At 63.8% G+C, this 44,587-nt stretch carries 51 protein-coding genes, 4 tRNA genes and 1 rRNA gene (1 of these 56 only partly in view); 4 read left to right on the forward strand and 52 right to left on the reverse strand.

Annotated features, from left to right (window positions below):
- Nucleotides 1-46 carry the 3' end of an SAM-dependent methyltransferase gene (locus NFU04_RS08245; protein ID WP_251309014.1) on the forward strand. The gene continues 1,223 nt to the left of window position 1, outside the view, so the window shows 46 of its 1,269 coding nt (coding positions 1,224-1,269); its start codon lies off the left edge, out of view; the stop codon is at nt 44-46.
- A gap of 134 nt (nt 47-180) precedes the next feature.
- Here the strand turns inward: NFU04_RS08245 and NFU04_RS08250 are convergent, their stop codons facing one another.
- Nucleotides 181-2,061: a putative bifunctional diguanylate cyclase/phosphodiesterase gene (locus tag NFU04_RS08250; protein ID WP_251309015.1), complete on the reverse strand. Its 1,881-nt coding sequence runs from the start codon at nt 2,059-2,061 to the stop codon at nt 181-183.
- Between the two features lie 185 nt (nt 2,062-2,246).
- Here NFU04_RS08250 and fabA point away from each other — a divergent pair, with 185 nt between their 5' ends.
- Together fabA and fabB are read left to right on the forward strand one after the other, a co-directional pair.
- On the forward strand, nt 2,247-2,762 hold the full coding sequence (fabA, locus tag NFU04_RS08255) for a 3-hydroxyacyl-[acyl-carrier-protein] dehydratase FabA (protein WP_251309016.1): 516 nt from the start codon (nt 2,247-2,249) through the stop codon (nt 2,760-2,762).
- Between the two features lie 13 nt (nt 2,763-2,775).
- On the forward strand, nt 2,776-3,993 hold the full coding sequence (gene fabB / locus NFU04_RS08260; protein ID WP_251309017.1) for a beta-ketoacyl-ACP synthase I: 1,218 nt from the start codon (nt 2,776-2,778) through the stop codon (nt 3,991-3,993).
- A gap of 78 nt (nt 3,994-4,071) precedes the next feature.
- On the opposite strand, the gene NFU04_RS08265 is transcribed toward fabB, so the two are convergent.
- From NFU04_RS08265 to NFU04_RS08280, 4 genes are all read right to left on the reverse strand, one after another.
- On the reverse strand, nt 4,072-4,848 hold the full coding sequence (locus tag NFU04_RS08265) for a lysophospholipid acyltransferase family protein (RefSeq protein WP_251309018.1): 777 nt from the start codon (nt 4,846-4,848) through the stop codon (nt 4,072-4,074).
- Nucleotides 4,845-5,714: a sugar nucleotide-binding protein gene (locus tag NFU04_RS08270; protein WP_251309019.1), complete on the reverse strand. Its 870-nt coding sequence runs from the start codon at nt 5,712-5,714 to the stop codon at nt 4,845-4,847. Before NFU04_RS08270 ends, NFU04_RS08265 begins: the two co-directional genes overlap by 4 nt.
- Before the next feature lie 37 nt (nt 5,715-5,751).
- On the reverse strand, nt 5,752-6,378 hold the full coding sequence (ssb, locus tag NFU04_RS08275) for a single-stranded DNA-binding protein (RefSeq protein ID WP_251309020.1): 627 nt from the start codon (nt 6,376-6,378) through the stop codon (nt 5,752-5,754).
- A 78-nt stretch (nt 6,379-6,456) separates the two neighbouring features.
- Nucleotides 6,457-7,833 (reverse strand): MFS transporter, encoded by a 1,377-nt coding sequence (locus NFU04_RS08280; RefSeq protein ID WP_251309041.1) that lies wholly within the window; start codon nt 7,831-7,833, stop codon nt 6,457-6,459.
- Between the two features lie 217 nt (nt 7,834-8,050).
- On the opposite strand from NFU04_RS08280, the gene uvrA reads away from it, so the two are divergent.
- Nucleotides 8,051-10,912, forward strand: coding sequence for an excinuclease ABC subunit UvrA (gene uvrA, locus NFU04_RS08285; protein ID WP_251309021.1), 2,862 nt, complete (start codon nt 8,051-8,053; stop codon nt 10,910-10,912).
- Between the two features lie 165 nt (nt 10,913-11,077).
- Here uvrA and rplQ read toward each other — a convergent pair whose 3' ends face one another.
- From rplQ to rrf, 47 genes are all read right to left on the reverse strand, one after another.
- Complete coding sequence (rplQ, locus tag NFU04_RS08290; protein WP_251309022.1) at nt 11,078-11,470, reverse strand: 50S ribosomal protein L17; 393 nt, start codon at nt 11,468-11,470, stop codon at nt 11,078-11,080.
- 39 nt (nt 11,471-11,509) lie between these two features.
- Entirely contained in the window at nt 11,510-12,508 is a 999-nt protein-coding gene (locus NFU04_RS08295) for a DNA-directed RNA polymerase subunit alpha (protein WP_251309023.1), read from the reverse strand.
- A 75-nt stretch (nt 12,509-12,583) separates the two neighbouring features.
- Nucleotides 12,584-13,204 (reverse strand): 30S ribosomal protein S4, encoded by a 621-nt coding sequence (gene rpsD / locus NFU04_RS08300; protein ID WP_251309024.1) that lies wholly within the window; start codon nt 13,202-13,204, stop codon nt 12,584-12,586.
- Nucleotides 13,205-13,216: 12 nt separating this feature from the next.
- Nucleotides 13,217-13,603, reverse strand: coding sequence for a 30S ribosomal protein S11 (gene rpsK / locus NFU04_RS08305; RefSeq protein WP_146803714.1), 387 nt, complete (start codon nt 13,601-13,603; stop codon nt 13,217-13,219).
- Nucleotides 13,604-13,643: 40 nt separating this feature from the next.
- Nucleotides 13,644-14,000 (reverse strand): 30S ribosomal protein S13, encoded by a 357-nt coding sequence (rpsM, locus tag NFU04_RS08310; protein WP_146803715.1) that lies wholly within the window; start codon nt 13,998-14,000, stop codon nt 13,644-13,646.
- 126 nt (nt 14,001-14,126) lie between these two features.
- Complete coding sequence (gene rpmJ, locus NFU04_RS08315) at nt 14,127-14,240, reverse strand: 50S ribosomal protein L36 (protein WP_008959154.1); 114 nt, start codon at nt 14,238-14,240, stop codon at nt 14,127-14,129.
- 29 nt (nt 14,241-14,269) lie between these two features.
- Nucleotides 14,270-15,601 carry a preprotein translocase subunit SecY gene (gene secY, locus NFU04_RS08320; RefSeq protein ID WP_146803716.1) on the reverse strand — a complete coding sequence of 444 codons (1,332 nt, stop codon included), beginning with the start codon at nt 15,599-15,601 and terminating at the stop codon, nt 14,270-14,272.
- The gene (rplO, locus tag NFU04_RS08325; protein ID WP_146803717.1) at nt 15,602-16,036 is read right to left on the reverse strand and encodes a 50S ribosomal protein L15; all 435 of its coding nucleotides are present in this window, start codon (nt 16,034-16,036) and stop codon (nt 15,602-15,604) included.
- Nucleotides 16,037-16,039: 3 nt separating this feature from the next.
- Nucleotides 16,040-16,222: a 50S ribosomal protein L30 gene (rpmD, locus tag NFU04_RS08330; protein WP_146803718.1), complete on the reverse strand. Its 183-nt coding sequence runs from the start codon at nt 16,220-16,222 to the stop codon at nt 16,040-16,042.
- 6 nt (nt 16,223-16,228) lie between these two features.
- The gene (gene rpsE, locus NFU04_RS08335) at nt 16,229-16,729 is read right to left on the reverse strand and encodes a 30S ribosomal protein S5 (RefSeq protein ID WP_146803719.1); all 501 of its coding nucleotides are present in this window, start codon (nt 16,727-16,729) and stop codon (nt 16,229-16,231) included.
- Nucleotides 16,730-16,741: 12 nt separating this feature from the next.
- Nucleotides 16,742-17,092 (reverse strand): 50S ribosomal protein L18, encoded by a 351-nt coding sequence (gene rplR / locus NFU04_RS08340; RefSeq protein WP_146803720.1) that lies wholly within the window; start codon nt 17,090-17,092, stop codon nt 16,742-16,744.
- A gap of 9 nt (nt 17,093-17,101) precedes the next feature.
- Nucleotides 17,102-17,632 carry a 50S ribosomal protein L6 gene (gene rplF, locus NFU04_RS08345; protein ID WP_251309025.1) on the reverse strand — a complete coding sequence of 177 codons (531 nt, stop codon included), beginning with the start codon at nt 17,630-17,632 and terminating at the stop codon, nt 17,102-17,104.
- Between the two features lie 9 nt (nt 17,633-17,641).
- Nucleotides 17,642-18,034, reverse strand: a complete 393-nt coding sequence (gene rpsH, locus NFU04_RS08350) for a 30S ribosomal protein S8 (RefSeq protein WP_251309026.1) — start codon at nt 18,032-18,034, stop codon at nt 17,642-17,644.
- Between the two features lie 30 nt (nt 18,035-18,064).
- Nucleotides 18,065-18,370: a 30S ribosomal protein S14 gene (gene rpsN, locus NFU04_RS08355; RefSeq protein WP_146803723.1), complete on the reverse strand. Its 306-nt coding sequence runs from the start codon at nt 18,368-18,370 to the stop codon at nt 18,065-18,067.
- A gap of 10 nt (nt 18,371-18,380) precedes the next feature.
- Nucleotides 18,381-18,920: a 50S ribosomal protein L5 gene (gene rplE, locus NFU04_RS08360; RefSeq protein WP_146803724.1), complete on the reverse strand. Its 540-nt coding sequence runs from the start codon at nt 18,918-18,920 to the stop codon at nt 18,381-18,383.
- Between the two features lie 18 nt (nt 18,921-18,938).
- A complete protein-coding gene (rplX, locus tag NFU04_RS08365) occupies nt 18,939-19,253 on the reverse strand; it encodes a 50S ribosomal protein L24 (RefSeq protein WP_146803725.1) in 315 nt (104 codons plus the stop codon).
- Nucleotides 19,254-19,267: 14 nt separating this feature from the next.
- Entirely contained in the window at nt 19,268-19,639 is a 372-nt protein-coding gene (gene rplN, locus NFU04_RS08370; protein WP_146803726.1) for a 50S ribosomal protein L14, read from the reverse strand.
- A 55-nt stretch (nt 19,640-19,694) separates the two neighbouring features.
- On the reverse strand, nt 19,695-19,955 hold the full coding sequence (gene rpsQ, locus NFU04_RS08375) for a 30S ribosomal protein S17 (protein WP_089659633.1): 261 nt from the start codon (nt 19,953-19,955) through the stop codon (nt 19,695-19,697).
- Between the two features lies 1 nt (nt 19,956).
- Complete coding sequence (rpmC, locus tag NFU04_RS08380; protein ID WP_146803727.1) at nt 19,957-20,148, reverse strand: 50S ribosomal protein L29; 192 nt, start codon at nt 20,146-20,148, stop codon at nt 19,957-19,959.
- On the reverse strand, nt 20,148-20,561 hold the full coding sequence (gene rplP / locus NFU04_RS08385) for a 50S ribosomal protein L16 (protein WP_146803728.1): 414 nt from the start codon (nt 20,559-20,561) through the stop codon (nt 20,148-20,150). The genes rpmC and rplP overlap by 1 nt, the downstream gene beginning before the upstream one ends.
- Nucleotides 20,562-20,576: 15 nt before the next feature.
- Complete coding sequence (gene rpsC, locus NFU04_RS08390) at nt 20,577-21,275, reverse strand: 30S ribosomal protein S3 (RefSeq protein ID WP_146803729.1); 699 nt, start codon at nt 21,273-21,275, stop codon at nt 20,577-20,579.
- Nucleotides 21,276-21,286: 11 nt separating this feature from the next.
- Entirely contained in the window at nt 21,287-21,619 is a 333-nt protein-coding gene (gene rplV, locus NFU04_RS08395; protein WP_010626471.1) for a 50S ribosomal protein L22, read from the reverse strand.
- A gap of 18 nt (nt 21,620-21,637) precedes the next feature.
- A complete protein-coding gene (rpsS, locus tag NFU04_RS08400) occupies nt 21,638-21,913 on the reverse strand; it encodes a 30S ribosomal protein S19 (protein ID WP_146803730.1) in 276 nt (91 codons plus the stop codon).
- Between the two features lie 22 nt (nt 21,914-21,935).
- Entirely contained in the window at nt 21,936-22,763 is an 828-nt protein-coding gene (gene rplB / locus NFU04_RS08405) for a 50S ribosomal protein L2 (protein WP_251309027.1), read from the reverse strand.
- Nucleotides 22,764-22,780: 17 nt separating this feature from the next.
- Nucleotides 22,781-23,077, reverse strand: a complete 297-nt coding sequence (gene rplW / locus NFU04_RS08410; protein WP_146803732.1) for a 50S ribosomal protein L23 — start codon at nt 23,075-23,077, stop codon at nt 22,781-22,783.
- A complete protein-coding gene (gene rplD / locus NFU04_RS08415) occupies nt 23,074-23,679 on the reverse strand; it encodes a 50S ribosomal protein L4 (protein ID WP_251309028.1) in 606 nt (201 codons plus the stop codon). Before rplD ends, rplW begins: the two co-directional genes overlap by 4 nt.
- A 14-nt stretch (nt 23,680-23,693) precedes the next feature.
- Entirely contained in the window at nt 23,694-24,332 is a 639-nt protein-coding gene (rplC, locus tag NFU04_RS08420; RefSeq protein WP_251309029.1) for a 50S ribosomal protein L3, read from the reverse strand.
- Nucleotides 24,333-24,483: 151 nt separating this feature from the next.
- Nucleotides 24,484-24,795, reverse strand: coding sequence for a 30S ribosomal protein S10 (rpsJ, locus tag NFU04_RS08425; RefSeq protein ID WP_134846622.1), 312 nt, complete (start codon nt 24,793-24,795; stop codon nt 24,484-24,486).
- A gap of 162 nt (nt 24,796-24,957) precedes the next feature.
- Nucleotides 24,958-26,151 (reverse strand): elongation factor Tu, encoded by a 1,194-nt coding sequence (tuf, locus tag NFU04_RS08430; RefSeq protein WP_251309030.1) that lies wholly within the window; start codon nt 26,149-26,151, stop codon nt 24,958-24,960.
- A gap of 28 nt (nt 26,152-26,179) precedes the next feature.
- Nucleotides 26,180-28,300 (reverse strand): elongation factor G, encoded by a 2,121-nt coding sequence (gene fusA / locus NFU04_RS08435; RefSeq protein WP_251309031.1) that lies wholly within the window; start codon nt 28,298-28,300, stop codon nt 26,180-26,182.
- Between the two features lie 63 nt (nt 28,301-28,363).
- The gene (rpsG, locus tag NFU04_RS08440) at nt 28,364-28,834 is read right to left on the reverse strand and encodes a 30S ribosomal protein S7 (protein WP_146803737.1); all 471 of its coding nucleotides are present in this window, start codon (nt 28,832-28,834) and stop codon (nt 28,364-28,366) included.
- A 112-nt stretch (nt 28,835-28,946) separates the two neighbouring features.
- A complete protein-coding gene (gene rpsL, locus NFU04_RS08445) occupies nt 28,947-29,321 on the reverse strand; it encodes a 30S ribosomal protein S12 (protein WP_146803738.1) in 375 nt (124 codons plus the stop codon).
- A gap of 145 nt (nt 29,322-29,466) precedes the next feature.
- On the reverse strand, nt 29,467-33,687 hold the full coding sequence (gene rpoC / locus NFU04_RS08450; RefSeq protein WP_251309032.1) for a DNA-directed RNA polymerase subunit beta': 4,221 nt from the start codon (nt 33,685-33,687) through the stop codon (nt 29,467-29,469).
- Nucleotides 33,688-33,778: 91 nt separating this feature from the next.
- A complete protein-coding gene (rpoB, locus tag NFU04_RS08455) occupies nt 33,779-37,858 on the reverse strand; it encodes a DNA-directed RNA polymerase subunit beta (RefSeq protein ID WP_251309033.1) in 4,080 nt (1,359 codons plus the stop codon).
- A 236-nt stretch (nt 37,859-38,094) separates the two neighbouring features.
- Complete coding sequence (rplL, locus tag NFU04_RS08460) at nt 38,095-38,466, reverse strand: 50S ribosomal protein L7/L12 (RefSeq protein ID WP_146803741.1); 372 nt, start codon at nt 38,464-38,466, stop codon at nt 38,095-38,097.
- Nucleotides 38,467-38,562: 96 nt separating this feature from the next.
- Nucleotides 38,563-39,066 (reverse strand): 50S ribosomal protein L10, encoded by a 504-nt coding sequence (gene rplJ / locus NFU04_RS08465; RefSeq protein WP_146803742.1) that lies wholly within the window; start codon nt 39,064-39,066, stop codon nt 38,563-38,565.
- Nucleotides 39,067-39,322: 256 nt separating this feature from the next.
- On the reverse strand, nt 39,323-40,015 hold the full coding sequence (rplA, locus tag NFU04_RS08470; protein ID WP_251309034.1) for a 50S ribosomal protein L1: 693 nt from the start codon (nt 40,013-40,015) through the stop codon (nt 39,323-39,325).
- Between the two features lie 2 nt (nt 40,016-40,017).
- Nucleotides 40,018-40,449 (reverse strand): 50S ribosomal protein L11, encoded by a 432-nt coding sequence (gene rplK, locus NFU04_RS08475; protein ID WP_146803744.1) that lies wholly within the window; start codon nt 40,447-40,449, stop codon nt 40,018-40,020.
- A gap of 95 nt (nt 40,450-40,544) precedes the next feature.
- Nucleotides 40,545-41,078: a transcription termination/antitermination protein NusG gene (gene nusG, locus NFU04_RS08480; RefSeq protein WP_146803745.1), complete on the reverse strand. Its 534-nt coding sequence runs from the start codon at nt 41,076-41,078 to the stop codon at nt 40,545-40,547.
- Between the two features lie 8 nt (nt 41,079-41,086).
- Nucleotides 41,087-41,455: a preprotein translocase subunit SecE gene (gene secE / locus NFU04_RS08485; protein WP_251309035.1), complete on the reverse strand. Its 369-nt coding sequence runs from the start codon at nt 41,453-41,455 to the stop codon at nt 41,087-41,089.
- A gap of 73 nt (nt 41,456-41,528) precedes the next feature.
- Nucleotides 41,529-41,604 (reverse strand) — tRNA-Trp (locus NFU04_RS08490).
- 162 nt (nt 41,605-41,766) lie between these two features.
- Nucleotides 41,767-41,841: transfer RNA gene (locus NFU04_RS08495), tRNA-Thr, on the reverse strand.
- Between the two features lie 12 nt (nt 41,842-41,853).
- Nucleotides 41,854-41,927, reverse strand: a tRNA-Gly gene (locus tag NFU04_RS08500).
- A 45-nt stretch (nt 41,928-41,972) separates the two neighbouring features.
- A tRNA-Tyr gene (locus NFU04_RS08505) sits at nt 41,973-42,056 on the reverse strand.
- 120 nt (nt 42,057-42,176) lie between these two features.
- Nucleotides 42,177-43,016 carry a type III pantothenate kinase gene (locus tag NFU04_RS08510; RefSeq protein WP_251309036.1) on the reverse strand — a complete coding sequence of 280 codons (840 nt, stop codon included), beginning with the start codon at nt 43,014-43,016 and terminating at the stop codon, nt 42,177-42,179.
- Entirely contained in the window at nt 43,013-43,993 is a 981-nt protein-coding gene (locus NFU04_RS08515) for a biotin--[acetyl-CoA-carboxylase] ligase (RefSeq protein ID WP_251309037.1), read from the reverse strand. Before NFU04_RS08515 ends, NFU04_RS08510 begins: the two co-directional genes overlap by 4 nt.
- A 482-nt stretch (nt 43,994-44,475) precedes the next feature.
- Nucleotides 44,476-44,587 (reverse strand): 5S ribosomal RNA (gene rrf, locus NFU04_RS08520); the annotation flags it as partial.

Consider the following 44,587-nt stretch of genomic DNA (forward strand, 5'->3'; position numbering starts at 1 on the left):
GGCCAAGCCGGGGGCGCGCCCCGCGCCTATGGTCGGGCAGCCCTGATAAACCCCGGGATGACCTGGCGACTATGGCTGAATTCGGGGGCCGGCTCTGCTGGTGGCTGTGTCGACGCCTGGGGTCGAGCCTCACCCCGCACGGCACGACGAGGCGCGCGGGGCCTTGATCAACCCGCCTGATCAACCTGCCTGGATCGCCTCTGACAGGGTAGCGGAGGCCGGAGGCGGCCCGGGCGGAGGTGGAGGCGGCGTCAGCCAGGCCGCCTCCACCTCCGCCGCCGGCTGCGGCCGCGAGAACATGAAGCCCTGCACCATGGGGCAACCATGGCTGGCCAGATACTCCAGCTGCGCCTTCTCCTCGACCCCCTCGGCGACCACCTCCAGGCCCAGGCCCTCGGCCATGGCCAGCACCGCGGCGACGATGGAGGCATCGGCCGGATCCTCCGGCAGGGAGCGCACGAAGGCGCGGTCGAGTTTGAGCTTGTCCACCGGCAGGCGCTTGAGGTAACTCAGCGAGGAGTAGCCGGTGCCGAAATCATCGATGGCGATCTGGTGGCCCCGCTCCTGCAACACCGCCAGGCGCGGATAGATATCCCCCGCCCGCTCGTCGAGCAGCACCGACTCGGTCAGTTCCAGCCCCAGCAGCCGGGGCGGCACCTTGAACTCGGTCAGGCAGGCGGCCAGCTGCGCCTCCAGGTCCCCCTGGATCAGCTGCAGCGCCGAGATATTGACCCACACCGGGACCGCCGGCATGCCGGCGCGCCGCCAGCTGGCCAGCTGCCCCACCGCCTGCTCGATGACCCAGCGCCCCAGGGACACCATCAGGCCATGGCGCTCCGCCAGAGGGATAAAATCCGCCGGCGAGACCATGCCCAGCTCCGGGTGACGCCAGCGCAGCAACGCCTCGAAGCCCACCAGCCCGCCGTTGTCGATGCGATGCTGGGACTGATAGAAGAGCTCCAGCTGGGTGCCGGTGGCCAGGGCGTTGCGCAGGGCGTTGACCAGCGCCAGCTGGTGATCCCCCGCCACGTCCAGGGCCGGCCGGAAGCGCTGATGCTGATTGCGGCCATGACGCTTGGCGGTATAGAGCGCCGACTCCAGGCGCTGGAACAGCACCCCGGAATCGCGCCCATCCTCCGGGCCCCGACAGCTGCCGATGGTGATCCCCAGGCGCAGGGTCTGCCCCTCCAGCTCGAAGGGCATGCCCAGGTGTTCGCGCAGCTCCTCGACCCAGCGATCATGGTCATCGAAGGTGGTGGTACGCATCACCAGGAACTCGTCGCCGCCGATCCGTCCCACCACCCCGCCGGCCACCTGGCGCGCCAGGCGCTGGGCGAAGTTGGCCAGCAGGCGATCGCCCTTGTCGACGCCCAGGGCATCGTTGACCGACTTGAAGGCATCGATATCGATCAGCGCCATGTCCAGCGTCTCGCCGGCACGCAGGGAGCGCAGCCGCGAGCCCATCAGGTCATGCAGGCGCCGGCGGTTGGGCAGGCCGGTCAACGGGTCCTCGAAGCCGATCCGCTGCAGGTCCTGCTCCCGGGCCTTGTGGCGGGAGATATCGGTGAACAGGGAGACATAGTGGGTGATGCGCCCCTTGGCATCGGCCTGCACCTGGACCCGCAGCCATTCCGGGTACTGATCGCCATGCTTGCGGCGACTCCATACCTCGCCCTCCCAGCGCCCCTGCCCCTGGAGGGCCTGACGGAAGCGCTCATCGAAGGCCTTGTCCTGACGCTCGGAGGCGAGCATCGACATCGGCTTGTCCAGTACCTCATCGACGCTGTACCCGGTGATGCGGGTAAAGGCGGGGTTGATGGCGACGATACGGTTATTGGCATCGCAGATCACCACGCCATCGGCGGAGAGCTGGAGGGCACTCTCCAGCAGCCGACGACGCTGCCCCTCCCGACTCACCTGACGCCACAGGTCCATCAGGCCCAGCAACATGATGACCATGGCCACCAGGCGCAGCCACAGGTTGGGCAACCAACCGATGACCGACATGGCGATCAGGCCGCCCCAGATCAGGGGACGGTCGAGCGTAAAACTAGGCCACATAGGATCGACCCGGAGATTGAAAGAGTGTGATGGCAGGCGCCACCCGTTAGGAAAAGCTATCGGCGCTTGATGAGCAAGCTTTAATCTGCTTTCGTCGCAACGTGCAATCGCCGCCGCCGGAAAGTAGAATGCCTAGTGCCGTGATGCATGCGGCCTATAAAAACTGCGACTCTCGGAACGACTCTGTGATCAAGCAACACTCCTTCAGCCGCGATGAGCTGCTGGCATGCAGCCAAGGTGAACTCTTCGGCCCGGGCAATGCCCAGCTGCCGGCACCCAATATGCTGATGCTCGACCGTATCACCCGTATCCACGAGGAGGGCGGTGAGCACGGCAAAGGCGAGCTGATCGCCGAGCTCGATATCCATCCGGACCTGTGGTTCTTCGATTGCCACTTTCCCGGCGACCCGGTGATGCCCGGCTGCCTGGGCCTGGATGCCATGTGGCAGTTGGTCGGCTTCTACCTGGGCTGGCTGGGTCACCCGGGCCGCGGTCGTGCCCTGGGCTGTGGCGAGGTGAAGTTCACCGGCCAGATCCTGCCGGATGCCCAGAAGGTCACCTACCGAATCAATATCAAGCGCATCATCACCCGGCGCTTGATCCTCGGCATCGCCGACGGCACCGTGTCCGTCGACGGCCGTGATATCTATCAGGCCAACGACCTGCGCGTCGGCCTGTTCACCTCCACCGCGAATTTCTGACCAGGAGGCTCCCATGCGACGAGTGGTAGTCACCGGCTTGGGCATCGTGTCCTGCCTCGGTAACGACCGTCATCAGGTGCTCGAGGCGCTCCAGACCGGGCGCTCCGGTATTCGCTTCAAGGATGAATACGCCGAACGCGGCTTCCGCAGCCAGGTGGCCGGCGCCGTGGATATCGACCTGGACGCCCTGATCGACCGCAAACTGCGCCGCTTCATGGGCGACGCGGCCGCCTACGCCTATGTCTCCATGGCCCAGGCCATCGAAGACTCGGGCCTGACCCCGGAGATGGTCTCCAATGAGCGCACCGGCCTGATCGCCGGCTCCGGCGGCGCCTCCAGCGCCAACCAGGTCGAGGCCGCCGACGTGATGCGCGAGAAAGGCCTGCGCCGGGTCGGCCCCTACCGGGTCACCCGCACCATGGGCAGCACCGTCTCCGCCTGCCTGGCGACCCCCTTCAAGATCAAGGGCGTCAACTACTCCATCTCCTCCGCCTGCGCCACCTCGGCCCACTGCATCGGCAACGCCGTGGAGCAGATCCAACTGGGCAAGCAGGACGTGGTCTTCGCCGGCGGCGGCGAGGAGGAGCACTGGACCCTGTCGTGCCTCTTCGATGCCATGGGCGCCCTCTCCACCCAGTACAACGAGAGCCCGGAGCAGGCCTCCCGGCCCTACGACCAGGCCCGTGACGGCTTCGTCATCGCCGGCGGCGGCGGCATGCTGGTGCTCGAGGAGCTGGAGCACGCCAAGGCGCGCGGCGCCACCATCTATGCCGAGGTCGTCGGCTATGGCGCGACCTCGGACGGTCATGACATGGTCGCCCCCTCCGGCGAGGGCGCGGTGCGCTGCATGCGCCAGGCCATGGCCGGCGTCGATGGCCCCATCGACTACATCAATACCCACGGCACCTCCACGCCGGTGGGCGATGTGGCCGAGCTCAAGGCGATCCGCGAGGTCTTCGGCGACACCACCCCGGCGATGAGCTCCACCAAGTCGCTGACCGGCCACTCCCTGGGCGCCACCGGCGTGCAGGAGGCGATCTACTCGCTGCTGATGATGGAGAACGATTTCATCGCCGCCTCCGCCAACGTCGAGACCCTCGACGACCAGGCCGACGGCTTCGATATCGTCACCCAGCGTCGCGACGGCGTGGCGGTCAAGCGAGTGCTCTCCAACAGCTTCGGCTTCGGCGGCACCAACGCCTGCCTGGTGCTGGAGAAATTCGAGGGCTAAGGCCTCCTCGCCCCGACACAAGAACGGCGCCCCCTGGGGCGCCGTTCTTGTAGGTCGCGAGTCGTCTCGCCTAGCCGGTCACTCCTGTACCCTGGCCGTGGACTCGGCCCCCTTGGGCGCGGACTCCGCCGGCTGCGGCCGCGGCACTTCGGAGATCTCCGCCAGGCGCGCCTCGATCCAGGCCTCGGTCTCCACCAGCACCTCCTCGGGCGTGCGCCCCGCGGTGTCGATGGGCTCCCCCACCACCAGGCGCAGGGTCCCCGGGTTCTTGACCCAGTGACGCCCCGGCCAGCGCTCCCCGGCGTTATGCGCCACAGGCACCACCGGCATCCCGGCACGACAGGCGATCACCGCCCCGCTCTTGTTGTAGCGCTTGCGCTGGCCCGGGGCCACCCGGGTGCCCTCGGGGAAGATCAGCACCGAGAGCCCTTCCTCCAGGCGCCGCTTGCCCTGGCTGAGCACCTGCTTCATGGCCCGGGCCGGCTTGGAGCGATCCAGGGCGATGGGGTGCAGCAGGCGCAGCCCCCAGCCGAAGATGGGAATCCGCAGCAGCTCCCGCTTGAGCACCGTGCAGACCGGCGGCTTGAGGATCTGCAGGTAGATGGTCTCCCACTCGCACTGGTGGTTGGCGAGGATCACGCAGGGGCCCGACGGCAGGCGGTCGCGCCCTTCGATCTCGTAGCGCACTCCGCAGGCCAGCCGGAACCAGGCCAGGATAAAGTGGTTGTAGAGATTGAGCAGACGATAGCGATCCCGTAACGGCAGCAGCGGGGCCAGCGGCAGGAAGAGCACCCCGCTGACCAGCATGGCCAGGAAGTAGCCGGCATAGAAGAGCAGGCTGCGCGCCAGGTTCATGCTTCCACCTCCTGGCGTGCCTTGCACCAGGCGTCGAGCATCAGCCCCACCTCCAGGCGCCAGGGCTTCTGGTGCACCCCGAAGGCCTCCAGCACCCGGCGACAGTTGAGCACCCGGCGCAGCGGCTGGTCGTGGTGGTGATTCAGGGCCTTGATGGGCCCCAGGGCCACCGACTCCCCGAGCCCCGCCAGGCGGGTCTCCAACTGGGTACGCACCAGGGAGGCGAAGGTGTAGGCACTGACCGGCTCGGTCCCCGCCAGGTGATACGCCCCCCAGGCGTCGGCGCCGCAGTGCTGCTGCTGGAGCATGCCGAGCAGGGCCATGGCCGCGGCGTCCGCCGAGGTCGGGCAGAAGATCACGTCCTCGGCGGCACGAATCTCCTCCCCGGCCATCAGGCGCTCGAGCAGCTCACCCAGCCAGGCATGGCCGCCGTCCAGGGCGAACAAGGGCCCCAGGCGCACAATCAGGTGGCGCGGCAAGCCCTCGCGAATGCGATCGCCGGTGGTGATCAGGCGGCGCAGGCTCTCGTCCCGGGGCGCCGGAATCACATGCTCGTCGATGGCGGTCTCATGGCCGTCCTCGTAGAGCTGATCCGAGACGCACCAGACCAGGGGCACCCCCGCCTCGGCGCAGGCCGACAGGCAGGACTCCACCGCCTCGGCATGGGCCTGCACCGCCGCCGGCTCGGCGCTGATCGGCTGCGCCATGGGGGGAATCACCAAGGCATCCGGAGCCACCTCGGCCAGCCGTGCGGGACTCAGTTCGAGCCCCGGCTCTATCACCAGCTCGGTATCGCCGCGCCGGCTGGCCAGGCGCACCAGCGCCAGGCTCAGGCAATGCCCGGCATCCAGGATCAATAGCTTCACTCAAGCGCCTCCGCTGCCCATCGATGTGCTGCGTTGCTTAGAACGGGATCTCGTCATCGAAGTCGTCGAAGTTGCCCGGGTTGGGCGCGCCATAATTGTTGCCCTGACCGCCCTGGGCCGGGGGCTGCTGGGCCGGCGGCTGCTGCGGCGCCCGTTGGGGTTGCTGCGGCGGCTGCTGACCATAGCCCCCCTGCTGGGGTGCGGGCTGAGGAGCCGGCTGCTGGGGGGCATTGCCATAACCGCCGGCCTGACCGCCATAGCCGCCCTGCTGGGGCATGCCGCCACCATAGTTGCCCTGCTGCTGATAGTCCCCGCCCTGGCCACCACCGCGGCTGTCGAGCATCTGCATGTCGTTGGCGACGATCTCGGTGCTGTAGCGGTCCTGGCCGTCCTGGCCCTGCCACTTACGAGTCTGCAGGCGCCCCTCGATATAGATGCGCGAGCCCTTCTTGACGTACTGCTGGGCGATCTCCGCCAGCTTGTTGAAGAGCACCACGCTATGCCATTCGGTACGTTCCTGACGCTGGCCGCTCTGGCGGTCGGTCCAGCTGTCGGTGGTGGCGATACGCAGGTTGGCCACCGGGTTACCGGAAGGCAGGAAACGCACCTCCGGATCCTGTCCCAGGTTGCCGATCAGGATGACCTTGTTGACACCACGGGCCATAGTTGACTCCTCGATTGCGGGGCGCCCACGGGCACCCACCTCGGTTCGGGTAGGCTCCGCCCCGGAGGGCGGAGTCGCTTACTCTTCTCGTTTCCCGGCCACTCGGGCCAGGGCCTCGCTGTCGAGCCGCTGGCGGTCCACCTTGAGATAAGCGACCCGCTCCTCCGGCACGACCAGTACGTCCTCGACGCCGGCCACTTCGGCCAGGCGCTCCATCAATGAATCCAGGGCGTCCTGGGGCTCGTCGCCCAGGGCCACCACCTCGCTGGAGAGGTGCGGTGGCGGCGCCATGCCGGCGATCACCCCCAGCCATAGCAGGCCGATCAGGGCCGCGCCATAGAAGACCGCCTCCAGCCCGCCCCACTGCACCAGGGCCCCGCCCAGGACGCCACCCAGGAAGGCCCCCAGGAACTGCCCGGTGGAGTAGACCCCCATGGCGGTGCCCTTGGCACCGGCGGGCGCCAGCTTGCTGAGCATCGACGGCAGGGTCGCCTCGAGCAGGTTGAAGGCCACGAAGAAGCCCAATAGCCAGCCCAGCAGGCCCCAGCGCCCCTCCCCGGCCAGGCCCAGCCCCAGGCTGCATAGCCCCAGCCCGGCCACCGCCAGCAGGAACATCGTCTTCATGCGGCGGCGCTTCTCGGCGATGATCACCAACGGCACCATGCCGACGAAGGCCAGCCCCATGATGCCAAGATAGACCCACCCATGATGCTCGACCGCCAGGCCCGCGTCGAGCAGGCGCAGGGGGATCGCCACGAACAGCGCCATCAACAGCAGGTGCAGGGCGAAGATGGAGAAGTCCAGGCGCAGCAGGTCGCCACGGCCCAGCACGCTACGCAGTTGGGCGCGGTCCAGCCCCACGTCGCGATGGCGGCGCTGCGGGGCCCGAGGCACCAGGCCCCAGAGCACCACCAGCCCCACCAGCGACAGGGCGGCGGTGACCCAGAAGATCGCCCCCAGGCCGAAGGCCGCGGCCAGCCAGGGGCCCAGCACCATGGCCACCGCGAAGGCCACGCCGATGGAGAGGCCGATGCTGGCCATGGCGGCGGTGCGCACCTCCTCCCGGGTCTGGTCGGCCAGCAGCGCCATGATGGCGGCGGCCACGGCGCCGCTGCCCTGCAGGCAGCGCCCCAGGATCACCAGGGCGATGCTGTCGGCGCTGGCCGCCACCAGGCTGCCGAGCAGGAAGAGCAGCATGCCGAAGGCGATCACCGGCTTGCGCCCCAGGCGATCGGAGAGCAGCCCGAAGGGAATCTGCAGGATGGCCTGGGTCAGGCCATAGCCCCCCAGGGCCAGGCCGATCAGCAGCGGCGTGGCCCCCTCCAGCTCGCCGGCATAGAGGGCCAGCACCGGCAGCACCATGAACAGGCCCAGCATGCGGGTGGCGTAGAGGCCGGAGAGGCCGACGATGGCACGGCGCTCGGTGGCGCGTAACAGGCGAGAGACCATGCGAATAGCGAATTCCAGGAAGCGGTAGCGACGGCAGGGCCGCCGTCGTGGAGGCCCATATTCTAGCGGCTCGCCCCCACCGGGGGAAAGCACGAGGCCATAGCCGTAACACGGAAATAGCCAAGGGGCGCTAACCGTCGATGCCAGCCCGGCGCCGGGCGGCTTTGCCGGGGCTTCGGGGCAGGCCGTATAATCGAGGTTTTGCACGCACCGCGAGGTGGTAATGGACAGGATCCTGGTGAGGGGCGCACGCACCCATAACCTCAAGCATATCGACGTCGACCTGCCCCGCGACAAGCTGATCGTGGTGACCGGCCTCTCCGGCTCCGGCAAGTCGTCGCTGGCCTTCGACACCCTCTATGCCGAGGGACAGCGCCGCTACGTGGAGTCCCTCTCCACCTATGCCCGGCAGTTCCTGTCGATGATGGAGAAGCCCGACGTCGACCATATCGAGGGGCTCTCGCCGGCGATCTCCATCGAACAGAAGTCCACCTCCCACAACCCGCGCTCCACCGTGGGTACCATCACCGAGATCTACGACTACCTGCGCTTGCTGTTCGCCCGCGCCGGCACCCCGCGCTGCCCGGAGCATGGCGAGGCCCTGGAGGCCCAAACCATCTCGCAGATGGTCGATCAGGTGCTGGCCCTGCCCGAGGGAAGCAAGCTGATGCTGCTGGCCCCGGTGGTCTCCGGCCGCAAGGGCGAACACCTGCAGTTGCTGGCCGAGCTGCGCGCCCAGGGCTTCGTGCGCGCCATGATCGACGGCCAGGTGCTGGAGCTGGACGACCTGGCGCCCCTGGACAAGAACAAGAAGCACGATATCAGCGTGGTGGTGGACCGCATCAAGGTCCGCGAGGGGCTGGCCCAGCGCCTGGCGGAGTCCTTCGAGACCGCCCTCAACCTGGCCGACGGCGTGGCCATGGTGCACTTCATGGAGGGCGAGCGAGAGGATATCGCCTTCTCGGCGCGCTTCGCCTGCCCGGTGTGCGGCTACTCCATCTCCGAGCTCGAGCCGCGCATGTTCTCCTTCAACAACCCGGCCGGCGCCTGCTCGAGCTGCGATGGTCTGGGTGTGCAGCAGGTATTCGACCCGGAGAAGCTGATCAGCCATCCGGAGCTGTCGCTCGCCGAAGGGGTGATCAAGGGCTGGGATCGCCGCAGCGTCTACTACTTCAACCAGCTCCAGGCGGTGGCCGCTCACTACCGCTTCGAGCTGGAGACCCCCTGGCAGGAGCTGGCCCGCCACGAGCGCGAGGTGATCCTCCACGGCAGCGGTCATGATCCCATCGCCTTCGACTACGTCGGCGACCGGGGCCGCCGGGTGACCCGGGAACACCCCTTCGAAGGGGTCCTGCCCAATATACAGCGCCGCTACCGGGAGACCGAGTCGAATTCGGTGCGCGAGGAGCTGGCCCGCTATATCGCCGTCCAGCCCTGCCCCAGTTGCCACGGCTCGCGGCTGCGCAAGGAGGCGCGCCACGTCTATATCGACGAGCGCACCCTGCCGGAGATGGTGCGCCTGCCCATCGGCGAGGCCTGGGACTACTTCCGCCGGCTGACGCTCGAAGGGCGTCGCGGCGAGATCGCCGTGAAGATCGTCAACGAGATCCATGCCCGCCTGGAGTTCCTGGTCAACGTGGGCCTCGACTACCTGACCCTGGAGCGCAGCGCCGAGACCCTCTCCGGTGGCGAGGCCCAGCGCATCCGCCTGGCCAGCCAGATCGGCGCCGGCCTGGTGGGCGTCATGTATATCCTCGACGAACCCTCCATCGGCCTGCACCAGCGCGACAACGACCGCCTGCTCAAGACCCTGGAACACCTGCGCGACCTGGGCAACACCGTGATCGTGGTGGAGCACGACGAGGACGCCATCCGCGCCGCCGATCATGTGCTGGATATCGGCCCCGGCGCTGGCGTCCACGGCGGGCGCATCGTCGCCCAGGGCACCCCGGACGAGGTGACCGCTAACCCCGATTCCCTGACCGGCCAGTACCTGGCCGGCACCCGACGCATCGAGGTGCCGCCCTACCGGATTCCCGGCAACCCGCAGAAGGTGCTGCGCCTCACCGGCGCCACCGGCAACAACCTCCAGGACGTCACCCTGGAGCTGCCCCTGGGGCTGCTCATCTGCGTCACCGGGGTCTCCGGCTCCGGCAAGTCGACGCTGATCAACTCGACGCTGATGCCCATCGCCGCCCGGGAGCTCAATCACGCCACCACCCTGACCCCGGCGCCCTACGCCGGCATCGAGGGGCTCGATCGGCTCGACAAGGTGATCGATATCGACCAGAGCCCCATCGGCCGCACCCCGCGCTCCAACCCGGCCACCTACACCGGCATCTTCACGCCGATCCGCGAGCTCTTCGCCGGCACTCAGGAGGCCCGCTCGCGGGGCTACAAGCCGGGGCGCTTCAGCTTCAACGTCAAGGGCGGACGCTGCGAGGCGTGCCAGGGCGAGGGCATGATCAAGGTGGAGATGCACTTCCTGCCGGATATCTATGTGCCCTGCGACGTCTGCAAGGGCAAGCGCTACAACCGCGAGACCCTGGAGGTGCAGTACAAGGGCAAGTGCATCGACGAGGTGCTGGGCATGACCGTGGAGGAGGCGCTGGAATTCTTCTCGCCGGTGCCGGCCATCGCCCGCCGCCTGCAGACCCTGATGGACGTGGGCCTCTCCTATATCCGCCTGGGGCAGAGCGCCACCACGCTGTCCGGCGGCGAGGCCCAGCGGGTCAAGCTGGCCCGGGAGCTGGCCAAGCGCGATACCGGCAAGACCCTGTATATCCTCGACGAGCCCACCACCGGGCTGCACTTCGAGGATATCCGCCAGTTGCTGACGGTGCTCCACCGGCTGCGCGACCACGGCAATACCATCGTGGTGATCGAGCACAACCTGGACGTGATCAAGACCGCCGACTGGCTGGTGGACCTGGGCCCCGAGGGTGGCTCCGGCGGCGGGCGCATCATCGCCGAGGGCACCCCGGAGCGGGTCGCCGAGATGGAGGTCTCGCATACCGGGCGCTTCCTCAGGCCACTGCTGGAACGCGCCAAGGCCCTGAAAGCCAAGACCGAGGCCACGGCCTGACAGCAAGCTGGAAGCTGGATAGTAGCCTGATGTGAATCGCCCCCATGGCAAGGCCATGGGGGCGATGTGCCTTCCGGCGTCACGCTGATCTGCGAAGAGCCCAAAAAACCGGCCCCCGAAGGGAGCCGGTTTTTCTGTCATTGCCGGGCCGGGGCCCACCGGGGATCACTCCTCGGCGGCTTCCTCGACCTCCTCGGCGACCGGACGGTCGACGAGTTCGACGATGGCCATGGGGGCGTTATCGCCGGTGCGGAAACCGCACTTGAGGACACGGACGTAACCGCCCGGACGCTCGACGTAACGCGGACCCAGCTCGTTGAAGAGCTTGCCGACCGCTTCCTTGGAGCGGGTGCGGCTGAAGGCCAGACGACGATTGGCAACGCTGTCCTGCTTGGCCAGGGTGATCAGCGGCTCGATATGACGACGCAGTTCCTTGGCCTTGGGCAGGGTTGTCTTGATCACTTCGTGCTCGACCAGCGAAACGCACATGTTCTTGAACATGGCCTTGCGGTGCGAGCTCGTACGATTCAGGTGGCGACCACTCTTACGATGACGCATGGTTGTGATTCCTTACCAAACTGGGACTCGAGTCGACACTCACGCGGAGGCCTTGTCGTCCTTCAGACTGGCCGGCGGCCAGTTTTCCAGGCGCATGCCCAGGGACAGACCGCGTGCCGCCAACACGTCCTTGATCTCATTCAGGGACTTCTTGCCGAGATTCGGCGTCTTCAGCAGCTCCACTTCGGTACGCTGAATCAGATCACCGATGTAGTAGATGTTCTCGGCCTTCAGGCAGTTGGCACTGCGGACGGTCAACTCGAGATCGTCTACGGGGCGCAGCAGGATGGGATCGATCTGATCCTCTTCCTCTACCACTTCCTGTTCCTTGTCGGCTTCCAGGTCGACGAACGCACTCAGCTGCTCTTGCAGGATGGTGGCGCTGCGACGGATCGCCTCTTCCGGATCCAGGGTGCCATCGGTTTCCAGATCGATGATCAGCTTGTCGAGGTCGGTGCGCTGTTCGACACGCGCGGCCTCGACGGCATAGGAAACACGACGCACGGGGCTGAAGGTCGCATCCAGCTGCAGGCGACCGATGGCGCGTGACTCATCATCCGCACTCTCGCGAGCATCCGCCGGCTCGTAACCGCGTCCGCGGGCGATCTTGAGCTGCATTTTCAGCTCGGCGCCTTCGTTGACGTGGGCGATGACGTGCTCGGGATTGACGATCTCGACATCGTGATCGACGGCGATATCACCCGCGGTGATGACGGACGGGCCCTGCTTGTTCAGCGAGAGCACCGCCTCATCGCGGCTATGCATCTTGATCGCCACGTCCTTCAGGTTGAGGAGGATCTCGATCACATCTTCCTGGACCCCTTCGATCGCGCTGTATTCATGCTCGACACCGGCGATCTCGGCTTCCACCACGGCACAGCCGGGCATGGACGAGAGCAGGATACGACGCAGCGCATTCCCCAGGGTATGGCCGAAGCCGCGCTCGAAGGGCTCGAGCACGATCTTCGCACGATGCGCGCTGATCTCTTCGACCTTGATATCGCGAGGACGGAGAAACTCTGTCACTGAACGCTGCATAAGAACACCTTTCAGGCTGCCAAACGGATACTCGAATTCGTGGGCCGGGCACCGTCAGGCACCCGGCGATGCGGCTTACTTCGAGTACAGCTCGACGATCAGGTTTTCGTTGATGTCGGCAGACAAGTCGCCGCGTTCAGGCAGAGCCTTGAAAGTGCCTTCCATCTTCTTGGAGTCGACGTCGATCCAGGCGATGTCACCGCGGTTGGCGGCGATGGACAGCGCAGTCTGAATGCGCGCCTGGTTCTTGGCCTTCTCACGAACGGACACCACGTCACCGGGCTTGACCTGGTAGGAGGCCACGTTGACGGTACGGCCGTTCACGGCGATGGCCTTGTGGCTGACCAGCTGGCGCGATTCGGCGCGAGTGGAGCCAAAGCCCATGCGGTAGACGACGTTGTCCAGTCGGGATTCCAGCAGCTGCAGCAGCACCTCACCGGTCGCGCCCTTGCGGCGGGCGGCTTCCTTGTAGTAGCTGCGGAACTGCTTTTCGAGGACGCCGTAGAGACGACGTACCTTCTGCTTCTCGCGAAGCTGCAAGCCGTAGTCGGAAAGACGCTGACGGCGCTGGCCATGCACACCCGGGATCTGCTCGGATTTGCATTTCTTCTCGAAGGGAGTGACACCGCTCTTCAGAAAGAGGTCGGTGCCTTCACGACGAGACAGTTTGCACTTCGGTCCAATATAACGAGCCATGAGTCTGTCTCCTTAAACGCGGCGTTTCTTCGGCGGACGGCAGCCATTGTGGGGAATGGGCGTCACGTCGGTGATGCTCTGCACGCGGAAACCGGCGGCATTCAGTGCGCGCACGGCGGACTCACGGCCCGGACCGGGGCCTTTGACCAGCACGTCGACGTTCTTTACACCATACTCGGCTGCAGCGGTCGCTGCACGTTCGCTTGCCACTTGAGCAGCGAACGGGGTGCTCTTGCGAGAACCACGAAAACCCGAACCACCGGCAGTTGCCCAGGAGAGAGCATTGCCCTGGCGGTCTGTGATCGTCACGATCGTGTTGTTAAAAGAGGCATGGATGTGGGCAACCGCATCCACCACCTGCTTTTTCACCTTTTTACGGTTACTACGCGGGTTAGCCATGTTGATGTTTCTTCCTGTCTAAACGCCAGAACGTGCGTAATTATTTGCGAATCGGCTTACGCGGGCCCTTACGGGTACGCGCGTTAGTCTTGGTACGCTGACCACGCAGCGGAAGACTACGACGATGACGCAGACCACGATAGCAACCCAGGTCCATGAGACGCTTGATGTTCAGCGTCACATCACGACGAAGGTCACCTTCAACGGTGTACTTGCCGACTTCAGCACGCAGGGTGTCCAGCTCGTCGCTGGAGAGCTCCTGAATCTTGGTAGTCGGCGCGATGCCGGTCGCGGCACAGATGTCCTGTGCACGAGTGCGGCCAATCCCGAAGATATAGGTCAGCGAGATCGCCGCATGCTTGTTGTCCGGGATATTGACGCCTGCAATACGGGCCATCAGCTTTCTCCGAAATTTGAGCGGCTTGCTCGATTGGGTCTACTACAAAAGGCGCAACAGCATACCCCTTTACCCTCGAGAGGGCAAGGGGTATGCCGGCACCCGGTGAGTCGCAGCCGTCAGGGCTCAGCCCTGACGCTGCTTGTGCCGCGGCTCGCTGCAGATGACACGCACGGCGCCATTGCGACGAATGATCTTGCAGTTACGGCACATTTTCTTTACGGAAGCTCGAACTTTCATCGTTCTCTCCAATTCACGTACGGCGCGCCTTAGCGCATGATGCCGCCGCTACCGTAGCCTTTCAGGTTGGACTTCTTCATCACCGACTCGTACTGGTGCGACATGAGGTGTGACTGCACCTGAGCCATGAAGTCCATGATGACCACTACCACGATCAACAGCGAGGTACCGCCGAAGAAGAACGGCACGTTCCACGCCACGATCAGGAACTGGGGCATCAGGGAAACCGCAGTGATGTAGATGGCACCGAAGAAGGTCAGACGGGTCATGACCTTATCGATATAGCGAGCGGTCTGCTCGCCGGGCCGAATCCCCGGCAGGAAGGCTCCCGACTTCTTGAGGTTGTCGGCAACGTCCTTGGGGTTGAAGACCAGCGCTGTGTAAAAGAAGCAGAAGAATACCACCGCCGCGGCGAAAAGCAAGATGTACAGCGGCTGACCAGGCCCCAGGGCCAGGGAAGCCGACTGCAGCCAGTCGAGCCCTTCCCCCGCGCTGACCCACTGCCCCAGAGACGCCGGGAACAGCAGGATGCTGGAGGCGAAGATCGCCGGAATCACGCCGGCCATGTTCACCTTCAGGGGGAGGTAGCTGCTCTGGCCGGCGTACATCTTGTTGCCGACCTGGCGCCGCGGGTAGTTCACGGTGATGCGACGCTGACCGCGCTCGATAAACACCACGAAGGCCACGGTGGCCACACCCAGCACCGTCAGGGCCAGCAACGGCAGGACATTCCAGGCGCCTTCGTTACGGGCCAGCTCGAAGGCCTGCCCCACGGCGCCGGGCAGGCCCGCGACGATACCGGCGAAGATCAGCAGCGAGATGCCGTTGCCGATCCCCTTCTCGGTAATTTGCTCACCCAGCCACATCATGAACACCGCCCCGGCCACGAAGGTGGTCACGGCGGTGAAATAGAAGCTGAAGTCGGCAGTGTAGGCAATGCCCTGCCCCGCCAGGCCGACGGACATGCCGACGGCCTGAACGAAGGCCAGCACCAGGGTGCCGTAGCGGGTGTACTGGCTGATCTTGCGGCGGCCGGCCTCGCCTTCCTTCTTGAGCTGCTCAAGATGGGGCGAGACCGCGGTCAGCAGCTGCATGATAATCGACGCCGAGATATAGGGCATGATGCCCAGGGCGAAGATACTCATGCGCTCCAGGGCGCCACCCGAGAACATGTTGAACATGCCCAGGATGGTGCCCTGCTGCTCCCTGAACAAGGCAGCAAGCTGGTCAGGATTGATACCGGGCACGGGGATGTGGGCACCGATCCGGTACACCACGATGGCGAGGAGCACGAAGCGCAGACGCGCCCACAGTTCACTCAGACCGCTGCCCATCGCCGGCATGTTTCCTGACTTAGCCATTTAGTCCTCTACCTTGCCACCGGCGGCTTCGATCGCGGCACGGGCACCCTTGGTGACCTTGAGGCCGCGAACGGTGACCGCCTTGTTCAGTTCGCCGGAGAGGATCACCTTCGCGAATTGCGTGGCGTCCTTGAGCACGTTGGCCTGCTTCAGGGTCTCCAGAGTGACTTCCTCACCCGCGACCTTGGCCAGTTCGAAGAGGCGAACCTCTTCGGAGACCAGGGACTTCATGGAGGTGAAGCCAAACTTCGGCAGACGCCGCTGCAGCGGCATCTGACCGCCCTCGAAGCCGGGCTTGACGCTGCCGCCGCTACGAGACTTCTGGCCCTTGTGGCCGCGGCCACCGGTCTTGCCCAGACCGGAGCCGATGCCACGACCAACACGCTTTTCGGCGTGCTTGGAGCCCGGAGCCGGGCTCAGGCTATTGAGTTTCATGGATTACTCTCCCTCAACACGCACAAGGTAGTTAACCTTGTGGATCATGCCGCGAACGGCAGGGGTGTCTTCCAGTTCGACCGAGTGACCGATACGGCGCAGCCCGAGGCCCTTCATGGTGGCCTTGTGCTTGGGCAGGATGCCGATGGTGCTACGGACCTGGGTAACCTTGAGTGTCGCTGCCATGGTGTCTTACCCCGTGATCGCTTCGACAGACAGACCGCGCTTGGCGGCGATGTCTTCCGGCGACTGCATGGAGGCGAGACCCTTGACGGTCGCACGCACCACGTTCACCGGGTTAGTGGAGCCGTAGCACTTGGCCAGGACGTCATGGACGCCGGCCAGTTCGAGCACGGAGCGCATGGCGCCACCGGCGATGATACCGGTACCCTCGGAGGCCGGCTGCATGAACACCTTGGAGGCGCCATGACGGGCCTTGACCGGGTACTGCAGGGTATGACCAGCCAGGGTCACCTTGACCATGTTGCGGCGCGCCTGGTCCATGGCCTTCTGGATCGCGACCGGCACTTCACGCGCCTTGCCACGACCGAAGCCCACACGACCATTGCCATCGCCCACGACGGTCAGGGCGGTGAAACCGAAGATACGGCCACCCTTGACCACCTTGGCGACACGGTTGACCTGCACGAGCTTTTCCTGCAGATCGCCGTTTTGCTGTTCGTTCTTCGCCATCGTAAAAACCCTTTAGAAATCCAGGCCGCCTTCACGAGCGGCGTCGGCCAGAGCCTTGACGCGACCGTGATACTGGAAGCCAGCACGATCGAAGGCCACCTGGGTGATGCCTGCTTCCTTCGCGCGCTCGGCAATCAGCGCACCGACCTTGGCGGCGGCGTCGGCATTACCGGTCGCACCCTCACGCAGGGACTTGTCCAGCGTAGAAGCGCTGGCCAGCACCTTACCACCATCCGGCGAGATGATCTGCGCGTAGATGTGGCGCGGAGTACGGTTGACGCACAGGCGATACACGCCCAGCTCGCGGATCTTGGCGCGAGCGCGGCGGGCACGACGGAGACGAGATTCTTTCTTCGCGTTCATAACCCTGCCTTACTTCTTCTTGGCTTCTTTGCGGCGGACCTGCTCGTCGCCGTACCGGATACCCTTGCCCTTATAGGGCTCGGGCGGACGGAAGGCGCGGATTTCCGCGGCGACCTGGCCGAGCTTCTGCTTGTCCGCGCTCTTCAGCACGACGACGGTGTTCTTCGGCGTTTCCGCCGTCACACCTTCAGGCAGCGTGTAATCGACCGGGTGGGAGAAGCCCAGTGTCAGGTTAAGCGTCTGGCCCTTGGCCTGAGCCCGGTAACCGACGCCATTGATCTCGAGGGTCTTGGTGAAGCCCTCGGACACACCGGTGACCAGGTTCTGGACCAGTGCGCGGGTAGTACCGACCATTGCCCAGCTCTTGGCGGACTCGCTCGGCGCGAAGGTCACCTGGCCCTCTTCCTGACCGATCACCACATCGGGGTGTACGGTCATGGAGAGGGTGCCCTGGCCACCCTTGACGCTCAGCTGGTCACCGTCGAGCTTGAACTCGACGCCAGCGGGCAATTTAACCGGATATTTGGCTACGCGTGACATTCCAAACTCCTAGAATACGGTGCAGAGGACTTCGCCACCGATACCAGCCTGACGCGCGGCACGGTCGGTCATCACACCCTTGGAGGTGGAAACGATCGCCACGCCCAGGCCGTCGGCGACCTTCGGCAGCGCGTCCTTGCCCTTGTACTGGCGCAGGGACGGCTTGGACACCCGCTGAATGTGCTCGATGACCGGCTTGCCCTCGAAATACTTGAGGGTGATGGTCAGCTCGGGTTTAGCACCTTCGGCGACGGCGAAGTCAGAGACATAACCCTCTTCCTTCAATACGCGGGCCAGCTCAACCTTGAGCTTGGAGGACGGCATGGTGACCGTCTCCTTGGTGGCCATCTGCGCATTGCGGATACGGGTGAACATATCCGCCAGCGTATCTTGCATGCTCATTACGTTGCGCTCCTGATGTTTCTACGTGGCTTACCAGCTGGACTTCTTGAGCCCAGGGACATCGCCACGCATGGCGGCTTCACGCAGCTTGTTACGGCCGAGGCCGAACTTGTTGTAGTAGCCGTGCGGACGGCCGGTGACGCGGCAGCGGTTACGCTGACGCACCGGGCTGGAGTCACGCGGCAGCTGCTGCAACTTCAGCGTGGCGTCGAAGCGCTCTTCATCGGAAGCGTTGACGTCGTTAATGATGGCCTTGAGAGCCGCGCGCTTCTCGGCGTACTTAGCAACGAGCTTGGTACGCTTGAGTTCGCGCTCAATCATGCTTTTCTTTGCCATGATCCCACCCTTATTTCTTGAACGGGAAGTTCAGCGCGCTGAGCAGCGCACGGCCTTCTTCATCGGTGTTGGCAGTGGTGGTGATGGTCACATCCAGGCCACGGACTTGATCGATTTTATCATACTCGATCTCCGGGAAGATGATCTGCTCACGCACCCCCATGGAGTAGTTGCCACGACCGTCGAAGGACTTCGGGTTGAGACCACGGAAGTCACGAACGCGGGGGATCGCGATGTTCACCAGGCGATCCAGGAAGTCCCACATGCGCTCACTACGCAGCGTGACCTTGATCCCGATCGGCCAGCCCTCACGCACCTTGAAGCCCGCGATGGACTTGCGCGCCTTGGTAATCACCGGCTTCTGACCGGAGAGCTTCTCCATGTCGCCGATGGCATTTTCGATCAGCTTTTTATCGCTGGTCGCATCGCCGATGCCCATGTTCAGGGTCACCTTGGTGACTCGGGGCACCTGCATCACGTTGGCGTAGCTGAACTGCTCTTTGAGTTGAGCCACCACCTCGTTCTGATAACGTTCTTTCAAGTTCGCCATTTTGCTACCCGACTCGCGTTAGGCGTCGATCTGCGTCTGCGTCGACTTGTAGATACGTACCTTGGAACCGTCTTCCTTAACCTGGAAGCCGACGCGATCTGCCTTACCGGTCTCCTGGTTGAAGATGGCTACGTTGGACGCGTGAATCGGCGCCTCGCGCTCGACGATACCGCCCTGATTGCCAGCCATGGGATTCGGCTTGGTGTGACGCTTGATCATGTTCACACCGGACACCACGAAGCGGTTTTCGAGAACCCGCTTGACGGTGCCGCGCTTGCCCTTGTCCTTGCCAGCGATGACGATCACTTCATCGTCACGTTTGATCTTTTGCATGTCCGCCTCGCTCCTTACAGCACTTCGGGCGCCAGGGAAATGATCTTCATGAACTTCTCGGTACGAAGCTCACGAGTCACCGGCCCGAAGATACGAGTACCAATCGGCTGCTCGTTGGTGTTGTTCAACAGAACCGCCGCATTGCCGTCGAAGCGGATCAGCGAGCCGTCGGAACGGCGAACACCACTACGGGTGCGAACCACCACCGCCTTCAGCACCTGGCCCTTCTTGACCTTGCCACGCGGGATGGCTTCTTTCACCGTGACTTTGATGACGTCACCGACACGGGCATAGCGGCGATGTGAGCCACCCAGCACCTTGATGCACTGCACCCGGCGCGCCCCGCTGTTGTCGGCGACATCCAGCATTGTCTGAGTCTGAATCATCGGTTTTCTCCAAACCTAATCTGACTGCACTGGTTACGAAGTCGCTTGCCGAGCCTTAGCCCTTGGCCTGCTCGACCACTTCTACCAGCGTCCAGGCCTTTTTCTTGGACAGCGGACGGCTTTCCTGAATGGATACCGTATCCCCAGCCTTGGCCTGGTTCGCCTCATCATGGGCGTGCAGTTTGGTGGAGCGCTTCATGTACTTGCCATAGATCGGATGACGCTCACGGCGCTCGATCATGACGACGATGGACTTGTCCATCTTGTCGCTCACCACCTTGCCGGTGAGCGTACGGGCTTTCTTTTCTTCGGCCATCTCAATCACCTGCCTTCTCGTTGAGCACAGTCTTCACGCGGGCGATATCCCGACGGACCTGCTTGAGCAGATGAGTCTGGCTCAGTTGGCCGGTGGCCTTCTGCATGCGCAGGTTGAACTGCTCGCGGAGGAGATCGAGGAGCTGTGCGTTCAGCTCTTCGACTGACTTTTCACGAATTTCCTGGGCGTTCATCACATCACCGTCCGTTTCACAAAGGTGGTGGAGACCGGGAACTTCTGAGCGGCCAGGCGGAAGGCCTCACGAGCCAGCTCTTCAGAAACACCTTCAATCTCGTACAGGATCCGACCCGGCTGGATCTGGGCGACCCAGTACTCCACGGAGCCCTTACCCTTACCCATACGGACTTCGAGGGGCTTCTTGGAGATCGGCTTGTCCGGGAAGACACGGATCCAGATCTTGCCACCACGCTTCACGTGACGAGTGATGGCACGACGACCGGCTTCGATCTGACGCGCGGTCACGCGACCACGGCCGGTGGCCTTGAGGCCATACTCGCCGAAGCTGACCTTGCTACCGCGATGCGCCAGGCCACGGTTGCGGCCCTTCTGCATCTTGCGGAATTTCATGCGCTTAGGTTGTAACATCGACTCGCTCTCCCCTTACCTGGAACCTTTCTTCTTGGAGGGCGCGGCCTGCGGCTGTTTGGCCTTGGCGCGAACCTCTTCGATGCCCCCGAGGATTTCACCCTTGAAGACCCATACCTTGACACCGATGATGCCGTAGGTGGTCTGGGCTTCGAAGGTGGCGTAGTCGATGTCCGCACGCAGGGTGTGCAGCGGAACCCGACCCTCGCGGTACCACTCGGTACGAGCGATCTCGGCGCCACCCAGGCGACCGGACAGCTGCACCTTGATACCACCGGCGCCGAGGCGCATGGCGTTCTGTACGGCGCGCTTCATGGCGCGACGGAACATCACGCGACGCTCCAGCTGGCCGGCGATGTTCTGGGCCACCAGCATGGCGTCCAGTTCCGGCTTGCGAACTTCCTCGATGTTGACGTGCACGGGCACGCCCATCATCGCGGTGACCTCGCGGCGCAGACGATCGACGTCCTCGCCCTTCTTGCCAATCACGATGCCCGGACGAGCGGTGTGAATGGTGATACGAGCGTTGTTCGCGGGACGCTCGATGGTGATGCGGCTCACGGAGGCGTTCTTGAGACGCTCCTCCAGGAAGCTGCGCACTTCGAGGTCGTTATTCAGTTTATCGGCGTAGGCACCGCGCTCGGCGTACCAGACGGAGGTATGGTCTTTGACGATACCCAGCCGAATGCCTGTTGGATTGACTTTTTGACCCATCTGGTCGACTCCTACTTCTCGGCTACCTTGACGGTGATGTGGCAAGTGCGCTTCAAGATACGGTCCGCACGGCCCTTGGCCCGCGGCTTGATACGCTTGAGCGTCATGCCCTCATCGACACAGATGGTCGAGACACGCAGCTCGTCGATGTCCATGCCGTTGTTTTCTTCCGCATTCGCGATGGCGGACTGCAGCACCTTTTTGACCAGCTTGGCGGCCTTCTTCGGTGAGAAGGTCAGCAGGTCGAGTGCTTCGGCGACAGGCTTACCGCGCACCTGATCAGCCACCAAACGGGCCTTCTGGGCGGATAAACGAGCGCCACGCAGCTTAGCAGTGACTTCCATCTCTCAATCCTCTCTGGCTTACCGTTTGGCTTTCTTGTCCGCCGCATGACCGCGATAGGTGCGGGTTGCAGCGAATTCGCCCAGCTTGTGGCCAACCATTTCCTCGGAGATGTGAACCGGGACGTGTTGGCGTCCGTTATGGACGGCAATGGTGAGCCCAACCATGTTCGGCAGGATCATGGAGCGACGCGACCAGGTCTTGATCGGTTTGCGGTCGCTCTTCTCCACTGCAGCCTCAACCTTCTTCAGCAGATGAAGGTCAATAAAAGGACCTTTCTTCAGTGAACGTGGCACAGCCGTTACCCCTTAATGTCTGTTACTTGGCCTTGCGGCGACGAACGATCAGTGCGTCGGTGCGCTTGTTCTTGCGAGTCTTGTGACCCTTGGTGGGCACGCCCCAGGGAGTGACCGGATGACGGCCACCGCTGGTGCGACCTTCACCACCACCGTGGGGGTGATCCACCGGGTTCATGGCGACACCGCGAACCGTCGGACGCACGCCACGCCAGCGCTTGGCACCGGCCTTGCCCAGTTGACGCAGGCTATGCTCGGAGTTGCTCACCTCGCCCAGGGTGGCGCGGCACTCGGCCAGCACCTTGCGCATCTCGCCGGAGCGCAGACGCAGGGTGGCGTAGTTGCCTTCACGAGCCACCAGCTGAGCGCTGGTACCGGCGCTGCGAGCGATCTGCGCACCCTTGCCCGGCTTCAGCTCGATGCAGTGCACCGTGGAGCCCAGCGGAACGTTGCGCAGCGGCAGGGCGTTGCCCTTCTTGATCGCCGCATTGACCCCAGACTCGAGGGTATCGCCGGCCTTCACGCCCTTGGGCGCGATGATGTAGCGACGCTCGCCGTCCAGGTACTTGAGCAGTGCGATATGGGCACTGCGGTTCGGATCGTATTCCAGACGCTCGACGACGGCGGGAACGCCATCCTTGGTGCGCTTGAAATCGATCAGACGATAGTGCTGACGATGACCACCGCCCACGTGACGGGTGGTGATACGACCGTTGTTGTTGCGGCCACCGCTGCGAGACTTCTTCTCGAGCAGCGGGGCATAACCACGACCCTTGTGCAGCTCGTCGTTAACGACCTTAACCAGGTGACGACGACCGGCGGAGGTGGGTTTAGTCTTGACTACTGCCATGATCCGTGCTCCTGCCCTTATTCGGTGCCAGAGAAGTCTTCGAGCGTCTCGCCCGCGGCCAGGGTCACGTACGCCTTGCGGTAACCCTTGCGCTGGCCGACGCCATGAGCGGTGCGCTTGGTCTTGCCCTTGACGTTCAGGACCTGCACACGATCGACCTTCTTGCCGAACAGGGCCTGCACGGCCTTCTTGATCTCCGGCTTGGTCGCGTCATCCGCCACCTTGAACACGTACTGGTTGCGTTCGGCAGCGAAGGCGGCTTTCTCGGTCATGTGCGGACCGAGCAGAACCTTGAATACACGCTCCTGGTTCATGCCAGCTTCTCCTCGAATTTGCGCAGGGCGGAAACGGTAGCCAGCACCTTGTCGAAGGCGACCAGGCTCACCGGGTCGGCGGCAGCCACGTCCACCACATCCACGTTGGGGATGTTGCGGGCGGCCAGGTACAGGTTCTCGTCGACCTCTTCGGTGACGATCAGCACCTTCTCCAGCCCCAGCTCGCCGAGCTTGGCGGCCAGCTGCTTGGTCTTGGGCGCGTCGACGGCAAACTCCTCGACGGCTACCAGGCGCTCCTGACGAACCAGCTCGGAGAGGATGGAGCGCATGGCCGCGCGGTACATCTTGCGGTTGACCTTCTGGGTGTAGTCCTGGGGACGCGCCGCGAAGGTCACGCCGCCGCTACGCCACAACGGAGAACGGATGGTACCGGCACGGGCACGACCGGTGCCCTTCTGACGCCACGGCTTCTTGCCGCCGCCACGCACGTCGGAGCGGTTCTTCTGGGCGCGGGTGCCCTGACGACCACCGGCCAGATAGGCGGTGACCACCTGGTGAACCAGCGCTTCGTTGAATTCTTTGCCAAAGGTGACGTCGGACACTTCGACGGTGCCGGCGCCGGCAGCAAGATTCAGATTCATCGGTGTTATCCCCTTCAGCCAGCTTTCACGGCACTGCGCACGATGACGTCACTACCGGTGGCACCGGGCACGGCGCCCTTGACCAGCAGCAGGTTACGTTCGGCGTCGACACGGACGACTTCCAGGCTCTGCACGGTAGAGCGCGCATTGCCCATCTGGCCGGCCATCTTCTTGCCCTTGAAGACGCGACCCGGGGTCTGGCACATGCCGATGGAACCCGGTGCACGGTGGGAAAGAGAGTTGCCGTGGCTGTTGTCCTGGGTGCGGAAGTTCCAACGCTTGACGGCGCCCTGGAAGCCCTTGCCCTTGGAGGTGCCGGTCACGTCGATCTTCTGACCAGCTTCGAAGAGGGATACGGTGAGTTCGCCGCCCACTTCCGGAGCCTCATCGCCTTCGGCGAGGCGGAACTCCATCAGGGTACGGCCGGCCTCGACACCCGCCTTGGCGAATTGACCCGCCTGGGCTTTGGTGAGGTGCTTGGCCTTGCGGGAGCCGGTAGTCACCTGAACCGCGGCGTAGCCGTCGGCTTCGACGGACTTGACGCGAGTCACGCGGTTAGGCTCAACCTCGATAACGGTTACGGGCACAGAAGCGCCGTCTTCGGTAAAGACGCGGGTCATACCGGCCTTCTTACCGAGCAAACCGATAGTCATGTTCAGTCTCCTAATAGTGTACGGGGCTATCACCCGCTATGGCTGCCCTTTCCAGAGCATTCCACTAGCACATTGTGTGACGCCATCCCGGCGTGGCGGCTGCTGCCTAAACGAAGTCGATAGGCGCTGGGCCGCAGTGACTAGTGAGGTCTTAGTCGAGTTTGATCTGCACGTCCACGCCGGCGGCGAGGTCGAGCTTCATCAGTGCGTCGACGGTCTTTTCGGTGGGTTCGACGATGTCGAGCACACGCTTGTGAGTGCGAATCTCGTACTGGTCGCGCGCGTCCTTGTTGACGTGCGGCGAGATCAGCACGGTGTAGCGCTCACGATTGGTCGGCAGCGGGATCGGACCGCGCACCTGAGCGCCAGTACGCTTGGCGGTCTCAACGATCTCCGCCGTGGACTGGTCGATCAGGCGATGGTCGAACGCCTTCAACCGAATGCGAATCTTCTGGTTCTGCATTAGCCCTAAACTCCAATGGAAGTCGACGGCAGTTGCCGCCTACCTACGCATTCAAAGGATGCGCATTATAGGCATGGCCGCCACCAGAGTCAAACACTGGAAGCGGCATGCGCAGAAAGGGGGCTCCTGGAGGAGCCCCCTTCGATCATCGAGCGATCAAGCTTACTCGACGATCTTGGCCACGACGCCGGCGCCGACGGTACGACCGCCTTCGCGGATGGCGAAGCGCAGGCCGTCTTCCATGGCGATCGGGGCGATCAGGGTGACAACCATCTTGACGTTGTCGCCCGGCATGACCATTTCGACGCCTTCCGGCAGTTCACAGGTACCGGTCACGTCGGTGGTACGGAAGTAGAACTGCGGACGGTAGCCCTTGAAGAACGGAGTGTGACGACCACCCTCGTCCTTGGACAGCACATACACTTCCGCCTCGAACTTGGTGTGCGGAGTGATGGAGCCCGGCTTGGCCAGAACCTGACCACGCTCGACGTCGTCACGCTTGGTGCCGCGCAGCAGGGCGCCGACGTTCTCACCGGCACGACCTTCGTCGAGCAGCTTGCGGAACATCTCGACACCGGTAACGGTGGTCTTGGTGGTGTCCTTGATACCGACGATCTCGATCTCTTCGCCGGCCTTGACGATGCCGCGCTCGATACGACCGGTCACCACGGTACCGCGACCGGAGATAGAGAAGACGTCCTCGATCGGCATCAGGAACGGCTGGTCGATGGCACGCTCCGGCTCGGGGATGTAGTCATCCAGGGCCTTGATCAGGTTGGCAACGGCGGTGGTGCCCATGCCGTTGTCGTCCTTGCCTTCCAGAGCCATCAGGGCGGAGCCGATGATGATCGGGGTGTCGTCGCCCGGGAAGTCGTACTCGTTGAGGAGCTCACGCACTTCCATTTCGACCAGCTCGAGCAGCTCTTCGTCGTCGACCATGTCGGCCTTGTTCAGGAACACGACGATGTACGGAACGCCGACCTGACGAGACAGCAGGATGTGCTCGCGAGTCTGCGGCATGGGGCCGTCGGCGGCAGAACAGACCAGGATAGCGCCGTCCATCTGGGCAGCACCGGTGATCATGTTCTTGACGTAGTCAGCGTGCCCCGGGCAGTCGACGTGAGCGTAGTGACGATCTTCGGACTGGTACTCGACGTGAGCGGTAGAGATGGTGATACCGCGCTCACGCTCTTCCGGAGCGTTGTCGATGGAGTCGAAGGCACGAGCGTCGCCACCGAACACCTCGGCGGACACACGGGTCAGGGCCGCGGTCAGGGTGGTCTTGCCGTGGTCAACGTGACCGATGGTGCCGACGTTTACGTGCGGTTTGGAACGTTCAAATTTTTCCTTAGCCACTGCTATAACCTCTTTCGTTAGCTAACGGTTAACTTTTCTGGTTGATGACGGCTTCTACGACGCTGGAGGGCGCCTCGTCGTACTTCGCAAACTCCATGGAGTAGCTTGCACGGCCCTGGGTTTGAGAACGCAGGTCGGTCGCATAACCGAACATCTCGCCCAGCGGCACCATTGCGCGGATGATCTTACCGGAGGAAGAGTCATCCATGCCCTGCACCAGACCGCGACGACGGTTCAGGTCGCCCATGACGTCACCCATGAAATCCTCGGGGGTCACGACTTCGACCTTCATCATCGGCTCTAGCAGCACGGCCTTGGCCTTCTTGGCCCCTTCCTTGATCGCCATGGAGGCGGCGACCTTGAACGCGGTCTCGTTGGAGTCCACGTCATGGTAGGAACCATCGAACAGCGTGACCTTGACGTCGATCATCGGGTAGCCCGCGATGACACCGTTCTGCAGCTGCTCATAGGCCCCTTTCTCGACGGCCGGTACGTATTCCTTGGGTACCACACCGCCGACGATCTCGGAGGCGAACTTGAAGTGCATATCTTCGTCGTCGCCCTTGTCCGCTTCGGTGAGCGGCTCGATGCGCAGCACCACGTGACCGAACTGACCGCGACCACCGGACTGACGCACGAACTTGCCTTCCTGCTCGACGCTGGCACGGATGGTCTCACGGTAGGCCACCTGCGGCTTACCGATGTTGGCCTCGACCTTGAACTCGCGACGCATGCGGTCGACGAGGATGTCCAGGTGCAGCTCACCCATACCAGAGATAATGGTCTGACCGGTCTCTTCGTCGGTCTTGACGCGGAAGGAGGGGTCTTCCTGGGCCAGCTTGCCCAGCGCCACGCCCATCTTCTCCTGGTCGGCCTTGGACTTCGGCTCCACGGCCACGGAGATCACCGGCTCCGGGAATTCCATGCGCTCGAGAACGATCTTGTTGTTCAGGTCGCACAGGGTATCACCGGTGGTGACGTCCTTGAGACCGATACAGGCGGCGATATCGCCGGCCAGTACCTCTTTGATCTCTTCGCGGGAGTTGGCGTGCATCTGCACGATACGGCCGACCCGCTCTTTCTTCTGCTTGACCGAGTTGAACACGCTGTCGCCGGAGTTCAGGACCCCGGAGTAGACGCGGATAAAGGTCAGGGTGCCGACGAAGGGATCGGTGGCGATCTTGAAGGCCAGCGCCGAGAAGGGGGCGCTGTCGTCCGCCTCGCGGGTGGCGATGGTGCCGTCCTTGTCGTCCAGCTCACCCTCGATGGCCTTGACCTCGGTGGGAGACGGCATGTACTCGACCACGGCGTCCAGCACCGCCTGCACGCCCTTGTTCTTGAAGGCGGAGCCGCAGGTGACCAGGATGATCTCGTTGTCGAGGGTACGACGACGCAGGCCGGCCTTGATCTCTTCCTTGGTCAGCTCACCGCCTTCCAGGTACTTGTCCATCAGCTCTTCGGAGGCCTCGGCGGCCGCCTCGACCATCTGCTCGCGATACTCCTCGGCCTTGGCCTGGAGCTCGGCGGGAATGTCGACGAGGTCATAGGTCGTCCCCATGTCGTCTTCGTTCCACAGGATGGCCTTCATCTCGATCAGATCGATGACGCCCTTGAACTCGTCCTCGGTGCCCCAGTTGATCTGGATCGGCACGGCATTGGCGCCCAGACGGTCCTTGAGCTGGTCGACGACCATGAAGAAGTCGGCGCCGGCGCGGTCCATCTTATTGACGAACACCATGCGCGGCACTTCGTACTTGTCGGCCTGGCGCCAGACGGTCTCGGTCTGCGGCTGCACGCCGGAGGAGGCGCACAGCACCACGACGGCACCGTCGAGCACGCGCAGGGAGCGCTCCACCTCGATGGTGAAGTCGACGTGTCCCGGGGTGTCGATGATATTGATGCGGTGCTCATCGAACTGGTGGTTCATGCCCTTCCAGAAGGTGGTCACAGCCGCGGAGGTGATGGTGATACCCCGCTCCTGCTCCTGCTCCATCCAGTCGGTAGTAGAGGCACCGTCGTGGGTCTCGCCCAGCTTGTGGTTGACCCCGGTGTAGAACAGCACCCGCTCGGTGGTGGTGGTCTTGCCGGCGTCAACGTGGGCACAGATCCCGATATTGCGATAGCGATTGAGTGGTGTCTTGCGTGCCACGGTGAAATTCCCCGTTGGTTGGAGGCGCCCGACGAACGAGCGCCTCGTGTGTAGAAGCGCGCCTTAGAAACGGTAGTGGGAGAAGGCCTTGTTGGCTTCTGCCATGCGGTGCACGTCTTCACGCTTCTTCACCGCGGAACCCTTGCCTTCGGCGGCATCCAGCATCTCACCAGCCAGACGCTGCACCATGGTCTTTTCGCCACGGTTACGGGCCGCATCCACCAGCCAACGCATGGCCAGGGCCTGACGACGGGAAGGACGCACCTCCACCGGCACCTGATAGGTCGCACCACCGACGCGGCGCGACTTCACTTCGACCATCGGCTGGATGGTTTCCAGCGCCTTGTCGAAGATCTCCAGCGGCTCTTCTTTACTACGCTCGGCAACCGTGTCCAACGCACCGTAGACGATGCGCTCAGCTGTGGACTTCTTGCCGCTGATCATCAGGTGGTTCATGAACTTCGCCAGGCGCTCACTTCCGAATTTCGGATCCGGCAGGATTTCGCGCTTAGCGGCAACTCTTCTTCTAGGCATGATAAGCCCTCGTTAAGGGGTCCTTCAGGTAAACCCGAGACTGGCACCGAGGGTGACGCTCGACCTTACTCTTATCAGACCAATGCAATTCGGGTGAAAACGTCGACCGGCCTTAGGCCTTGGGACGCTTGGCGCCGTACTTGGAACGGCCCTGCTTACGGTTCTGCACGCCGGAGGTGTCCAGGGCGCCGCGAACGGTGTGATAACGCACACCCGGCAAATCCTTGACACGGCCGCCACGAATCAGGACCACGGAGTGCTCCTGGAGGTTGTGGCCTTCACCGCCGATGTAAGAAGTGACCTCGTAGCCGTTGGTCAGGCGCACACGGCAGACCTTACGCAGGGCCGAGTTCGGCTTCTTCGGGGTGGTGGTGTAGACGCGGGTGCAGACGCCGCGCTTCTGCGGGCAGGCCTGCAGCGCCGGCACGTCGCTCTTGGCGACAGGGCGCTTGCGCGGCTTGCGCACGAGCTGATTGATCGTTGCCATAGTCTGTAGCTGACTCCAATGGTTGCCTTGCCTTCCAATAGTGGCACGGGCGCACCCACCCCACTATTAAAGGCTGCGAATTCTACTGCTTCCCGGCGAGGCCAGTCAAGGCCGCTACCCCGCGAAGGGTAGCGGCCCCGCGACCTCAGATCTCGTCGTCGTCGGCGTCGAGGGCGGTGAGCTGGGCGCCCAGCTCCTGCTCGACGTCGAAGGCCGACGGGTGGAGCATGCGCTCGGCGTCTTCACGCTTGCGCTTGCGCTCCGCATGGTGGGTGAGGCCGGTACCGGCCGGGATCAGTCGACCCACCACCACGTTCTCTTTCAGGCCGCGCAGGTAATCGCGCTTGCCGGTCACGGCCGCCTCGGTCAGCACCCGCGTGGTCTCCTGGAAGGAGGCCGCGGAGATGAACGACTCGGTGGCCAGGCTGGCCTTGGTGATACCCAGCAGCAGGCGCTCGTACTTGGCCGGGAACTTGTCGTCCTGGGCCAGGCGAGCGTTCTCTTCCAGCACCCGCACCAGTTCCACCTGGTCGCCGGTGATAAAGCTGGAGTCGCCGGCATCGGTGATCTCCACCTTGCGCAGCATCTGACGCACGATGACTTCGATGTGCTTGTCGTTGATGCCCACGCCCTGCAGGCGGTAGACCTCCTGCACCTCGGCGGTGATGTACTTGGCCAGCTCCGCCACGCCCAGCAGACGCAGGATATCGTGGGGATTGCTGGGACCGTCGGAGATCACCTCGCCCTTCTCCACGGTCTCGCCTTCGAAGACCGCGATCTGACGCCACTTGGGAATCAGCATCTCGAAGGGATCGCCGCCACCCTCGGGGGTGATGGTCAGGCGACGCTTGCCCTTGGTCTCCTTGCCGAAGGTGACCACGCCACTGATCTCGGCGAGGATCGACGGCTCCTTCGGCTTGCGCGCCTCGAAGAGGTCGGCGACCCGCGGCAGACCCCCGGTGATGTCCTTGTTCCCGGACGCCTCGACCGGAATACGCGCGACCACCTCACCCACGCCGATGGTGGCGCCGTTCTCGGTGTTGACGATGGCGTTGCCGGGCAGCAGGTACTGCACCGGGGTGTTGGAGCCCGGCAGGCAGACATGTTCGCCACCGGCGCCGGTGAGCATGATCATCGGGCGCTTGTCGCGACCGGCCTGCGGGCGCGCCGCGGACTCGATCACCTCGATGGAGGAGAGGCCGGTCATCTCGTCCACCGTGCGGTGGACCGTGATGCCCTCTTCCATGTCGATGTACTGGGCCTGACCCTCGGCCTCGGCGACGATGGGGTGGGTGTGCGGATCCCACTTGGCCACGGCCTGGCCGGCATCGACGGCATCGCCGTCCTTGACGGAGAGCTCGGCGCCGTAGGGCAGCTTGTAGTACTCGCGCTCGCGGCCATGCTCGTCGGCCACCGCCAGGGCGCTGGAGCGGGAGACCACCACCAGCTTGCCGTCGCTGCGCTCCACCGACTTGATGTTGTGCAGGCGCACCTTGCCACCATGCTTGACCTGGACGCTATCCACCGCGGAGGCCCGGGAGGCCGCGCCGCCGATGTGGAAGGTCCGCATGGTCAGCTGGGTACCCGGCTCACCGATCGACTGGGCGGCGATGACACCCACCGCTTCGCCGATATTGGCCTGATGGCCACGCGCCAGGTCGCGGCCGTAACAGGCGGAGCAGACGCCGTGGGCCGTCTCACAGCTGATGGAGCTGCGCACCACGATCTCGTCGACGCCCATGGTGTCGAGCTGCTCGCACCACTTCTCATCGAGCAGGGTGCCACGGGGAATCAGCACCTCGTCGCTGACCGGATCGACCACGTCCTGGGCCACCACCCGGCCCAGCACCCGCTGCGCCAGGGAGACGATGATATCGCCACCCTCGATGATCGGGTGCAGGGTCAGGCCTTCCTCGGTGCCACAGTCGGACTCGGTGATCACCAGGTCCTGGGCCACGTCCACCAGGCGCCGAGTCAGGTAACCGGAGTTGGCGGTCTTGAGTGCCGTATCCGCCAGACCCTTACGGGCACCGTGGGTGGAGATGAAGTACTGGAGTACGTTCAGACCCTCACGGAAGTTGGCGACGATCGGCGTCTCGATGATCGAGCCGTCCGGCTTGGCCATCAGGCCACGCATCCCCGCCAGCTGACGGATCTGGGCGGCGCTACCCCGGGCCCCGGAGTCGGCCATGATAAAGACGCTGTTGAAGGAGTCCTGCTCGACCTCGTTACCCTCGCGGTCGACCACGGTCTCCTTGGAGATGCCCGCCATCATCGCCTTGGCCACCTTGTCGTTGGCCTTGGACCAGATGTCGATCACCTTGTTGTACTTCTCGCCGGCGGTGACGAGACCCGAGGAGAACTGGTCCTCGATCTCCTTCACCTCTTCCTCGGCGGCATCCACGATGGCCTTCTTGGCCTCGGGGATAACGAAGTCGTTGACGCCGATGGAGGCCCCGGACCAAGTGGCCATGCGGAAGCCGGTGTACATCAGCTGGTCGGCGAAGATCACCGCGTCCTTGAGGCCGGCGCGACGGTAGACCTCGTTGAGGAGCTTGGAGATCGCCTTCTTCTTCATCGGCTGATCGACCAGCTCGAAGGGCACGCCCTTGGGCAGGATACGGAACAGCAGCGCCCGACCCACGGTGGTGTCGAAGATCGACTGCTTCTCGATCAGCTCGCCACCCTCTTCCTCGGCCAGGTGCTCGGTCAGGCGCACCTTGACCTTGGCGTGCAGGGCGACCTTCTCGGCACCGAAGGCGCGCTCGACCTCGGCCAGGTTGGCGAAGGCCATGCCCTCGCCCTTGGCGTTGATCTTCTCGCGGGTCATGTAATAGAGACCCAGCACCACGTCCTGGGACGGCACGATGATCGGCTCGCCGTTGGCCGGCGACAGCACGTTGTTGGTGGCCATCATCAGCGCCCGCGCCTCGAGCTGGGCTTCCAGGGTCAGCGGCACGTGGACCGCCATCTGGTCACCGTCGAAGTCGGCGTTGTAGGCGGCACACACCAGCGGGTGCAGCTGGATCGCCTTGCCCTCGATCAGCAGCGGCTCGAAGGCCTGGATGCCGAGGCGGTGCAGGGTCGGGGCGCGGTTGAGCAGCACCGGGTGCTCGCGGATGACGTCGGCGAGGATATCCCACACCTCGGGCAGCTCGCGCTCGACCATCTTCTTGGCGGCCTTGATGGTCGAGGCGTAGCCCTGGGACTGCAGCTTGGAGTAGATGAACGGCTTGAACAGCTCCAGCGCCATCTTCTTCGGCAGGCCACACTGGTGCAGGCGCAGGGTCGGGCCCACGGTGATCACCGAGCGGCCGGAATAGTCGACGCGCTTGCCCAGCAGGTTCTGACGGAAGCGACCCTGCTTGCCCTTGATCATATCGGCCAGGGACTTCAGCGGGCGCTTGTTGGAGCCGGTGATGGCGCGACCGCGGCGACCGTTGTCGAGCAGGGCATCCACCGACTCCTGCAGCATGCGCTTCTCGTTGCGCACGATGATGTCCGGCGCATTGAGGTCGAGCAGCCGCTTGAGGCGGTTGTTGCGGTTGATCACCCGGCGATAGAGATCGTTGAGGTCGGAGGTCGCGAAGCGACCGCCGTCCAGGGGCACCAGCGGACGCAGGTCCGGCGGCAGCACCGGCAGCACTTCCATGACCATCCAGGCCGGATCATTGCCCGACTTGTGGAAGGCCTCCAGCAGCTTGAGGCGCTTGGAGAGCTTCTTGATCTTGGTCTCGGAATTGGTCTGCGGGATCTCCTCGCGCAGGCGATTGATCTCTTCTTCCAGATCGATATCGGTCAGCAGGGCCTGGACGGCCTCGGCACCCATGCGGGCATCGAAGTCGTCACCGAACTCCTCGAGGGCCTCGAAGTACTGCTCGTCGTTGAGCAGCTGGCCACGCTCGAGGGTGGTCATGCCCGGGTCGATGACCACGAAGCTCTCGAAGTAGAGCACCCGCTCGATATCGCGCAGGGTCATGTCCAGGAACATGCCGATACGCGACGGCAGGGACTTGAGGAACCAGATATGCGCGACCGGGCTGGCCAGCTCGATATGGCCCATGCGCTCGCGGCGCACGGCGGCCTTGGTGACCTCGACGCCGCACTTCTCGCAGATGATGCCGCGATGCTTCATGCGCTTGTACTTGCCGCACAGGCACTCGTAATCCTTCACCGGGCCGAAGATCTTGGCGCAGAACAGGCCATCCCGCTCCGGCTTGAAGGTACGATAGTTGATGGTCTCCGGCTTCTTGACCTCGCCGAAGGACCAGGAGCGGATCATGTCCGGGGACGCGAGCGTGATCTTGATCGCGTCGAACTCGTCGGACTGTGACTGCGATTTGAGGACTTTCACCAAATCTTTCATGGGTCGGCTCCGTTGCGGAGTTGTCATGGGCGGGGGCCGAAGCCCCCGCGGACCGTCATTCTGTGAAGCGCTTGACTAGCGGCGTGGCCGCCTAGCTCTCCAGCTCGATATCGATACCCAGGGAGCGGATCTCCTTCACCAGCACGTTGAAGGATTCCGGCATGCCCGCCTGCATGGTGTGGTCGCCATCCACGATGTTCTTGTACATCTTGGTGCGCCCTTCCACGTCGTCGGACTTGACCGTGAGCATCTCCTGGAGGGTGTAGGCGGCGCCGTAGGCTTCCAGGGCCCAGACCTCCATCTCACCGAAACGCTGACCACCGAACTGCGCCTTGCCGCCCAGCGGCTGCTGGGTGACCAGGGAGTAGGAGCCGGTGGAACGCGCGTGCATCTTGTCATCCACCAGGTGGTTGAGCTTGAGCATGTACATGTAACCGACGGTCACCGGACGGTCGAAGGCGTCGCCGGTACGGCCATCATAGAGGGTCATCTGACCGGAATCCGGCAGGTCCGCCAGGGTCAGCAGGTGCTTGATCTCGGTCTCCTCGGCACCATCGAACACCGGCGAGGCCATGGGCACGCCCGCCTTGAGGTTCTTGGCCAGGGCGATGACCTCCTCGTCGGACAGCGACTCGATGTCCTCGACCCGGGTGCTGGAGGCCGTGTTGTAGACCTGCCCCAGGAAGTCACGGATCTCGGCCACCTGCTGCTCGCGGGCGTCGCGCAGCATATGCTCGATCTTCACCCCGAGGCCACGGGCGGCCATGCCCAGGTGGGTCTCGAGGATCTGACCGACGTTCATCCGCGACGGTACGCCCAGCGGGTTGAGAACCACGTCCACCGACTCGCCGTTGGCATCGAAGGGCATGTCCTCGATCGGCATGATCGCCGAGATCACACCCTTGTTACCGTGACGACCGGCCATCTTGTCGCCCGGCTGGATGCGACGCTTCACCGCCAGGTAGACCTTGACGATCTTCAGCACGCCCGGCGCCAGATCGTCGCCCTGGGTGAGCTTGCGCTTCTTGTCCTCGAAACGCTCGTCCATCTCCTTGCGGCGATTCTCCAGCTGCTCGTCGGCCTGGGCCAGCAGCTCGTTGAGGGCCTCGTCCTGCAGGCGCAGCTTGAACCACTGCTGACGCGGCAGCTCCTCGAGATACTCCTCGGAGAGCACGTCGTCCTTCTTCAGTTTGGGCCCACCATTGACGGCTTGGCCAGTCAGGGTGCGCTTGAGGCGCTCGAAGGTGGCATCCTCGGCGATGCGGTAGGTCTCCTGGAGATCCTTGCGCACCTCATCGAGCTGCATCTGCTCGATGGACAGGGCCCGGGAGTCCTTCTCCACGCCGTCGCGGGTGAACACCTGGACGTCGATGACGGTGCCCTTCATACCGGTGGGGGCACGCAGGGAGGTGTCCTTCACGTCGGAGGCCTTCTCGCCGAAGATCGCCCGCAGCAGCTTCTCTTCCGGGGTCAGCTGGGTCTCGCCCTTGGGGGTGACCTTACCGACCAGGATATCGCCCGGGCCCACCTCGGCGCCGATATAGACGACACCCGCCTCGTCCAGCTTGGCCAGCGCCGACTCGCCCACATTGGGGATATCGGAGGTGATCTCCTCGGCACCCAGCTTGGTGTCCCGGGAGACGCAGGTTAGCTCCTGGATATGGATGGTGGTGAAGCGATCTTCCTGCACCACCCGCTCCGAGACCAGGATGGAGTCCTCGAAGTTGTAGCCGTTCCAGGGCATGAAGGCGATACGCATGTTCTGACCCAGGGCCAGGTCGCCCATGTCCACGGAGGGACCGTCGGCGAGGATATCGCCACGCGCCACCTGGTCACCGGGGCGCACGATGGGGCGCTGGTTCATGCAGGTGTTCTGGTTGGAACGCACGTACTTGGTGAGGTTGTAGATATCGACGCCGGCCTCGCCGCCGATGATCTCGTCCTCGTTGATACGCACCACGATGCGCTTGGCATCCACGGAGTCGATCACCCCGCCGCGCCGCGCCACGGCGCAGACGCCGGAGTCGCGGGCCACGAAACGCTCCATGCCGGTGCCCACCAGGGGCTTGTCGGCACGCAGGGTCGGCACAGCCTGACGCTGCATGTTGGCCCCCATCAGGGCGCGGTTGGCGTCATCGTGCTCGAGGAACGGGATCAGCGCCGCGGCCACGGAGACCACCTGACGCGGCGAGACGTCCATCAGGGTCACCTGCTCGGGACGCATGAAGGTGGTCTCGCCCTTGTGGCGAACCTGCACCAGGTCATCGACCAGCTTGCCGTTCTCGTCGACGGTGGCGGAGGCCTGGGCGATAACGAAGTCGCCCTCCTCGATGGCGGAAAGATGCACCACGTCGTCGGTCACCTGAGCGCCCACCACCTTGCGGTACGGCGTCTCGAGGAAGCCGTAGCTGTTGGTGTGGCTGTAGGTGGCCAGGGAGTTGATCAGGCCGATGTTGGGACCTTCCGGGGTCTCGATCGGGCACAGGCGGCCGTAGTGGGTGGCGTGAACGTCACGCACTTCGAAGCCGGCCCGCTCGCGGGTCAGGCCGCCCGGGCCAAGCGCGGAGACGCGGCGCTTGTGGGTGACCTCGGAGAGCGGGTTGTTCTGGTCCATGAACTGGGAGAGCTGGCTGGAACCGAAGAACTCCTTGACCGCCGCGGCGACGGGCTTGGCGTTGATCAGGTCCTGGGGCATCAGGCCCTCGCTCTCGGCCATGGAGAGACGCTCCTTGACCGCGCGCTCGACCCGCACCAGGCCCACCCGGAACTGGTTCTCGGCCATCTCGCCCACGCAACGGATACGCCGGTTGCCCAGGTGGTCGATATCGTCCACCTCGCCGAAGCCGTTACGGATATTGATCAGCTCACGCAGCACATCGAGGATGTCGTCACGGCCCAGCACGCCGGCACCGGTATCGCTCTCGCGACGCAGGCGGCGGTTGAACTTCATGCGCCCGACCCCGGAGAGGTCGTAACGGTCCTCGGTGAAGAAGAGGTTGTGGAACAGGGTCTCGGCGGCCTCCTTGGTGGGCGGCTCGCCGGGACGCATCATGCGGTAGATCTCGACCAGGGCCTCGAGCTGGGTCCGGGTGGTATCCAGCTTGATGGTGTCAGAGATAAAGGACCCGCAGTCGAGGTCGTTGGTGTAGAGGGTCTCGAGGCGAGTGATACCGGCCTGGCCCAGCTTCTCCAGCAGGTCCGGGGTGATCTCGCTGTTGCACTCGCAGATCAGCTCACCGGTATTGGGGTCGACCTGATCCTTGGCCAGGGTCTTGCCGAAGAGGTAGTCCATCGGCACGTCGAGGCGCTCGAGACCGGCCTTCTCCATCTGGCGGATATGCTTCTGGGTGATGCGACGGCCTTCCTCGACGACCAGGCTGCCATCGGCATCCTTGATGTCGAAGGTGGCGGTCTCACCGCGCAGGCGCGACGGCACCAGCTCCACGGAGAAGCCGGTCTTCTCGATATGGAAGGTGCTGGTATCGAAGAAGGTATCGAGGATCTCCTCGGTGCTCATGCCCAGGGCGCGCAGCAGCACCGACGCCGGCAGCTTGCGGCGACGGTCGATACGCACATAGACGTTGTCCTTGGGATCGAACTCGAAGTCGAGCCAGGAGCCACGGTAGGGAATCACCCGCGCCGAGTAGAGCAGCTTGCCGGAGGAGTGGCTCTTGCCCTTGTCATGGTCGAAGAAGACACCCGGCGAGCGGTGCAGCTGGGAAACGATGACCCGCTCGGTACCATTGACGACGAAGGTACCGTTCTCGGTCATCAGGGGGATCTCCCCCATGTAGACTTCCTGCTCCTTGATGTCCTTGATGGCCTTGTTCGCCGACTCCTTGTCGTAGATGATCAGGCGAACCTTGACCCGCAGCGGCGCCGAGTAGGTGACGCCACGCAGCTGGCACTCCTTGACGTCGAAGGCCGGCGTACCGAAACGGTAGCTGACGTACTCGAGGGCGGCGTTGCCGGAGAAGCTCTCGATCGGGAAGACGGACTTGAAGGCGGCATGCAGGCCGACTTCCATCCGCTCTTCTGGCGAACGGTCCTGCTGGAGGAAGTCGTAGTAGGAATCAAGCTGGATGGCCAGCAGGTAGGGCACATCCATCACTTGGGGCAGTTTGCCGAAATCCTTGCGGATGCGTTTTTTCTCAGTGTATGAGTAAGCCATCTGTATTCCCCAGCTTGTTCACCATGGGTGACCGATGCGAATCGGCGCCACCCGACGGTAGCGGCTCCGTCAGGCGCTGACGGCAAGCCCTCGGAGGAGGGCTCGCCGTCGGAATTCGGCTAGCGGCGGCGGCAGAGCGGCGGCCGGCTAGTGACAACAGAAAAAGGCCGGCAGCGGGTGTCCCGCCACCAGCCGTGGAAGCTTACGCAGCGCGTGAAGCCATGGAAATCAAGGGATTACTTGAGTTCCACGGAGGCGCCGGCTTCTTCCAGCTTGGTCTTGGCCGCTTCGGCGTCTTCCTTGGACATGGCTTCCTTGATGGTCGCCGGTGCGCCGTCGACGGCACCCTTGGCTTCCTTCAGGCCCAGGCCAGTGATTTCGCGAACGACCTTGATCACGTTGACCTTCTTCTCGCCGGCAGAGGTCAGCACCAGGTCGAATTCGGTCTGCTCTTCGGCGGCGGCGGCTTCGCCACCGGCCGGGCCGGCCACGACGGCAGCAGCGGCGGAAACGCCGAACTTCTCTTCCATCGCTTCGATCAGCTCGACGACTTCCATCACGGACATGTCGGCGACGGCGTTGATGATGTCTTCTTTGGTCAGTGCCATTGTCAAATTCCTAGACTTTGCGGGAATCCCGTACCCCAGGGGGTCCGAGGACTCGAGGGTTCAGTATAAGTCGCGTATCGGCCGAAAGGGGCGCCCTTAGGCGGCCGCTTCCTGCTTCTGGTCGCGCAGTGCAGCCAGGGTGCGGACCAGTTTGCCGGCGGAAGCTTCCTTCATCACCGACATCAGCTTGGCGATCGCTTCATCGTACGTCGGCAGGGTCGCCAGACGGTCGATATCGGCAGCCGGGATCAGCTCGCCTTCGTAGGCCAGCGCCTTGACTTCGAAGTTCTTCTCCTCTTTGGCGAACTCCTTGAACAGACGGGCGGCGGCGCCCGGGTGCTCGGTGGAGAAAGCCAGCAGGGTCGGACCCACGAAGCTGTCGTTCAGGCACTCCCAAGGAGTACCGTCCAGGGCGCGACGTGCCAGGGTGTTGCGCACAACACGGATCTGCACGCCATTCTCGCGGGCCTGCTTGCGCAGGTCGGTCATCTTGCTGACCGCGACGCCACGAGAATCGGCAACGACGACGGAGAGAGCATCCTTGGCGGCTTCACTGACCTCGGCAACAATTGCCTTCTTGCCTTCGAGAGCTAGTGCCACTGTGTTCACTCCTTCGTGCCGGGAATCTGCGATGCGAGCATCGCATCCCGGGGGTTACCATCTCCCCCGCGCCTGTTGGCACGGGGGTCTTGGGCGATGGTGCACACCAGCGGACTGGCGGCCACACCATCTGCGCAGGCATCCCGGGGGGAAGATTAAGCCGCCCACCGGAGTGGACGGCGCCTGCGGTCTTTGACGGTGCCCCGCCCGGCATGAATCCGTGCACGGGGACCGCAAAGTTCTTGCCTGTCGGCGATCACACCAGCGCGGCGTGATCGACGGTGATGCCCGGGCCCATGGTGGTGGACAAGGTCATCTTCTTGAAATACACACCCTTGGAAGTGCTCGGCTTGAGCTTCTTCAGGTCGGCGACCAGTGCTTCCAGGTTGCCCTTGATGGCGGCCGCGTCGAAGTCGACCTTGCCCAGGGTGGTGTGGATGATACCGTTCTTGTCGGTACGGAAGCGCACCTGACCGGCCTTGGCGTTCTTGACCGCGGTGGCGACGTCCGGGGTCACGGTGCCGACCTTGGGGTTCGGCATCAGGCCGCGCGGACCGAGGATCTGGCCCAGCTGACCGACGACGCGCATGGCGTCCGGCGAGGCGATGACCACGTCGAAGTCGAGCTGGCCCTTCTTGACCTGTTCGGCCAGGTCGTCCATGCCGACGATATCGGCACCGGCTTCCTTGGCGGCATCGGCGTTGGCACCCTGGGTAAAGACGGCAACGCGCACGTCCTTGCCGGTACCATTGGGCATGACGGTGGCGCCACGCACGACCTGGTCGGATTTACGCGGATCGACGCCGAGGTTGATGGCGACGTCCAGGGACTCCTTGAACTTGACGGTGGACAGCTCGGAGAGCAGAGCCACGGCCTCTTCCAGAGAGTAGACCTTGGTGGAGTCGACCTTCTCGTTGATCAGCTGAGCGCGCTTGGACAGTTTAGCCATGATCAGAGACCCTCCACGTTCAGGCCCATGCTGCGGGCGCTACCGGCGATGGTACGCACAGCGGCGTCGAGATCGGCAGCCGTCAGATCCGGCTCCTTGGTCTTGGCGATCTCTTCGAGCTGCTCACGGGTCACGGTGCCGACCTTCTTCTTGTTCGGCTCGCCGGAGCCGGACTTGATGCCAGCGGCCTTCTTCAGCAGGATCGCCGCGGGCGGCGTCTTGGTGACGAAGGTGAAGCTGCGATCGGAATAGACTGTGATCACCACGGGAGTGGGCAGACCCGGCTCGATTTCCTGGGTCGCGGCGTTGAACGCCTTACAGAACTCCATGATGTTCACGCCGTGCTGACCCAGGGCCGGGCCGACGGGGGGACTCGGGTTGGCCTTACCAGCTGCGACCTGCAGCTTGATGTAAGCCTGTACTTTCTTGGCCATGATGGACTCCAGTTGGGTGGTAGCGCCTTGCGGCTCCCCGGTTAGCGAGCCGCCAGGCGGCTCGAGATACGACTAAAGACGACTGAGGTCGAGCGTTACTCTTTCTCGACCTGGGAAAACTCTAGCTCGACAGGCGTGGCGCGACCGAAGATCAGCACGCTGACCTGGAGGCGACTCTTGTCGTAGTTGACCTCTTCGACCACGCCATTGAAGTCGGCGAAGGGGCCATCGATGACGCGCACCGACTGCCCCGGCTCGAACATGGTCTTGGGACGCGGCTTGTCGGTACCGTCCTGGACGCGACGCAGAATGGCGTCCGCTTCCTTCTGAGTGATCGGCGCCGGCTTCTCCTTGGTGCCGCCGATAAAGCCCATGACCCGCGGCGTCTCGTTGACCAGGTGCCATGTCGCGTCATTCATTTCCATCTCGACCAGCACATAGCCGGGATAGAACTTGCGCTCGCTCTTGCGGCGCTTGCCGTCACGCATCTCGACGACTTCTTCGGTGGGCACGAGGATCTCGCCGAACCCTTCCTCCATGCCATACATCTTCACGCGCTCCTTCAGGGAGCGCATGACATGCTTCTCGAAGCCGGAGTAGGCGTGAACGACATACCAACGCTTGGACATGGAAACTCCTAACCGATGACGCCGGACATTGCCCAGCCAAGAAGGGTATCGATCAGCCACAGCATCAGGCCCACCACCAGCACGGCCACCAGCACGATGGCGGTGGTCTGCACGGTTTCGGGGCGAGTCGGCCAGACGACGCGCTGAATCTCTTTCTTCGCATTCTTGGCCAGCTCAGCGAGGTCACGACCCTTGGTGGTCGTCAGGGCGAGCGCGGCGGCAGCCACACCAAGCACTACCACGCCCAGGACACGGTAGAGCAGGGCCTGATCGGCAAAGTAGGAATTACCAACGACGGCAACGACCAATAGCGCGACGACAGCCGCCCACTTGAGCCCGTCGTGGCGCGATTCCTGCACCTCGGCGTTATGTTTCATGAAAACGAGACTCCTCAGGGTGCAGCGATCGTAACGTGAAATCTGTCTTGAGGTAAGCCAGCCTGGGGAAGACTGGCAGGCCAGGAGGGAATCGAACCCCCAACCTGCGGTTTTGGAGACCGCTGCTCTGCCAATTGAGCTACTGGCCTGTATCAACTTCCTGCACCATCACGACCCTTTGCGGGCCACTCAGGGCACAGCGGGCGCCATAGTAGCGGAAAAGCTTCCGCCTGACAACCCCACTCACACGATGCCGAAGAAGCCCTCGACACAAAGAGAAAAGGCGAGCCTTTCGACTCGCCTTTTCAAAGTGGAGCTCATGGACGGATTTGAACCGTCGACCTCACCCTTACCAAGGGTGTGCTCTACCCCTGAGCTACATGAGCCTAAACCTTGCCTGGAGCGGGCAGCGGGGATCGAACCCGCATCATCAGCTTGGAAGGCTGAGGTTCTACCATTGAACTATGCCCGCCTACCCACTCTTGCTATCGCCCCGCCTTGACGAGGCGACCTAAACTGGTGGAGGGGGAAGGATTCGAACCTTCGAAGCTTTCGCGGCAGATTTACAGTCTGCTCCCTTTGGCCACTCGGGAACCCCTCCAGCTGGCGAAGCATTTTACCTGCCTCAGCAACAGTGTCAAGCCTTATCTTTCAGTGGCTTGGCAGCATCCATCAGCACTCGGCGAGGGGGATGTGTTGCCCTGGAACGCGGCGCATTGTGTCAAAGCAGGGTAGAGAATGCAAGCCCCGCGCGAATTTTTTCCAGGGCCGCCGGCGCCGGCACCTTGGGCGCCCCGGACAGGCGCCCCGCCCGCTCGGCCGCAGTCAACGGGAAACAGGCCTCCAGCCCGCCGTAGACCATATCGGGCCAGACCGCATGGGGCACCCGCAGCCCCCGAGACACCACCCGCGCATCCCCGCCGGTCAGCAGCAAGGGCAAGGCCACCCCCTCGCGGTCACAGACCTCGGCATAGATACGATTGACGGCGCTTACCGCGGCCATATAGATGCCGTGATTGACCGCCTCCACGGTGTTCTTGCCCGGGGCCAGCAGCTCGTCCGCCTCGCTGTCCGGATCGATGGCCACGTTACGCGTCCCCAGCTTGAGACTCTCTTTCATCAGCCTCAGTCCAGGCAGAATATAGCCTCCCAGGTGGCAGCCGCCCGGCAGCACGAAGTCCACGGTAATGGCGCTACCGCAATCCACCACGCAGCAGCCCCCCGCCAGCTGGTACCCCGCCAGGGTGCCCAGCCAGCGGTCGACGCCCAGGCGCCCCGGCTCCTCATAACCGTTGGTGACCCCCAGGGCCTCGGCGGTCGAACGCGCCACATGGACCGAGACCACGCGACGACGCAGCAGCGCCACCGTCTCCTCCAGCACCGCCTTGCGCGCCACGCTGGAGATACGCACCGACTGCACCACGTCCAGGTCGGGAATATCCGACCCGGGACGCCACTCCTCCCGGGTCCAGAGGGCGCCCCGCGAGCGGATCTCGCTACTCAAGGTATCCTTGAGTCGCCACTTGGACAGGGTGTTACCGATATCCAGATCGAGAATCATGGGCGACCACGCACGCTGATCTCGCCGCCGGCCAGCCACCGCACTCCATCGCCGCAGCGCACCTCCAGGTGGCCGGCCTCGTCGACCCCTCGGGCGACTCCCCGATAACTCTGGCTACCCTGGATCACCTCCACCTCCCGATCGGCATGGGCGTGGCGTGCGTTCCAGGCGGCCTGCCAGGCCGCGAATCCGTGTGCCTCGAAGCCCTGCATCAGCTCCAGGAGGCCGCCGATCAACGCCGCCGCCAGGGCATTGCGGGAGACCTCAGGCACCTGATCCGCCACCGCACCCACCGGCTGATCGACGGCCTCACGCATGGCCGGCGGCAGGAAGACATTGAGGCCGATACCGATCACCACCTCGCAGGGCCCCTCCAGATCTCCCTGAACCTCCAAGAGGATACCGGCGAGCTTCTGGTGCCCCTCGCCGGAGACCAGCAGCACATCATTGGGCCACTTCAGGGCAACCCGGGCGCCTTCATGCTCCAGCACCTCCGCGAGCACCACCCCCACGGCCAGGCTCAGCCCCTCCAGGGCGGCTACGCCGTTCTCGAAGCGCCACCCCAGGGAGAGCAGCAAGCCGCGTCCCCAGGGACTCAACCAGCGCCGTCCACGCCGGCCGCGACCGGCCGCCTGACTCTCCGCCAGACACACCTCGCCGTGCCCGGCCCCCTGAGCAAAGCGTTCGCGCAGAAAGGCGTTCGTGGAATCGAGGGCCTCCTCGACGAACAGGCGGCTCAGGGCGGGGCGACTCTGCGAGTCGAGGCGTGCGACGATTCCGGCACCATCGAGAAGCTCGACCGGCTCCCCCAAGCGATAGCCCAGCCCCTTGACCGCCTCCAGCGGGATACCCAGGGCCTCCAGCTTCTTCAGCTGCTTCCAGACCGCCGTGCGCGACACCCCGAGGTGCTCCCCCAGCTGCTCGCCGGAATGGAAGTCCCCATCGCTCATCAGGCGAATCAGGTCACCAATGGTCATCTTAAGGCCCCTGCGGCAAAAGGCTCATTCTAGCGGATGGCATCCGACCCCGTGAATCATGCCGACCAAAGTGGCAGCTCCGGTAGCCCCACTCCCCACCTCATTCCGCTTATTTCCCCGCCCCCATGCTCCGATCGTCAGCCACCAAACGAAAAAACCCCGACCATCTGATGATGATCGGGGCTTCTCTGAAGAAGTGCCTGACGATAATCGCGCCGGGCTCCGGGACTCGACTCGTCTCATCCTGAGACTCGCCCTTCGGGCCCGCTGACGCGGTTTCCGCCGGTTCCCGACAGGCGGGATCCATGGGGAGGCCCCTAAACGACGAAACCCCAGCCAACGGCTGGGGTTTCTGAAGAAGTGCCTGACGATGACCGCGCCGGGCTCCGGGACTCTCCATGGGGAGACCCCCTGGCCTGCCTCACAACCAAATACGAAAAACCCCGACCATCTGATGATGATCGGGGCTTCTCTGAAGAAGTGCCTGACGATGACCTACTCTCGCATGGGGAGACCCCACACTACCATCGGCGCTGAGCGGTTTCACTGCTGAGTTCGGCATGGGATCAGGTGGTTCCCACTCGCTATGGTCGT

It is taken from the genome of Halomonas sp. NCCP-2165 (assembly GCF_023708045.1).
Taxonomy (GTDB): Bacteria; Pseudomonadota; Gammaproteobacteria; order Pseudomonadales; family Halomonadaceae; genus Bisbaumannia; species Bisbaumannia pacifica.

Excerpts from the sequence above, each read along its gene's own strand:
- rplE (WP_146803724.1), bottom strand. The coding sequence starts at position 18,920 with ATGGCGAACTTGAAAGAACGTTATCAGAACGAGGTGGTGGCTCAACTC.
- uvrA (WP_251309021.1), top strand. The coding sequence starts at position 8,051 with ATGGACAGGATCCTGGTGAGGGGCGCACGCACCCATAACCTCAAGCAT.
- rpsD (WP_251309024.1), bottom strand. The coding sequence starts at position 13,204 with ATGGCTCGTTATATTGGACCGAAGTGCAAACTGTCTCGTCGTGAAGGC.
- rplC (WP_251309029.1), bottom strand. The coding sequence starts at position 24,332 with ATGACTATCGGTTTGCTCGGTAAGAAGGCCGGTATGACCCGCGTCTTT.
- rpmD (WP_146803718.1), bottom strand. The coding sequence starts at position 16,222 with ATGGCAGCGACACTCAAGGTTACCCAGGTCCGTAGCACCATCGGCATC.
- rpsG (WP_146803737.1), bottom strand. The coding sequence starts at position 28,834 with ATGCCTAGAAGAAGAGTTGCCGCTAAGCGCGAAATCCTGCCGGATCCG.
- rpsL (WP_146803738.1), bottom strand. The coding sequence starts at position 29,321 with ATGGCAACGATCAATCAGCTCGTGCGCAAGCCGCGCAAGCGCCCTGTC.
- NFU04_RS08265 (WP_251309018.1), bottom strand. The coding sequence starts at position 4,848 with ATGAACCTGGCGCGCAGCCTGCTCTTCTATGCCGGCTACTTCCTGGCC.
- rplL (WP_146803741.1), bottom strand. The coding sequence starts at position 38,466 with ATGGCACTGACCAAAGAAGACATCATCAACGCCGTCGCCGACATGTCC.
- secY (WP_146803716.1), bottom strand. The coding sequence starts at position 15,601 with ATGGCTAAGTCAGGAAACATGCCGGCGATGGGCAGCGGTCTGAGTGAA.
- nusG (WP_146803745.1), bottom strand. The coding sequence starts at position 41,078 with ATGTCCAAGCGTTGGTATGTCGTTCACGCCTACTCCGGCTTCGAGAAG.
- rplN (WP_146803726.1), bottom strand. The coding sequence starts at position 19,639 with ATGATTCAGACTCAGACAATGCTGGATGTCGCCGACAACAGCGGGGCG.
- rplD (WP_251309028.1), bottom strand. The coding sequence starts at position 23,679 with ATGAATCTGAATCTTGCTGCCGGCGCCGGCACCGTCGAAGTGTCCGAC.
- NFU04_RS08510 (WP_251309036.1), bottom strand. The coding sequence starts at position 43,016 with ATGATTCTCGATCTGGATATCGGTAACACCCTGTCCAAGTGGCGACTC.
- NFU04_RS08295 (WP_251309023.1), bottom strand. The coding sequence starts at position 12,508 with ATGCAGCGTTCAGTGACAGAGTTTCTCCGTCCTCGCGATATCAAGGTC.
- rpmC (WP_146803727.1), bottom strand. The coding sequence starts at position 20,148 with ATGAACGCCCAGGAAATTCGTGAAAAGTCAGTCGAAGAGCTGAACGCA.
- rplA (WP_251309034.1), bottom strand. The coding sequence starts at position 40,015 with ATGGCTAAACTGTCCAAGCGCGCTCAGCTGATCAACGAGAAGGTCGAC.
- rpoC (WP_251309032.1), bottom strand. The coding sequence starts at position 33,687 with ATGAAAGATTTGGTGAAAGTCCTCAAATCGCAGTCACAGTCCGACGAG.
- fabB (WP_251309017.1), top strand. The coding sequence starts at position 2,776 with ATGCGACGAGTGGTAGTCACCGGCTTGGGCATCGTGTCCTGCCTCGGT.
- rpsC (WP_146803729.1), bottom strand. The coding sequence starts at position 21,275 with ATGGGTCAAAAAGTCAATCCAACAGGCATTCGGCTGGGTATCGTCAAA.
- rplF (WP_251309025.1), bottom strand. The coding sequence starts at position 17,632 with ATGTCACGCGTAGCCAAATATCCGGTTAAATTGCCCGCTGGCGTCGAG.
- rpsJ (WP_134846622.1), bottom strand. The coding sequence starts at position 24,795 with ATGCAGAACCAGAAGATTCGCATTCGGTTGAAGGCGTTCGACCATCGC.
- NFU04_RS08515 (WP_251309037.1), bottom strand. The coding sequence starts at position 43,993 with ATGACCATTGGTGACCTGATTCGCCTGATGAGCGATGGGGACTTCCAT.
- rplV (WP_010626471.1), bottom strand. The coding sequence starts at position 21,619 with ATGGAAGTCACTGCTAAGCTGCGTGGCGCTCGTTTATCCGCCCAGAAG.
- rpsN (WP_146803723.1), bottom strand. The coding sequence starts at position 18,370 with ATGGCAAAGAAAAGCATGATTGAGCGCGAACTCAAGCGTACCAAGCTC.
- rplK (WP_146803744.1), bottom strand. The coding sequence starts at position 40,449 with ATGGCCAAGAAAGTACAGGCTTACATCAAGCTGCAGGTCGCAGCTGGT.
- rplW (WP_146803732.1), bottom strand. The coding sequence starts at position 23,077 with ATGAACCAGGAGCGTGTATTCAAGGTTCTGCTCGGTCCGCACATGACC.
- rplR (WP_146803720.1), bottom strand. The coding sequence starts at position 17,092 with ATGAACGCGAAGAAAGAATCTCGTCTCCGTCGTGCCCGCCGCGCTCGC.
- rpmJ (WP_008959154.1), bottom strand. The coding sequence starts at position 14,240 with ATGAAAGTTCGAGCTTCCGTAAAGAAAATGTGCCGTAACTGCAAGATC.
- rplO (WP_146803717.1), bottom strand. The coding sequence starts at position 16,036 with ATGAAACTCAATAGCCTGAGCCCGGCTCCGGGCTCCAAGCACGCCGAA.
- ssb (WP_251309020.1), bottom strand. The coding sequence starts at position 6,378 with ATGGCCCGTGGTGTCAACAAGGTCATCCTGATCGGCAACCTGGGACAG.
- rpsK (WP_146803714.1), bottom strand. The coding sequence starts at position 13,603 with ATGGCTAACCCGCGTAGTAACCGTAAAAAGGTGAAAAAGCAGGTGGTG.
- rplQ (WP_251309022.1), bottom strand. The coding sequence starts at position 11,470 with ATGCGTCATCGTAAGAGTGGTCGCCACCTGAATCGTACGAGCTCGCAC.
- rpsM (WP_146803715.1), bottom strand. The coding sequence starts at position 14,000 with ATGGCCCGTATTGCAGGCGTCAATATCCCGGACAACAAGCATGCGGCG.
- rpsE (WP_146803719.1), bottom strand. The coding sequence starts at position 16,729 with ATGGCGAAGAACGAACAGCAAAACGGCGATCTGCAGGAAAAGCTCGTG.
- NFU04_RS08250 (WP_251309015.1), bottom strand. The coding sequence starts at position 2,061 with ATGTGGCCTAGTTTTACGCTCGACCGTCCCCTGATCTGGGGCGGCCTG.
- rplX (WP_146803725.1), bottom strand. The coding sequence starts at position 19,253 with ATGCAAAAGATCAAACGTGACGATGAAGTGATCGTCATCGCTGGCAAG.
- rpsH (WP_251309026.1), bottom strand. The coding sequence starts at position 18,034 with ATGAGCATGCAAGATACGCTGGCGGATATGTTCACCCGTATCCGCAAT.
- rplP (WP_146803728.1), bottom strand. The coding sequence starts at position 20,561 with ATGTTACAACCTAAGCGCATGAAATTCCGCAAGATGCAGAAGGGCCGC.
- rplB (WP_251309027.1), bottom strand. The coding sequence starts at position 22,763 with ATGGCAGTAGTCAAGACTAAACCCACCTCCGCCGGTCGTCGTCACCTG.
- rpoB (WP_251309033.1), bottom strand. The coding sequence starts at position 37,858 with ATGGCTTACTCATACACTGAGAAAAAACGCATCCGCAAGGATTTCGGC.
- rpsQ (WP_089659633.1), bottom strand. The coding sequence starts at position 19,955 with ATGGCCGAAGAAAAGAAAGCCCGTACGCTCACCGGCAAGGTGGTGAGC.
- secE (WP_251309035.1), bottom strand. The coding sequence starts at position 41,455 with ATGAAACATAACGCCGAGGTGCAGGAATCGCGCCACGACGGGCTCAAG.